47 protein-coding genes and 3 pseudogenes (2 of these 50 cut by a window edge) are annotated in these 56,841 nt (G+C 68.2%); 29 read left to right on the forward strand and 21 right to left on the reverse strand.

The features are described 5' to 3' along the window. Window positions 1–107, forward strand: partial view of a Xaa-Pro dipeptidase gene (locus DDE10_RS08050; protein ID WP_114952201.1) — the 3' end only. It extends 1,189 nt beyond the left edge of the window; only the last 107 of its 1,296 coding nucleotides appear in the window; its start codon lies off the left edge, out of view; its stop codon occupies window positions 105–107. Between the two features lie 52 nt (window positions 108–159). Here DDE10_RS08050 and DDE10_RS08055 read toward each other — a convergent pair whose 3' ends face one another. The 3 genes from DDE10_RS08055 to DDE10_RS08065 form a co-directional block, all read right to left on the reverse strand. Further along, the gene (locus DDE10_RS08055) at window positions 160–792 is read right to left on the reverse strand and encodes a TetR/AcrR family transcriptional regulator (RefSeq protein WP_114952202.1); all 633 of its coding nucleotides are present in this window, start codon (window positions 790–792) and stop codon (window positions 160–162) included. Between the two features lie 84 nt (window positions 793–876). Continuing rightward, on the reverse strand, window positions 877–2,304 hold the full coding sequence (locus DDE10_RS08060; RefSeq protein WP_162806469.1) for an APC family permease: 1,428 nt from the start codon (window positions 2,302–2,304) through the stop codon (window positions 877–879). After that, complete coding sequence (locus DDE10_RS08065) at window positions 2,301–3,938, reverse strand: phytoene desaturase family protein (protein ID WP_162806471.1); 1,638 nt, start codon at window positions 3,936–3,938, stop codon at window positions 2,301–2,303. The genes DDE10_RS08060 and DDE10_RS08065 overlap by 4 nt, the downstream gene beginning before the upstream one ends. Window positions 3,939–4,044: 106 nt before the next feature. Here DDE10_RS08065 and DDE10_RS08070 point away from each other — a divergent pair, with 106 nt between their 5' ends. From DDE10_RS08070 to DDE10_RS08100, 7 genes are all read left to right on the forward strand, one after another. Next, window positions 4,045–5,157, forward strand: a complete 1,113-nt coding sequence (locus DDE10_RS08070) for an aromatic ring-hydroxylating oxygenase subunit alpha (RefSeq protein WP_284734512.1) — start codon at window positions 4,045–4,047, stop codon at window positions 5,155–5,157. Next, the gene (locus DDE10_RS08075) at window positions 5,154–6,413 is read left to right on the forward strand and encodes a sarcosine oxidase subunit beta family protein (protein ID WP_114952206.1); all 1,260 of its coding nucleotides are present in this window, start codon (window positions 5,154–5,156) and stop codon (window positions 6,411–6,413) included. Before DDE10_RS08070 ends, DDE10_RS08075 begins: the two co-directional genes overlap by 4 nt. A gap of 7 nt (window positions 6,414–6,420) precedes the next feature. Then, window positions 6,421–6,693 (forward strand): sarcosine oxidase subunit delta, encoded by a 273-nt coding sequence (locus DDE10_RS08080; protein WP_114952207.1) that lies wholly within the window; start codon window positions 6,421–6,423, stop codon window positions 6,691–6,693. Further along, window positions 6,690–9,560: an FAD-dependent oxidoreductase gene (locus tag DDE10_RS08085; protein ID WP_114952208.1), complete on the forward strand. Its 2,871-nt coding sequence runs from the start codon at window positions 6,690–6,692 to the stop codon at window positions 9,558–9,560. The genes DDE10_RS08080 and DDE10_RS08085 overlap by 4 nt, the downstream gene beginning before the upstream one ends. Continuing rightward, window positions 9,553–10,053 carry an aminomethyltransferase family protein gene (locus DDE10_RS08090; RefSeq protein ID WP_114952209.1) on the forward strand — a complete coding sequence of 167 codons (501 nt, stop codon included), beginning with the start codon at window positions 9,553–9,555 and terminating at the stop codon, window positions 10,051–10,053. The genes DDE10_RS08085 and DDE10_RS08090 overlap by 8 nt, the downstream gene beginning before the upstream one ends. A 21-nt stretch (window positions 10,054–10,074) precedes the next feature. Next, window positions 10,075–11,970 (forward strand): tetratricopeptide repeat-containing sulfotransferase family protein, encoded by a 1,896-nt coding sequence (locus DDE10_RS08095; RefSeq protein ID WP_114952210.1) that lies wholly within the window; start codon window positions 10,075–10,077, stop codon window positions 11,968–11,970. Window positions 11,971–12,117: 147 nt separating this feature from the next. Then, window positions 12,118–14,463 (forward strand): TonB-dependent receptor, encoded by a 2,346-nt coding sequence (locus DDE10_RS08100; protein WP_284734513.1) that lies wholly within the window; start codon window positions 12,118–12,120, stop codon window positions 14,461–14,463. Between the two features lie 190 nt (window positions 14,464–14,653). Here DDE10_RS08100 and DDE10_RS23740 read toward each other — a convergent pair. Further along, window positions 14,654–14,811, reverse strand: a pseudogene (locus DDE10_RS23740) (IS110 family transposase); the annotation flags it as partial. A gap of 101 nt (window positions 14,812–14,912) precedes the next feature. Here DDE10_RS23740 and DDE10_RS08105 point away from each other — a divergent pair. After that, complete coding sequence (locus DDE10_RS08105; protein ID WP_114952211.1) at window positions 14,913–15,134, forward strand: hypothetical protein; 222 nt, start codon at window positions 14,913–14,915, stop codon at window positions 15,132–15,134. A gap of 223 nt (window positions 15,135–15,357) precedes the next feature. Here the strand turns inward: DDE10_RS08105 and DDE10_RS08110 are convergent, their stop codons facing one another. Further along, complete coding sequence (locus DDE10_RS08110) at window positions 15,358–16,338, reverse strand: hypothetical protein (RefSeq protein WP_114952212.1); 981 nt, start codon at window positions 16,336–16,338, stop codon at window positions 15,358–15,360. 224 nt (window positions 16,339–16,562) lie between these two features. Between DDE10_RS08110 and DDE10_RS08115 the strand changes: the two genes are divergently transcribed. From DDE10_RS08115 to DDE10_RS08130, 4 genes are all read left to right on the forward strand, one after another. Continuing rightward, a complete protein-coding gene (locus tag DDE10_RS08115; RefSeq protein ID WP_114952213.1) occupies window positions 16,563–19,649 on the forward strand; it encodes a CHAT domain-containing tetratricopeptide repeat protein in 3,087 nt (1,028 codons plus the stop codon). 537 nt (window positions 19,650–20,186) lie between these two features. Continuing rightward, window positions 20,187–20,315, forward strand: a complete 129-nt coding sequence (locus tag DDE10_RS08120) for a benenodin family lasso peptide (protein WP_114952214.1) — start codon at window positions 20,187–20,189, stop codon at window positions 20,313–20,315. 57 nt (window positions 20,316–20,372) lie between these two features. Beyond that, window positions 20,373–21,035: a lasso peptide biosynthesis B2 protein gene (locus DDE10_RS08125; protein WP_114952215.1), complete on the forward strand. Its 663-nt coding sequence runs from the start codon at window positions 20,373–20,375 to the stop codon at window positions 21,033–21,035. Further along, window positions 21,032–22,786, forward strand: coding sequence for an asparagine synthase-related protein (locus DDE10_RS08130; RefSeq protein ID WP_114952216.1), 1,755 nt, complete (start codon window positions 21,032–21,034; stop codon window positions 22,784–22,786). The genes DDE10_RS08125 and DDE10_RS08130 overlap by 4 nt, the downstream gene beginning before the upstream one ends. Here DDE10_RS08130 and DDE10_RS08135 read toward each other — a convergent pair. The 6 genes from DDE10_RS08135 to DDE10_RS23745 form a co-directional block, all read right to left on the reverse strand. Beyond that, complete coding sequence (locus tag DDE10_RS08135; RefSeq protein WP_114952217.1) at window positions 22,776–24,884, reverse strand: Atxe2 family lasso peptide isopeptidase; 2,109 nt, start codon at window positions 24,882–24,884, stop codon at window positions 22,776–22,778. The two genes, DDE10_RS08130 and DDE10_RS08135, sit on opposite strands and share 11 nt — an antisense overlap. After that, window positions 24,884–27,493: a TonB-dependent receptor gene (locus DDE10_RS08140; RefSeq protein ID WP_114952218.1), complete on the reverse strand. Its 2,610-nt coding sequence runs from the start codon at window positions 27,491–27,493 to the stop codon at window positions 24,884–24,886. The genes DDE10_RS08135 and DDE10_RS08140 overlap by 1 nt, the downstream gene beginning before the upstream one ends. 99 nt (window positions 27,494–27,592) lie before the next feature. Beyond that, the gene (locus tag DDE10_RS08145) at window positions 27,593–28,603 is read right to left on the reverse strand and encodes a FecR family protein (protein WP_162806473.1); all 1,011 of its coding nucleotides are present in this window, start codon (window positions 28,601–28,603) and stop codon (window positions 27,593–27,595) included. Then, window positions 28,600–29,145 (reverse strand): RNA polymerase sigma factor, encoded by a 546-nt coding sequence (locus DDE10_RS08150; RefSeq protein WP_114952220.1) that lies wholly within the window; start codon window positions 29,143–29,145, stop codon window positions 28,600–28,602. The genes DDE10_RS08145 and DDE10_RS08150 overlap by 4 nt, the downstream gene beginning before the upstream one ends. A 457-nt stretch (window positions 29,146–29,602) precedes the next feature. Further along, window positions 29,603–31,279 carry a hypothetical protein gene (locus DDE10_RS23400; protein ID WP_162806475.1) on the reverse strand — a complete coding sequence of 559 codons (1,677 nt, stop codon included), beginning with the start codon at window positions 31,277–31,279 and terminating at the stop codon, window positions 29,603–29,605. Between the two features lie 341 nt (window positions 31,280–31,620). Then, window positions 31,621–31,746: a hypothetical protein gene (locus DDE10_RS23745; RefSeq protein WP_284734514.1), complete on the reverse strand. Its 126-nt coding sequence runs from the start codon at window positions 31,744–31,746 to the stop codon at window positions 31,621–31,623. Between the two features lie 172 nt (window positions 31,747–31,918). On the opposite strand from DDE10_RS23745, the gene DDE10_RS08160 reads away from it, so the two are divergent. Further along, entirely contained in the window at window positions 31,919–32,233 is a 315-nt protein-coding gene (locus DDE10_RS08160; RefSeq protein ID WP_162806477.1) for a CC_3452 family protein, read from the forward strand. A gap of 10 nt (window positions 32,234–32,243) precedes the next feature. Here the strand turns inward: DDE10_RS08160 and DDE10_RS08165 are convergent, their stop codons facing one another. From DDE10_RS08165 to DDE10_RS08185, 5 genes are all read right to left on the reverse strand, one after another. Beyond that, entirely contained in the window at window positions 32,244–32,873 is a 630-nt protein-coding gene (locus DDE10_RS08165; RefSeq protein WP_114952223.1) for a TetR/AcrR family transcriptional regulator, read from the reverse strand. Window positions 32,874–33,101: 228 nt separating this feature from the next. Next, a complete protein-coding gene (locus tag DDE10_RS08170) occupies window positions 33,102–33,734 on the reverse strand; it encodes a GntR family transcriptional regulator (protein ID WP_162806479.1) in 633 nt (210 codons plus the stop codon). A 31-nt stretch (window positions 33,735–33,765) separates the two neighbouring features. Continuing rightward, window positions 33,766–34,641 carry a phytanoyl-CoA dioxygenase family protein gene (locus tag DDE10_RS08175; protein WP_114952225.1) on the reverse strand — a complete coding sequence of 292 codons (876 nt, stop codon included), beginning with the start codon at window positions 34,639–34,641 and terminating at the stop codon, window positions 33,766–33,768. 12 nt (window positions 34,642–34,653) lie between these two features. Continuing rightward, the gene (locus DDE10_RS08180) at window positions 34,654–35,274 is read right to left on the reverse strand and encodes an acyl-homoserine-lactone synthase (protein WP_114952226.1); all 621 of its coding nucleotides are present in this window, start codon (window positions 35,272–35,274) and stop codon (window positions 34,654–34,656) included. Window positions 35,275–35,350: 76 nt separating this feature from the next. After that, a complete protein-coding gene (locus DDE10_RS08185) occupies window positions 35,351–36,100 on the reverse strand; it encodes a LuxR family transcriptional regulator (RefSeq protein ID WP_114952227.1) in 750 nt (249 codons plus the stop codon). 332 nt (window positions 36,101–36,432) lie between these two features. On the opposite strand from DDE10_RS08185, the gene DDE10_RS08190 reads away from it, so the two are divergent. Continuing rightward, window positions 36,433–37,161, forward strand: a complete 729-nt coding sequence (locus DDE10_RS08190; protein WP_114952228.1) for a LuxR family transcriptional regulator — start codon at window positions 36,433–36,435, stop codon at window positions 37,159–37,161. Window positions 37,162–37,248: 87 nt separating this feature from the next. Here the strand turns inward: DDE10_RS08190 and DDE10_RS08195 are convergent, their stop codons facing one another. After that, entirely contained in the window at window positions 37,249–37,590 is a 342-nt protein-coding gene (locus DDE10_RS08195) for a hypothetical protein (RefSeq protein ID WP_114952229.1), read from the reverse strand. Beyond that, window positions 37,587–37,787, reverse strand: a complete 201-nt coding sequence (locus tag DDE10_RS08200) for a hypothetical protein (protein ID WP_114952230.1) — start codon at window positions 37,785–37,787, stop codon at window positions 37,587–37,589. Before DDE10_RS08200 ends, DDE10_RS08195 begins: the two co-directional genes overlap by 4 nt. Before the next feature lie 83 nt (window positions 37,788–37,870). Between DDE10_RS08200 and DDE10_RS08205 the strand changes: the two genes are divergently transcribed. From DDE10_RS08205 to DDE10_RS08240, 9 genes and pseudogenes are all read left to right on the forward strand, one after another. Beyond that, the gene (locus tag DDE10_RS08205; protein ID WP_114952231.1) at window positions 37,871–38,524 is read left to right on the forward strand and encodes a S24 family peptidase; all 654 of its coding nucleotides are present in this window, start codon (window positions 37,871–37,873) and stop codon (window positions 38,522–38,524) included. A gap of 160 nt (window positions 38,525–38,684) precedes the next feature. After that, window positions 38,685–38,897 carry an RHS repeat domain-containing protein gene (locus tag DDE10_RS08210; RefSeq protein WP_114952232.1) on the forward strand — a complete coding sequence of 71 codons (213 nt, stop codon included), beginning with the start codon at window positions 38,685–38,687 and terminating at the stop codon, window positions 38,895–38,897. A 61-nt stretch (window positions 38,898–38,958) separates the two neighbouring features. Further along, the gene (locus DDE10_RS08215; protein WP_162806480.1) at window positions 38,959–43,149 is read left to right on the forward strand and encodes an RHS repeat-associated core domain-containing protein; all 4,191 of its coding nucleotides are present in this window, start codon (window positions 38,959–38,961) and stop codon (window positions 43,147–43,149) included. 976 nt (window positions 43,150–44,125) lie between these two features. After that, a pseudogene (locus DDE10_RS24050) lies at window positions 44,126–44,308 on the forward strand (transcriptional regulator domain-containing protein); the annotation flags it as partial. Window positions 44,309–44,362: 54 nt separating this feature from the next. Next, entirely contained in the window at window positions 44,363–44,920 is a 558-nt protein-coding gene (locus DDE10_RS08220) for a DNA -binding domain-containing protein (RefSeq protein WP_162806482.1), read from the forward strand. Window positions 44,921–45,201: 281 nt separating this feature from the next. After that, window positions 45,202–45,420: a helix-turn-helix domain-containing protein gene (locus DDE10_RS08225; protein ID WP_114952235.1), complete on the forward strand. Its 219-nt coding sequence runs from the start codon at window positions 45,202–45,204 to the stop codon at window positions 45,418–45,420. After that, window positions 45,413–45,985, forward strand: coding sequence for a S26 family signal peptidase (locus DDE10_RS08230; protein ID WP_114952236.1), 573 nt, complete (start codon window positions 45,413–45,415; stop codon window positions 45,983–45,985). The genes DDE10_RS08225 and DDE10_RS08230 overlap by 8 nt, the downstream gene beginning before the upstream one ends. Beyond that, window positions 45,973–46,638, forward strand: a complete 666-nt coding sequence (locus DDE10_RS08235) for a lytic transglycosylase domain-containing protein (protein WP_114952237.1) — start codon at window positions 45,973–45,975, stop codon at window positions 46,636–46,638. Before DDE10_RS08230 ends, DDE10_RS08235 begins: the two co-directional genes overlap by 13 nt. Beyond that, complete coding sequence (locus tag DDE10_RS08240; protein ID WP_114952238.1) at window positions 46,635–47,528, forward strand: DUF7146 domain-containing protein; 894 nt, start codon at window positions 46,635–46,637, stop codon at window positions 47,526–47,528. The genes DDE10_RS08235 and DDE10_RS08240 overlap by 4 nt, the downstream gene beginning before the upstream one ends. 219 nt (window positions 47,529–47,747) lie before the next feature. Here DDE10_RS08240 and DDE10_RS23995 read toward each other — a convergent pair. Both DDE10_RS23995 and DDE10_RS08250 read right to left on the reverse strand, forming a co-directional pair. After that, a pseudogene (locus tag DDE10_RS23995) lies at window positions 47,748–48,065 on the reverse strand (GNAT family N-acetyltransferase); the annotation flags it as partial. Between the two features lie 142 nt (window positions 48,066–48,207). After that, complete coding sequence (locus DDE10_RS08250) at window positions 48,208–48,708, reverse strand: thermonuclease family protein (RefSeq protein WP_162806484.1); 501 nt, start codon at window positions 48,706–48,708, stop codon at window positions 48,208–48,210. A gap of 462 nt (window positions 48,709–49,170) precedes the next feature. Here DDE10_RS08250 and DDE10_RS08255 point away from each other — a divergent pair, with 462 nt between their 5' ends. Then, a complete protein-coding gene (locus DDE10_RS08255; protein ID WP_162806486.1) occupies window positions 49,171–51,111 on the forward strand; it encodes a diguanylate cyclase in 1,941 nt (646 codons plus the stop codon). 86 nt (window positions 51,112–51,197) lie between these two features. Here the strand turns inward: DDE10_RS08255 and DDE10_RS08260 are convergent, their stop codons facing one another. Further along, the gene (locus tag DDE10_RS08260) at window positions 51,198–51,410 is read right to left on the reverse strand and encodes a hypothetical protein (protein WP_114952241.1); all 213 of its coding nucleotides are present in this window, start codon (window positions 51,408–51,410) and stop codon (window positions 51,198–51,200) included. Window positions 51,411–51,740: 330 nt separating this feature from the next. On the opposite strand from DDE10_RS08260, the gene DDE10_RS08265 reads away from it, so the two are divergent. The 4 genes from DDE10_RS08265 to DDE10_RS08280 all read left to right on the forward strand — a co-directional run. Further along, a complete protein-coding gene (locus DDE10_RS08265; protein WP_114952242.1) occupies window positions 51,741–53,918 on the forward strand; it encodes a ParB/RepB/Spo0J family partition protein in 2,178 nt (725 codons plus the stop codon). Between the two features lie 121 nt (window positions 53,919–54,039). Further along, window positions 54,040–54,477, forward strand: a complete 438-nt coding sequence (locus DDE10_RS08270) for an RNA polymerase sigma factor (RefSeq protein WP_114952243.1) — start codon at window positions 54,040–54,042, stop codon at window positions 54,475–54,477. 286 nt (window positions 54,478–54,763) lie between these two features. Further along, window positions 54,764–55,720, forward strand: coding sequence for a DUF2493 domain-containing protein (locus tag DDE10_RS08275; protein ID WP_114952244.1), 957 nt, complete (start codon window positions 54,764–54,766; stop codon window positions 55,718–55,720). A 294-nt stretch (window positions 55,721–56,014) separates the two neighbouring features. Next, a protein-coding gene (locus DDE10_RS08280; RefSeq protein WP_114952245.1) for an ArdC family protein crosses the window boundary here: on the forward strand, window positions 56,015–56,841 show its 5' portion. The gene runs 172 nt beyond the window's last position; only the first 827 of its 999 coding nucleotides appear in the window; it begins with the start codon at window positions 56,015–56,017; its stop codon lies off the right edge, out of view.

Consider the following 56,841-nt stretch of genomic DNA (forward strand, 5'->3'; position numbering starts at 1 on the left):
CCGGAAGGTTCGCCGACCTGATCGCCGTCGCCCGGGACCCGCTCGCCGACATCCAGGCTCTGGAGCAGGTCAGCCATGTGATGCTCGGCGGCCGGATCGTCCGCTAGACTGGCCCGGCCCGCCGAAAGTCGCTTGCACCGCAGGAGGCGCTGCCCAGCTTCAGGCGCTTCTCGGGTTGAGCACGAGCTGGCCCAGCGTCAGGTTCCAGAGATCGAGCGCCCGCTCGCGCGAGAGACGGCTCGGCGACAGGCAGAAATCGAGCCAGAGCCCGTCCATGAGTGCCGAGAGGATCGGCACGACGTCGTCCAGCGGTGCGGAGAGGTCGGATTGCGGGAACCGCGTCAGCGCCGCGCGCAGCAGCGCGTGCAGGCGCTTGTTATAGTCGCTGCTGACTTGCGCGAATTCCTCGTTGTTCCTGACGAGGCTCCAGAAGGCGGTCCAGGCGCCGAGTATGTCGGAGCTCGCCCATTCCTCGGAGAAGAGCACGGCGAAGAATCGGTCGAGCGCCGCCCGGGGGTCGGTATCCGCCTCGAGCGCCTGCTCGAAGCGCGCGATGAAATGATCGCAAAGCTCCTGATAGGTCTCGAGGAGCAGATTGTCGGGCTTGCTGAAATAGTGCCGCAGCAGGCCGTGCGAAACCCCGGCCTGGCGGCAGATTTCCCGGCCGGTGGTCCCACGCGGGCCGAGCCGCGCGAGGCAGCTGATCGTCACCGCGAGCAGATCCTGGCGGCGCACCATTGGCGGCTGCCGCTTCGCCCGAACGCGCTTGGTCGGTTCCTTGCTGTCGGCCATGCCGTCCCCGCGCCCTCGCGTTTGCCTCGCCCGCGTCGGATATCGCGAGTGAGGCCTCGGATCGCAAGCGCCCGTCGGAGCGTCTCAGGCGCTTGGTGCGGCTGGGCGACGCGAGCGTTTCTTCGACGCCGCATAGACCGCCCAGCCGATCCCGATGAGGACCGCGGTGAGGCCGATGATCTTTGCCACTGCCAGCGGCTTGTCCGGCTCGTCGGCCGGCGGAAGCATGGCAAGCGCGATTGAGCCCAAAGTGGTGACGAGGCCGAGGCAGGCGATGGCCACGGCGACTGGACGCCCTCCCGGGACCCGGATTGCGTCCGGCGCGGCCGGCTCCCGCTGCAATCGGATCAGGGAGAGGAAGACGAAGACGAAGGGAATGAACGCCGTGATGATTCCCATGCTGACGAGCACGTCATAGGCGCCTTGGACGCTGGTTCCCGCTTGGCCGAGAAAGACGAACACGGCGCCGAGCCCGGTTTGCACCAGGATCGCCACGTGCGGCGTGCCGAACTTCGGGTGGAGCTGTCCGAAGGCCGGCGGAAGCATGCGATCGATTCCCACCGCGAAGGGAATGCGCGATGTAGCGGCGAGAAATCCGCCCGCTGCCCCCAGATTGCCGATGGTGATGAGCAGGGCCACTGCGGGCACGATCCAGAGCCAGCCGAGCTGCTGCGCGGCCGCCGTGATGGCCTGCATCAGTCCGGCAAGGCTGTCGATCTGGCCAGGCGGCAGCACCAGCAGGATGGCGACGGTGCCAACGATATAGCAGAAGGCGATGATCGTCCCGGCCGTCACGAGGGCACGCGGAATGGTCCGGCGCGGATCCCGGATCTCTCCGCTCATGAAGGAAGCCGTCTCGCAACCCGAGAATGCGAAAGCAAGAGACGCCCAGAAGATCATCTCCTTCAGCTCTAGCCGGGGCGTCATCGCGGCGAGCGAGAAATGGGTGGCCGAGCCGAAGCGGCTCCAGACCAGCAGGCCCATCACGATCACGACCGCGACGGGAATCCACATGCCGCAGGCACCGAGATTGTGCAGCCATCGCGCATGCCGCAATCCGACGATGTTGAGCCCGGCGATGAGCGCGAGCCCCCCGAAGGCGAACCACATGAAGAAGTGAGGCGAATCGCCGAGCGTCCGCCATTGCTCTCCTCCGACGAACAGGAAATTGCTCGCCGCGAAGTAGAAGACGGCGGGGAAATAGGGCAGGTTGCTCGTCCAGTAGCACCAGCCGGCGAGGAAGCCGGGAAAGTCCCCGTAGGCCCGCCTCGTCCAGGCGTAGAGGCCGCCCTCGTCCGGATGTCGTGAAGACAGCTCCAGCACGGCCATCGCCAGAGGTATGTAGAAGCACAGGAAGGCGCCGATCCAGATCAGCACCGAACCCGGGCCGGCCGCCGCCGCCGTCGCGATCCAGCGCAGCGAGACTCCGGTCACGATGTAGAACAAGGCGACGTCCCAGAAGCGCATCACCCGGGGCGGCAGGTTCGGTGCGTCTCCGTCGATCTTCGTCATCGACTTCGCCTCCTCCATCCGCGGAGGTCCTTCAGGACGGCTTTCGCCGCATTATGCCCCGGCGCGCCGGTCACGCCGCCGCCCGGATGGGCGCCGGCGCCGCACAGATAGAGACCCTTCACCGGCGTCCGATATTGCGACCAGCCCGGCGTCGGGCGCATCGAGAAGAGCTGTGCGATATTGAGGTCGCCGTGGAAGATATTGCCCTCGGTCAGGCCATAGGTGCGCTCGAGGTCCAGCGGCGTCAGGACCACGCGCCCCTCGATCAGCTCGGGCAGGTCGGGCATGAAACGGGAGATCTGGCGGATGATCGAGTCGGCAAAGTTCTCCCGCCGCTCGTCCCAGCTTCCCTCGCGCAGCCGGTAGGGGACATATTGAATGAAGCAGGTCATCACCGCTTTGCCTGGCGGGCACAGGGTCGCATCGACCAGGCTCGGAATGACGCAGTCGATCCACAGGCGATCGGGTATCTCGCCGCGCCGCGCCTGGTCGGCCATCGACTGGGCGTCGGCGAGCGTCGGTACGATCGTCAGCAGCGACCGCTCGAGCGGATCCGCGTCGGCGGCGCGGCCGATCACCGTCGGCTCGCGCGAAAGCGCGAGGTTGAGCTTGGCGGAAGGCCCCGCCATGCGGATGGCGGCGATGTCGCGCCGGAAGCCGGCGGGCAGCGCTCCCGCTTCGAGCAGCCCCAGGAAGGTATGCCGGGGATCGGCATTGGACAGGACCAGATCGGCCTCGATCTCTGTTCCGTCGGCGAGGGTCACCCCTCGCGCCGTCCCGCCGGAAACCCGGATCGCACCTACCGGCGTTCCGGTCCTGATCCGTGCGCCGTGCTCGCGCGCGGAAGCCGCGATCGCCTGGGTTATCGCGCCCATGCCGCCGACGACGTGGCCGGAATAGCCCTGCACCGCTTCGTCGCCGCCCGAGAGCAGGTGGAACAGCAGGCCGGCTGCCGAGCCGGCTTCATAGGGGCCACCATGCTTTCCGTAGACATTGTTGGCGAGGAACATGCGCTTCACCGCCTCGCTCTCGAACTGCCGGTCGAGATAGTCGCCGAGGCTCCCGGTCAGGAAGGTGACGAGCCGGGCGACGTCCGAGCCCCCGATCCGGCGGAAACGTCGCACCAGCCGGGTCAGCTCGCCCAGCCGGCCCAGACCCGTGGCGGCGAGGTTCGGCGGCGGCTCGAGAAAGAAGGGCTGGAGGTAGGCGGCGAGGGCCTTGAGCTCGCGGTCCACCCGCAGGAACGTCTCTGCGTCGGCCGGACAATGGAGCGCGATCTCCGCCGCGGTGCGGTCCGGATCGGCCCACCAGCGGACGATGCTTCCGGGGTCGAGCGCGACGGCGAGCAGGGGATCGCTGCCGATCATCCGCAGGCCGTGGCGGGCAAGCTCGAGGTCCCGGACGACCGTCGGCATCAGCATCGACGCGAAATAGGAGGCGAAGGAAACACGGTGACCGGGAATGATCTCCTCGGTGACGCAGGCGCCGCCGACCAGGTCGCGGCGCTCGAGCACGAGCACGTCGACGCCGGCGCGGGCGAGATAGGCGGCAGCGGTAAGTCCGTTGTGGCCCGCGCCGACGACGATCGCGTCGTAGCGGTCCCTCAGCTCGGCGGATTCGGCTGGCCTCGACAAATCCCCACCCCAGGTTTCGTCTTCACGAGTGGCACAAGCCACGCTATGAGGCAACTGTCTAATAAGGGAGCGGGCGATGGGCGGCGCTGGGGCAGAAGGTGGGGGATTGGAGCGATCGCTGCCGAGCAGCGATTATCTCACGCCAAAGGCCTTTGAGCTCGACCGCGAATCGATTTTCGCGCGCGAGTGGTTCTGCGCGGCGCGCGAGGAGGATGTCCCGGGTCCCGGCGATCATCGGGTCATCGAATATGCGGGGGAGAGCCTTCTGCTCGTGCGCACGAAGGCGGGCGTGCTGAAGGCCCACTACAATGTCTGCCGGCACCGCGGCGCCCGTATCTGCGACAGCGACGCCCGGTGGGACCTCCAGCTTCGTGGCGGCATCGCCCAGGGCATGATCCGCTGTCCCTATCACAGCTGGTGCTACAGCCTGGACGGGGACCTGGTGGCGGCCGGCGGAATGGGGGAGGGGCCCGCCTTCGACAAGGCGGCCTTCGGCTTGTATCCGGCGGGGGTCGCCTGTTGGGGCGGGTTCGTCTTTCTGAACCTCATGCCGGGCGAGGCCCCCGATTTTGGAGAGGCGCTCGGCGAGGCGCCGCGCCGGCTGGCCAATTATCCCCTCGAGGACCTGCGGACGGCGCGGTCCATCGACTACGAGGTTGGCGCGAACTGGAAGCTGATCCTGGAGAATTATAACGAATGCTACCATTGCGGGCCCGTCCATCCCGAGCTTTGCGCGCTGGTGCCGGAGTTCCGTCGGAACGGCGGCATGCATCTCGACTGGGAGCTCGGCATCCCGCACCGCGACGGCGCGACGACCTATACCCGCACCGGCACGACCGACCGCGCCTGTTTTCCCGGCCTCAGCGAAGAGGAGAAGGTCCGCCACAAGGGCGAGTTGCTCTACCCCAACCTGATGTTCAGCGTGTCGAGCGACCATGCCGCAGCTTTCATCCTCTGGCCAATGGGACCAGACCGCACCCGCGTCCAATGTCGCTTCCTGTTCCACCGCGACGAGATCGGGAAGGCGGGGTTCGATCCGCTTGACGCCGTCGAGTTCTGGGACCTCGTCAACCGCCAGGACTGGGCGGTGTGCGAGCGCGTGCAGCGCGGGATCGGCGCGCGAGTCCACGACTTCGGCCACTACTCCCCGCTCGAGGACTATAGCCTCGATATCCGCCGCTACGTCACCGACCGTCGCCAGCGTCTGCGCGGAGCATGAGCCGCCGCTATTCAGCGCTGGCGCTCTTCCGCAATTCCCTCACCGGCAATCGCGATTGGGATCCGGTCTGGCGGTCGCCCGAGCCGAAGCCCCGCTACGACGTGGTGATCATCGGCGGCGGCGGTCATGGCCTGGCCACAGCCTATCATCTGGCGCGGGATTTCGGAGTCCCTCGCGTCGCGGTGCTCGAGAAAGGATGGATCGGCGGCGGCAATACCGGCCGGAACACCACCATCGTTCGCTCGGACTATTACTATCCGGCGAGCACCGCCTTCTTCGATCGCTCGGTCACGCTCTACGAGCGTCTGTCGCGCGAGCTGAACTTCAACATCATGTTCAGCCAGCGCGGCATGCTCACCGTCGCCCACAGCCGGGCTGAGCTGGACTGGCAGCGGCGGCTGGTGAACGCGGCGCAGCTCGCCGGGGTCGATCTCGAAACCGTGACCGCGGCCGAAGCGCGCCGGCTTTGCCCGATCCTGAACGATTCGTCCGGCATGCGCCATCCGATCGTGGGCGGCATGCTGCAGCGCCGGGCCGGGACCGTCCGCCACGACGCGGTCGTGTGGGGCTATGCCCGGGCCGCCGACCGTCTCGGCGTCGATATCGTCCAGAATTGCGAGGTGACCGGCATCGACCGGGATGCCGTGTCGGGAGCCGTGACGTCGGTCCGCACCAGTCGCGGAGTCATCGGCTGCGGCAAGGTCGGAGTGGCGGTGGCCGGCCATTCGTCGGTCCTCGCCGACATGGCGGGCTTCCGACTTCCCTTGCGTTCCTTTTCGCTGCAGGCATTCGTCTCCGAGCCGCTCAAGCCGGTGCTCGACATCGTCGTCTCCTCGGCGGTGCTCGGAGTCTATGCGAGCCAGTCCGACAAAGGCGGGCTGGTGGTCGGCGGCAATGCCGATCCCTACGCCTCTTATGCGCAGCGGGGGAACATGCCTGCAGCCGAAGCCGTCGCCGCGGGACTCGTCGAGCTGATCCCCGCCTTCAGCCGGGTCCGCCTGCTCCGGCAGTGGGCGGGGATTGTCGACTATGCGCACGATTCCTCGCCGATCCTCGGCCTCAGCCCGGTGCCGAACCTCTACCTCAATTGCGGCTGGGGCGGCGGCGGCTTCAAGGCGATACCGGCCGGAGGCGAGACGTTCGCGCATACCATCGCCACGGGCGAGCCGCACCCGCTCATCCGCGCCTTCTCGCTCGACCGGTTTCGCTCGCTGGCGCTCGTCGACGAAGCCGCGGCGGCCGGAATCGAGCACTGAGGCGGCCATGCTGAGCATCGACTGTCCCCATTGCGGTCAGCGAGACGAGACCGAGTTCGTCTGCGGCGGCGAAGCGCCTACCGGCAGACCGCCGCCCGATGCTTCCGACGACATCTGGACCGATTATCTGTTCGGCAACGCCAATCCGCGCGGACCAGTTCATGAACGGTGGCTCCACGCATTCGGCTGCCGGCGCTGGCTGGCGGTCGAGCGCGACACCGTCACCCACCGGATCCTGTCGGTGCGCGATTTCGCCGACGCAATCGGGCATCGCCCGTGAGCGGCTTTCGCCTGCCCTCGCACCCGCGCAATCAGGCGCGGGCGCTGCCCTTTCGGTTCGACGGCCGGGCCTTAGAGGGACGCGACGGCGATACGCTGGCCGCGGCGCTGCTCGCCAACGGCGCGGGGATCGTCGGGCGCAGCTTCAAATACCGCCGGCCCCGCGGCATCGTCGGACACGGCTTTGCCGAGACCAATGCCTTGGTCCAGCTTGGCACGGGCGCAGGCAGCACGCCGAACCTGCTGGCGACGCGGATCCCGCTGACTTCCGGCCTCGAGGCACGCAGCGTGCGCGGCTGGCCGTCGGCCGCGTTCGATGTCGGGGGCATCGTCGACCGGCTGTCGCCGCTTCTGTCGGCCGGCTTCTACTACAAGACGTTCATATGGCCTCACTGGGGGCTGTTCGAGCCCGCCATCCGCCGCGCCGCGGGGCTTGGCCACGCGCCAGTCCAGCCGGATGGCGATCGCTACGAGGCGCGTGAACGGACCTGCGACGTCCTCGTGATCGGTGGCGGCGTCGCCGGAATGGCGGCCGCGCTCGCGGCGGCCGAGGCTGGCGCGAAGGTCGTGCTTGTCGAGGCGGATCCGTGGCTCGGGGGTGCGACCGGGGCCGAGGGCGCATCCCGGCTCGCCGCGATGGAGCGGGCAGTGGTCGATTCGCCCGATATCGCGCTGATGCGGCGCACGACGGCGGTCGGCTATTACGATCACAATCTCGTCGCCGCCTGCGAGGAAGTGGACTCGCCCGGCCTTCGTCAGCGCGTGTGGAAGATCCGGGCCGGGCGATGCGTGCTCGCCTGCGGCGCGCTCGAGCGGCCGCTGCTGTTCGGCGGCAACGATCGGCCGGGCGTGATGCTCGCTGAATCGGTGCGTCACTATCTCGCCCGTCACGGCGTTGCCGCCGGTCGGCGCCCGCTGTTCGTCACCGCTTCGGACAGCGCCTACCGCGCCGCAATCGAGGCGAAGCAGGCCGGTCTCGACGTCGTCGGCCTGGTCGATCTGCGCGATGCGCCGGGGCCGCTCGCCGAAGCCGTCCGCACGCTCGGCATAGAGCTGCTCGTCGGTCATGATGCCGTTCGCACCCGCACGCGCCGCGGCCGCGTCAGCGGGCTCGACCTGCTCGACCGCTCCCGGGGGCGCTCGATCGAGGTCGAGTGCGATCTGGTCGCCATGTCCGGCGGATGGACTCCCGCGGTCCAGCTCTTCTCGCAGTCGGGAGGACGGCTTCGCTACGAGGAAGGGATCGGCGCCTTCGTTCCCGAGCAATCGGTCCAGGCGGAGCGATCGTGCGGCGCCGCGCGCGGAGTCCTCGATCTCGACGCCTGCATCGCGGACGGCCGCTCCGCCGGCCTCTGGGCCGCCACCGGCAAGGAGCCCCCGCCAGTCGTGCGGGTAGAGGGAGAGCGGGCAGCCTTCCGCCTGCCAGGCGCCGCCAAGGCGTTCGTCGATTTCCAGACAGACGTGACGGTCGCCGACATGCAGCAGGCCACTTGCGAGAATTATCGGTCGGTGGAGCATGTGAAACGCTATACCGTGTGGGGCATGGGGACCGATCAGGGAAGGCTGAGCGCGGTGAACGGAATCGCCGTGCTCGCCCACCTTCAGGGCCGGGATCCCGGAGCCGTCGGCACGACCCGCTTCCGGCCCCCGTTTGCGCCGGTCGCCTTCGGAGCGATCGCCGCCGGCCGGCCGGCGGGCGCGCTGTTCACGCCCTGGAAACGGCTGCCCGCGCACGATTGGCACGAGGCGCAGGGCGCCTGCTTCGAGGACCATGGCTGGCTGCGGCCGAGCCACTATCCGCGCGGCGCCGAGACGATGGCCGAGGCGGCAGCGCGCGAGACGCTGGTCGTTCGGCACGGGGTCGGGCTGGTCGACAGCTCGTCGCTCGGGAAGCTGGAGTTGAAGGGCCCCGATGCGGGGCGCTTCCTCGATCTGGTCTCGCTCGGCTCCGCCAGCCGGACGGCGATCGGCGGGGCCCGATACAATCTGCTGCTGGACGAGCTCGGCATCCTCTTCGACGACGGCATGGTCGCCAGGCTCGGCGCCGATCATTTCCTCCTGACGACCGGCTCGGCCCATGCCGAGCGGACCCGCCGCTGGCTCGAACAATGCCTTCAATGCCTGTGGCCGCTCGATCTCGTCGTCCAGGATGTGACCGGCCTGTGGGCGACCTTCACCGTCGCCGGCCCGCGCGCGCGGTCGGTGATGGAGCGTACGGGTTGCGACGTGGATTTTTCCAGAGACGCCTTCCCGCACCACCGGATCCGCCTCGGCGAAGTGGCGGGCGCCGAGATTCGCATCGTCCGGGCCAGCTTCACCGGCGAAATCAGTTTCGAGATCTCCGTCCGCGCCGATCAGGCCACGAGCCTCGCCGAATACCTGATGCTGTGCGGCGAGGCGGACGAGATCGCGCCCGTCGGGCTCGAGGGGCTCGACGTCCTTCGCCTCGAAAAGGGCTATTTTCATATCGGCTCCGATACCGACAGCCGGACCATGCCCGGCGACGTCGGTTTCGGTTCGGCGGTGACCCGCAAGCCCGGCGACTTCATTGGCAGGCGTTCGCTGCTCCATCCGGCGGCAAGCGCGTCCAGGCGACCCCAGCTGGTGGGGCTCCAGCCGGTCGATCCCGAGGCGGTCGTGCCGATCGGCGCCCATGTCGTCGGTTCAGCGCCGCGCCGCAGTCGCGGCGTCGTCACCAGCAGCGCCTTCAGCCCGACCCTCGGGCGCAGTCTCGGCTTGGCCCTGGTAGAGGACGGGCGCGCGGCCATCGGATCCGAGGTCGAGCTCTGGTCGGAAGGACGGTCGTGGCGCGCCCGAATAGCCGAGCGGACCGCCTACGATCCGACCGGAGCGCGGCTCGATGCCTGAACTGCGGCGGCAGACGGCTCTGGCGCACCGCACGCGCGGCGCCTCCATTCGCGCCGGCGACACGACGTTGCGCGAGCCCATCGGCCTGCGAGCGATTCTGGTGACCTCCCGGACACAAATCTGCTTGCCCGGGGCGATCCACCTCGGCCCCGGGGAATGGCTCATGGTCGGGGATGATGAGGAGGCGCGGGCGGCGCTCGCAGCGGCGGCCGGGACGGCGCTCCTCCAGGACATGAGTGCGGGGCTCGCCGTCATCGAGGCGGAGGGTCCCGATGTGCTGGACGCGATCGGCCTGTCGTCGCTGACGGCGGGCATCGGCGGCGCGCTGACGACGCGGCTCGCCGACCTGCGGGTGACGGTGGAGTATCGGCGCGGCGGCAGGCATTGGGCGCGGTTCATCGTCGACCGGTTCAGCGCCGACTATCTCTGGGCGTGGCTGGTGGCGCGCCTCGATGCGGCGCGCGTGGATAGACAACCGCCCGAGGCGGGCTAGGCTGAACGGGACCGGCAGGCGATGGAGGCTTCGACGGAGACGGGTTCGCTCCTGCAGGCGCTCTCGCACGCCGAAGCGCTGCTTGCGCGGCAACCCGCGCTCGCCGAAGAGCAGGCTCGCGAGATATTGCGCGTGTTCCCTCGGTCCGCCGAGGGGCTGACGCTTTGCGGCCGCGCGCTGGCGGCGCAAGGCCGGCTCGAGGAGGCGATCGCGATGCTGCGGAGGGCCGCGGCGGTCGCTCCCGATTCAGCCGAGGCCTGGCGCGAGCTCGGCAACCAGCTGTTCCTGGTCGGAGATCATGCCGGCGCGGACCAGGCCTATGCGCAGCAGATACGCTGTTCGGTGGGCGACCCGCGCCTGATCGAGGCGGCGGTCGCGCTCTGCGACAACGACCTGCCGGTCGCCGAGCGCCTGCTGAAGACCCATCTCAAGGCGAAACCGACCGACGTCGCGGCGATCCGGATGCTTGCCGAGCTCGCCGGGCGGCTCGGCCGCTACCGCGACGCGCGCATGCTCCTCGGCCGGGCGCTGGAGCTTGCGCCCAGCTTCGCGCCGGCCCGGTTCAATCTCGCCACAATCCTCTACCGTGAGAACCGGACGGCCGAGGCTCTGGCCGAGCTGGACCGGCTGATGGCGGACGATCCTGACAATCCGGCCTATCGCAACCTGGCCGGGGCGGCGCTGACCCGGATCGGGGAGCTCGACGATGCGATCGTCCAGTTCGAGCACGTGCTGCGGCAAAGGCCCGGTCAGGCGCGCATATGGATGAGCTACGGCCATGCGCTGAAGACGGTCGGCCGGCAGGCCGACAGCGTCGCCGCCTACCGACGCTGCATCGCGCTCGCGCCGGGTTTCGGCGAGGCGTGGTGGAGCCTCGCCAACCTCAAGACGGTGAGGCTCGCCTGGTCCGACCTCCAGGCGATGGAGGCGGCCCTCGCCCGCGATGGACTGTCGGTGGAGGACCGTTTCCATCTTCACTTCGCGCTCGGCAAGGCGAACGAGGACCTGGGCGAGGCGGAGGCGGCGTTCGACCACTATGCCGAAGGCAATCGGCTGCGCCGCTCGGTCCTTCCCTACGATCCGGCCGAGACGAGCGCCCGCGTCGACTGCGCCATCCATCTCTTCACGCCGTCCTTCTTCGCTCGCCGGCAAGGGCAGGGCTGCGTCGCGGGCGATCCGATCTTCGTGCTCGGAATGCCGCGCGCTGGATCGACGCTGGTCGAGCAGATTCTCGCCAGCCATTCTGATATCGAGGGCACGCAGGAGCTGCCCGACATCCAGCATCTCGCGCGACGGCTCGCCGGGGACGGGGAGGGCAGCTATCCCGAGATCCTCGCCGACCTGCCGCCGGATCGCCTGCGCGCGCTCGGCGAGGAATATCTCGAGCGCACGCGCATCCAGCGCAAGACGGACCGTCCCCACTTCATCGACAAGATGCCGAACAACTGGGCGCATGTCGGGCTCATCCATCTGATCCTGCCCGACGCGAAGGTCGTCGACGTTCGTCGCCACCCGCTCGCCTGCTGCGTCTCGAATTTCCGGCAACATTTTGCGCGAGGGCAGGCCTTCTCCTACGATCTGGCGGATCTGGGCCGCTATTATGCCGATTATGCTCGCCTGATGGCGCATTTCGACGACGTGCTTCCGGGGCGAATCCACAGGATCTTCTACGAGGCGCTGGTCGCGGACATCGAAGGCGAGGTTCGCAGGCTGCTCGACCATCTCGGGCTCGCCTTCGATCCCGCCTGCCTCCGTTTTCACGAGACGGTGCGTCCCGTGCGCACGGCCAGCTCCGAGCAGGTTCGCCGGCCGATTTCCCGAGCCGGGATCGACCAGTGGAAGCTGTTCGAGGACCGGCTGGGGCCCCTGAGGGAGGCGCTTGGCCCGGCGCTGCGAGACTATCCGTTCGCCGGTTGAGGGCCGAAACGAATCTGTACTTGACAGATGTCTAACAAAGGGCGAGCCTCCCGTCGAGGCGCCGAAAGAGCCGCCACGCGTCAGTCATCAGGGAGGTGGCGGATGATGATCAGGGGCCGTCGATACAGATGTTCAAGGCGACGCCGGATGGTCACCGGCCTGCTCGGAAGTTCGGCGCTGGCCTGCGCCGCCCCCGCCAGCGCGCAGCAGGATGGCTCCGCGGCCAATGGGGTTTCCCAGGACATCTTCGTCACGGCGCAGCGGCGAAGCGAGAATCTTCAGGATGTCCCGATCAGCGTGCAGGCGCTCGGCAACGAGCTGCTCGAGCAGCAGAACGTCTCCAGCTTCGATGATTATGCGGCCTTGCTCCCCGGCGTCAGCTTCCAGTCCTACGGCCCGGGCCAGACCCAGCTCAATTTCCGCGGCGTCACCAGCGGCGGCGACGGCCTTCACGGCGGCTCGCTGCCGACCGCCAGCCTCTACCTCGACGAAATTCCGGTGACCACGATTGCCGGCGCGGTCGACCTCCACATCTACGACATCGACCGGATCGAGGCGCTGAGCGGACCCCAGGGCACGCTGTTCGGCGCCAGCTCGTTGTCGGGTACGCTGCGCATCATCACCAACCGCCCGGATCCGGACGGGTTCGAAGGCGGCATGGATCTGCAGCTCAACAAATATGGCGTCGGCGATTTCGGCGGCAGCGTGGAGGCCTTCGCCAACGTGCCGATCTCGGCCAACGCCGCCATCCGGCTGGTCGGCTTCTATCGTCGGGAGGGCGGCTATATCGACAACGTGCCGGGCACGCGCACCTACACGCTTGGCGATCTCGATCCGGACACGAACCTGACGATCGACAATAGTGGGCTGGTCGAGGAGGATTTCAATTCGGCCGAGACCTATGGCGGCCGCATCGCGCTCGGCATCGATCTCGACGAGAGCTGGACGGTCACGCCATCGCTCGTCTACCAGCACCAGGAGACAAGCGGTCCGTTCCTTTTCGATCCGGCCGTCGGCGATCTCGAAGTCACCAATTTCCTGCCGACCCGAAACCTCGACCGCTGGTTCCAGGCGGCGCTCACCATCGAAGGCCGGATCGGCAATTGGGATGTGGTCTATGCCGGCGGCTATTTCGAGCGCAAGGTCGACAACCTTGCCGACTATTCATATTATTCGGTCTTCTACGATCAGTTTGCCGGATATTATTACACCTATTTCCAGGATGCGGATGGCAACTTCCTCGATCCGACCCAGCGCCAGGTCCTGTTCGACAAATATACGAAGCTTACCCAGGAGTTCCGCATCAACTCGCCGGCAGAGAACCGGCTGCGGCTCACGGCCGGGATCTTCTATCAGCGGCAGACCGATCGGATCGAGGCCGATTATGTCATCCCCGGTCTGGGCGCCATTCCCGACTCACCGGTGGTTCCCGGGACGGTGGATTCGCTGTTCCTGACCCGCGCGCTGCGCGTGGACCGCGACTATGCCATGTACGGCCAGGTTTCCTATGACATCTCGGAGAGCCTGACCCTGACCGGCGGCCTGCGCGCCTTCATTGCCGACAACAGCAACGTCGGATTTTCCGGCTATGCGTCGGACGTCGAATCGCCCTTGTGCCTCCCAACCGACGTCGAGGGGCGTCCGTGCAACAATTACGATCGCAGGGTGAACGAGTCGGGCGTCACCCACCGCCTCAACCTGAGCTGGGACATCGACGAGGATCGCATGGTCTACGCGACCTGGTCGACCGGTTACCGGCCGGGCGGCACGAACCGCCGGCCCGGCATCCTGCCCTATGATGCGGATACGCTCACCAATTACGAGCTCGGCTGGCGCACGAGCTGGCTGAACCGCAGGCTCCGCCTCAACGGCGCCGTGTTCTACGACATCTGGAAGGACCTGCAATATGGCCTCAGCCCGGTCGGGTCTTCAGGCATCACCAATATCTACAATGCGGGCGATGCCGAGATCTACGGCCTGGAGATCGACTTCAGCTGGCTCGTTACCGACAGGTTCACGCTGTCGGGTGCCGCCACATATGTGCACGCCGAGCTCACCACGGACTTTTGCCAGTTCGACGAGATCGGCAACAGCGTCTGCCTGCCGGGCGTGGAGCCGGCCGCCAGGGCGGGCGATCGGCTGCCGATCCAGCCGCGGTTCAAGACGAACGTCAACGCGCGCTACGAGGTGCCCGTTGGCACCGTCGACGGATACGTCCAGGCGGGACTCCTCTACCAGAGCGGCACGCGCAGCTACCTGACGGCGGTCGAGGCCGAAGCCCTGGGACCGACCGAAGGCTTCGCCACCGTGGATCTCGCCATTGGGGGAGAGGTGCGCGACTGGACATTCGAGGCGTTCATCCAGAACGCCTTCGACGAGCGGGGTCAACTCAGCCGAAACACGGTCTGCACCGTTCCCGCCTGCTTCACCCGGCCGCTCATATATTCGACAAGGCCGCAATTTTTCGGAGTTCGCATTGGCCGGCGATTCTAGGCCTCGTTCGCGCCTTCGGCTTACCTCATTCGGCCGCCGGTTCGCGATAGCGTTCGTCGCTGGTCATCAGCGCCCAGGCGATCCGGCCAATCTTGTTCGCCAGCGCGATCGCCGCGATCCTCGGGTGCCTCCGGCCGAGCAGCTTGATCAGCCATGGCTTGCGTGTGCCGAACCGCTCGGCGTGCCGGATCTCCATGTCGACCAGGCAAGACGGCAAGTCGGTGAAGAACGACGAGAGCTTCGATCGGCTCAACCGCCGGCGAAGCACCACCTTGCCCTGGGATCAACCCCGTGAACCTGGAACACCGACTTCGCGATATCGACGCCTATCACCGCAACTTCTTCCATCGTGTCCTCCTCTCCACAGACACCGACAAAAATGTCGGTCCAGTGGAGCGCCGTCCACGACATCAATTGCAGACATTCGACCCCGCGCGCATGCTGCAATCATGCCGACAGCCGAAGAGAACTCGCCGCCATACACAGATGCCGATTACTACGGCTTCTTCATGACAGGCCTGTTCGGCTTGGTGGACGATGCCGAGCTATCCGGCTACTCGCCCGAAGGAACCGCGCTGCTTCGTAAGGCGCAGGACCTGTTTTGGCAGGAGTTCAGAACGCGTCACCCAGACGCTTGGACCGCCAAAACGCCACCATCGGAGCAGGGGTAACCAGCGTCCGGACGCTCATCTGTTCCCGGTGGCGTCATAGGTAGGCGTTTCACAAGTTCTCCAGGTGTCCGCAGCGGGCTCCGGTCCGGGTTGCATGGTAGCGGCGGCCGCCACGTTGATGTCAACGCGCTCCTGTTCCGGTTGCGCGAGCGCGCCACAACCTACGGTGAGCGCTAAAGCTAGCGCGGAAGCAATCACGACCCGATCTGGACTCACAGTCAATTCAATCACCGTCATAGCCGCGGCTCGCTTCGATCCGGTGGTCGCGGGGAAGCGGCAGCCCGAGGTGGAGCGCAAGCTGATGCTGGAGCATGTGCGCGTCGCTTTGGGCATCCCAATATTCGGCGGGGTCCAGCGAATGCCCCTTTCCGTCCTTCATGGACCGATCGGTGCCTGGAATTGAATCTCGCTTGATCGTTCGCCGCCAAAGCGCATCGCCCTGGCGGGCTGTCAGCGTGACGCAATAGCCCTCGCTGTTGTCGCTGAAGACCTGGTCTACGAAGATGTTGTGGCGATCATGGGGTAGCTCGCGGCTCGAGATCACGAAGTGCACCCTTTGCTCGTCCGTGGCCGCCACGCGGAGGAAGGCCGCGGCCCCGCCCGAAAAGGGGCGCCCGCGACGGATATACTCGGTGGGAACGATCGTCCGTTCCTGGACATGGTTTACCTCGCGCAGCCGAAATCTCCCGACCGTTATGTCGGGCAACATGTCGCGGCAGAACATGAACGACCCCAAGACCGCGTCGGTCACGAACGGGACGCGGGGATTCGGGAGCCTCGACCCGTCCTTTTCGCCGCAATTGGCCTGGATCGGGCTCGGCATGTCCTCGACCATGGCCTGTCGCCGCCCATATTCGAGCGAGCTTCCCCATTCCGGCCTGCGGGGTCGACAGGCGATGCTGTAGACGACCGCGGCGCATGTCGGTTCTCCCGGAGCGATCGGCTCGTACCAGCGTATGTCGCGGCCAACGATCTCCCGGTTATCGCAGAGGTGAACGGTGGCCATGCGCGCGATGCGGGCGGCTTCCCACGCCGGCGACCGCACCTGTTCCGGCGTGAAGTAGCCGACCGTATAGACGTAGCCATCGGCATTGCTTTCCCAACGCCGGTTGACCGCCAGATCGGCGGGCACCGGGCCCGCTTGCTGGACGGTCATGCAGCCGGCGGCGGCAAAGGCGAGAACGAGGACCGAGCGGCAGCGCATGGTCTGTTCATCACTGGAATCGGTAAAGTCTTCGTAAGCCTCGAAGTCCCGGAGGCACGATACTTGACTCGTCCGCAGCTTGCCGCGGAGTTTGGCGATCAGGGGCGGACCGGTGCCGATTCTGCGGTCAGTTAGAAGCGACGTGAGGAATTAAGTATTGTATTCCTTGGTCTCCACGGCGCCACTTCGGTCGTTTAAGGTGACGGGAATCTGGAGGGGGCGGGATGTTCACTAGCGATGGAGCCGCGGCAAGACCTTTGCGTCGCGGCCGGACTGGAACCTGGTCGATTGCCGCAGCCCTGTTCCTGGTGTTGCCCTCGACTGCCGGCGCCCAGCACGGCACCGACGTCGCAACCGCGTTGCACGCACTCGAGCAGCAGATCGAGGCCGCGCGACTGAGCGAGCGCGCCTACGGGGCCGACGATGCCAGGACCCTCTCGGTTCAGCATGATCTCGCCCGCCTCTACATGAATGTACGCCGCTTTGCGGAAGCCGAGGCCCTGCTCACACGCATCGTCGAAGTCCGCGAGCAGGCACCCGGTCCGGAGCATGACGAAACGTTGGGCGCGATGACCGACCTGGGCCGGACGCATCTGGAAACCGGCCGCCTCGCCGAGTCTGCGGTGCTTCTCGAACGTGTTCTGTCCATCACCGAGCGCCTGAAGGGTGCCGACGATCCGGCGACGCTGCGCGCTACGGCACATCTTGCGGCCCTTCGGGTCCGCGAAGGCCGGTTCGCCGAGGCCGAAATCCTCTACGCCAGGTCGGCAGCGGGGATGGGGCGCGCCTTGGGGGCTGCCGACGTCGAGACGATCAGCATCTCCGAGGGACTTGCGGGAGTCTATCGGAGCCAGGGTCGACTTGCCGACGCGGAAGATCTATACCTCCGCCTCGCCGAGCTCCGCCAGCAGGTTGGAGGTCCAGACGATTTCGACGCCCTCAAGCTGCTGGGACAGCTCGCCGATACCCTGATCGACCAGCGCCGGATTTCCGAAGCAGCGCCAATACTGGATCGGATCGTCGGCGCTGGCCGGCGCGTGCTTGGGCCCGACCATTTCTATACCCTCGCCTGGTCGGAAAGCCTCGCCTTCACCTACGCCGTCCAGCAAAGGCTGGAGGAAGCCGAGACCCTCCTAGAGCAGGCCTTGGAGGCGCGCGAGCGCACACTCCCGCCGACAGACTGGACGCGGTTCACTTCGGCTCGGCGCCTCGGCGAGGTCTACCAGCGGCGGGGGCGCATTGCGGAAGCCGAAGCTCTCTATCGCCGCGCCCTGAGTGGCTATGAAGCCATCTTCGGGCCATCGAGCCTCGCCGTGCTCAACATCAAAGAGGTGCTTGCGCTGCTGTACGAGCGTCAGGGCCGGTTCAGCGAGGCCGAGCCCCTTCACGCCGAGATACTTTCGGGCCGGCTCCGGCACTTGGGCGAGGCCCATCCCGGAACCATCACGTCCGCTGCGGCGCTGGCTGGTGCCAGGTTGACCCTGCCGGAGAAAGCCGAGACCGCCATCGTGCCTGCCCGGCTCATGGTCGCGGGGCTGCGGGCACGGCGCGGCATGGCCCCTGACACCGCATCGGGCCGCGCCCAGTCCTCGCGGGAGCAGAGCCAGGCCGCACAGCGCTACCTGCTCCTGGCCGACGCGGCCTGGTGGACCAGCAATGCCGAGCGCGACGCGGGCCGGCGAAGCCCTCAGCTGGTTTCGGAGGTGTTCACAGCCCTTCAGGATGCGGTCAATAGCGAGGCTGGCCGCACCATCGTCCAGAGCGAGGCCCGTCGGCTGGCTGCCCAGGTCGGAACCGGTCTTGGCGCTCTCGTCCTCGAGCGGCAGGCGTTGGATGGGCAATGGGCCAGGACCATGGCAGACTATAGCGCCTGGCTCGCGGCGCCCGATCCGGGGAATGAGCCGCTCCGCCGATCGGCTGCCGCTCAGGGTGCCGCGCTCGAGCGCCGGATGGACGAGCTCGACGCGCAGCTGCGCCGCGACTTTCCCGCTTATTTCAGCTTTGTGGCACCGGAGGCCGTCGACCTCGCGGCGGTCTTCGGGCTGCTCGGCTCTGACGAGGCTCTCGTGCTGGTCGTCCCTTCGGCGATCGGGACGCATGTGGTCGCGGTCAACGATACGACCAGCCATTGGGCCGTGTCCCAACTCACTGCGGAAGATGTGACCGTCCGGGCGCGAGCCTTGCTGTGGAATATGGGCGCGCCGCTGCAGGTGACGCCTGAGCAGGCGGGAATTCTCGATCGTCTGACCGCCAATGGCTATCCGCGTGAGGTCGCGTATGAGCTGTATCGCGAGCTTCTGGAGCCCGTTAACCACGTCATCGGCGGCAAGCGCCACGTGTTCGTCGTCGCGGCCGGGGCCCTGACCGGTCTTCCGTTCGGCATGCTCGTCACCGAGCCGCCGATCGGAAGCGATGGCGATCCGGCCGCCTTGCGGGCAACACGCTGGCTCGCCGACGGCTACGCCCTGGTTCAGCTCCCGTCCGTCCAATCGCTCGTCGCCTTGCGCGCTTCCCCGGCACTACAGCGGTCGGGCGGCAGCGGTACGGACTTTATCGGCTTCGGGGATCCGGTGCTCCAGGGTGCTCCTTCCGACAGGACGCGCAGCACAGCGCGCCTCATCGGCGGGGCGGGATCTCCAGAAGCAGTGTCGGGCCCGGCCATGCGTGGAATCGGCCGCGGTCAGCTTGACCGGCTGGCCCGCCTCCCGGGGACAGCCATCGAGCTCGAGCTGATGCGCGACGCCTTGCAAGCGCCCGCCTCGGCCCTGTTCCTTGCGGAGCGCGCCACCGAAGCCAATGTGCGTGCGTCGGACCTTTCCCAGGCGCGCGTCATCGCCTTTGCAACGCATGGACTCGTAGCCGGGCAACTCGCTGGCGCCGATGAGCCGGGACTGGTCCTGACGCCGCCGGTGTTGCCCAGTGAAGCGGATGATGGCTACCTCGCCGCGTCCGAAGTGGCGGCCCTGCGGCTCAACGCGGAGTGGGTCATCCTTTCAGCCTGCAACACGGCTGCAGGTGACGGGCGCGCGGGGGCGGCCGGCCTGTCCGGTCTGGCTCGAGCCTTCTTCTTTGCCGGCGCGCGAACATTGCTGGCCTCGCATTGGCCGGTCGCCGACGCTGTCGCTGCACGTCTGACCGTCCGGACCGTCGAATTGCTGCGCGACCATTCCGCGCTGACCCGTGCAGAGGCCTTTCAGCGCGCCATGCGCGAAGTGCGCAACGATGTATCGGTTGATCGGTCCGGAGAGACACTTGCCCATCCGTTCTACTGGGCGCCGTTCGCATTGATCGGCGACGGCGCGACCCGATAGAGATAGGCGGTCTCGCCGATAGCGCGTACTCGCCTTCGGCCGCCGCACGCATGCCGACTTGCCTCAAGTAGCGGATATGATAGTCCGAAACGAGGCCGGGTAGCTGTTACGGATGTCCAAGCCGAATGGCCAAAGGTGACGGCGCACCTCCAAGGGTGTTCTCATCGGCCCGGCCGATCGGCCCATGCAATGATTTGGCCAGAGTCGCCGGCACCTTGCGAGGCAGCCAGGCAGCCAGTCAGCCTGGAGGGCCGGCTAATGCTGACTCGGTCGATATTGCCGAAACGACCGACATGCTAGGTTGAAAGGCCAGGTAGCCGCCGCGCATGTCCAAGCCGTCAAGGCAAAAGACGGCGGCGCGCGTCCAGGCGCGTTCTCTTCGCCCGGCTACCCCTCATCTTCGAACGGCCAGCTGGACCCATATGGTCGACCTGAAAACATTCCGCCTATTTTCGGGATATAAACTGGCTACTCCTGCGAGCCTGGTTATCCTTCTTCCTGTCATGGCCATGACGTCAACCGCACAGGAGTGAAGCCATGAACCGCGAACATCATGAAGAGCTGGTCGAGCTCGGCGTCGTCAGCACCGACACCCGGGGCGAGGGCAATGTCCTTTCCGACCAGGAGGGCGGCAAGATCCGCCAGGGCGGCCTCAGCGACGACTGAGCTCCGGCACGGGCGCGCGCCTTTCGGGGCGCGCGTCCACCCGGTTTCGGCCAAGCCATGACTGTCACCTTGCGCGAGGGGCTGTCCTACGGCTTCTGTTGCGGCCGGGTCGTCTTCCTGGACATCTCGACCGACCGCTATTTCTGTCTGGCCGGGGAGTGGCGAGACCTGTTCCTGCGCCTTTCACGAGGCGAAAATCTGCAGGAGCGTCAGGCGGAGCTGGGGCGACTGGCCGACCTGGGACTGGTCCGGATCGCCTCGACCGCATCCCCATTCCCTGAGCCCGCGACAATCGCGCCGCCGGGCCTTGACCTGGCCGATGCGGCGGCCACGCGCCCATCATTGCGGGACCTGGCAGCCGCCCTGGCCGCCGAGGTCGTGACGATCCTGGAGTTGCGGCTTCGAAGGATTCACCTCATCCTCGAGCGGATCGAACGCCGGGATGCGGCGGCGCCGGCTGAAGCGTCGGACGACCGGTACCGGCAGATCGCCTGCGCGTTCGAGAGGACCAGCCTGATCTTTCCTGCCGCGGATCGCTGCCTGGTGCGGGCGTTCGCCTTGATGCGCCTGTGCCGGTGGCGAGGGCTCCGGCCGAAGCTCGTCTTCGGAGTCAGGCTCGATCCGTTCACGGCCCATTGCTGGGTGCAGAGCGGGCATGCCGTGCTCGTCGGCGGCTTCGAGCAGGCGCGTCAGTTTGCGCCGGTCCGGGTGGTGGAATGAGGCCGACCTTCCTCCTCATCGTTGGAAGCGACGCCGCCGGCTGGCCGGAAAGGGTGCGGGGCATCGCGGACCGGTGCGGACTCGCGCCTAGCTCGGTCGGTTTTCCGCTTGCGCTTCTGACGGGGCCGGGATGCGGCGCCTTCGTCCTCGGGCAGTCGGGCGCGATTGCCGGAACCTTGTTCCATCGCCACGGAGCGGCTCGTCCGGTCGCGGTGCTCGACGAACAGGATCGCGCTGCCCTCGCGGCCGAGGGAAGCTTGCGCCTGCTGAGGGCCTTCTGGGGCGGCTATGTCGCGGCCTTCGTCCGAGGAAGCTCGGTCATCGCGACGCGAGATCCGTCCGGCGCCTTGCCCTGCTACATGGCGTCCGCCGGCGCCTGTCAGCTGCTTGCCTCCGATGTCGGTATTCTCATCGACGCGGGTGGCCTCGAGCCGGCCATCGACGAGGCGGCGCTGGCGCGGCATCTGTTCGGCGGCGGCCTTCCCCAGCCGGAGACCGTCCTGGCCCGGGTTGTCGAGCTGCTGCCCGGATTCTCGGTCGAGCTCCCCGGGGATCTGCGTCGCCAGAGCGTTTCCTGGTCGCCCTGGGACCATGTCGGCGTGCCAGGCGGGGCGGATGAGATTGTCGATCCGGAGCGGCTGCGGCGCATTGTCCGACAGGCGGTGCAGGGCTGGGCTTCGACCGCCGATCGGCCGCTGCTCAGCCTGTCGGGAGGGCTGGACTCGTCGATCGTCGCGGCGTGTCTCGCGACCGCGGAGGGGCTGACTTGCCTCAATCTTCACGACGACGACCCGGTCGGCGACGAGCGGCTTTATGCGCGTCTCGTCTGCGAGCGGCTGGGCCTCCGGCTCGTCGAGCGGCCCTTTCGCCTCGAGGATGTCGACATCGAGGCGCCGCTTAGCGCCCATCTTCCGCGCCCGTTCGGGTTCAGCCATGCCCTGGCCTATGAGCGCGCGCACGAGGAAGTGGCACGCGAATTGTCCTGCGACGCCTTCGTCACCGGCAATGGCGGCGACAATGTGTTCGGGCACAGCCAGTCGGCCGCGCCGATCGCGGACCGATGGCTGCGGGAAGGCTGGTCGACCGCCGCGTGGCGGACGCTCCGCCATGTCTGCCGCCAGACCGGCTGCAGCGCGGGGCAGGCCGCGCGAGCGGCTCTGCGGCTCCTGCGCGCTCCGCCCGGCTATCGGTGGAGGGGCGAGGCGACCTTCCTGCAGGCGGACGTGCTGGAGCGCCTTGCCGGGGAGGAGCTACACCATCCCTGGCTGGAGGCGCCGCCGGGCGCCCTTCCGGGCAAGGCGGCCCACATCGCCTCGCTGTTGCGGGTCCAGCGCAATCTCGAGCCGCCGCGCAGCCGGCTTGCGCCGGTGCTCAACCCGCTCCTGTCACAGCCGGTGATGGAGGCCTGCCTGGCGATCCCCAGCTGGGAGTGGCGGGCAGGCGGGTTCGACCGGGCGGTGGCGCGGCAGGCTTTCGCGAAGGACCTGCCCGAGCGGATCGTTCGGCGGCGGACGAAAGGCAGCCCGGACCCGTTCGCGGCGCGGCTCCTCGAGCATCACCGCGATTACATCCGGGAGCGCCTTCTATCGGGTCGCCTGGCCGCGAGCGGGTTGATCGATCGAGAGCGGATTCAGGCGGCTCTTGGCGGTGCGGCGATTCCCGTGGGTGACCGGATGCGGATCCTCGAGCTGCTCCCGGTCGAGGCCTGGCTGGACGCCTGGTCCTGTCGGCGACGCGCCGTCAGTCGATAGCCGGTTGGCCGGCGTCGTGGCTGAGCGAATCCCAATGCGCCAGCTCGCTTTGGCGTGCGGGATCGCGGGGCCGCAGGCCGCGCAGCCAAAAGTCGAACCAGTCGAGCGCGCGGCGATAGACGGCCAGGCGGTGGGCCGGTTGCCATTTCACATGATATTCGCCGGGAAAGACGTACATGTCCGCCGGGGCGCCGGCCTCGCGCAGGGCGGTGAAGCTCTCGAGCGCGCTCATATATTCGCTGTCGGCGAGCTGGAGCAGGATCGGCACGCGGATCCGCCGCGCGTTGCGCGAGATCGAGATCCGGCTCCAGAAAGTCTCGGCGCGATCGATCAGCCTGGGATAGCCCACGGCACGGAACTCACGCGCGGCGCCCGGGCCGACCCGCGTCGGCAAGGTCGTGTCGATGCAGCAATTGCTCATCGCGGCGGCGCTGAACAAGGAAGTGTTGATCAACGCGAAGGTCGCGGTCGAGGCGCCGTCGCTGAACCCGGTGATGCCGATGCGCTCCGGATCGGCGATACCCCGCGCGATCAGGTGCCGGACTCCGGTCTCGACCGAGGAGAGGGTGCTTCGGCGATCGGCGAAGCCGGCGAGATTGGCACGCTCGACCTCGATCTCGTTGCGAAGGCCCTGGGCGAGGCCGACATGGAGCGTCCGGTTGACGCTCAGGACGGCATGGCCGCGGCCAGCAAAGGCCTGGATCGGATATTCGTCGCCGGTCCCGCCGCGCAGGAAGCCGCGCGTGTGATACTGGATGACGATCAGCGGGTAGCGTCGGCCGGATCGGTAGCCCACCGGAAGGATGAGGTCGCCGATCACCTCGAGGCCGATATCGTTGCGCCAGTGCAGGCGCTCGGCCGCGCCAAGCTCGAGAGTCGCGAACTCTGGATTGGGGTCGAAGAGCAGCGCCCATTGGCCGGACCGGAGGTCGAGCCGCTCCAGGCGCCTCGGCTGGAGCGATGTCTCGCGCAGGCAGACGAGATCCTCGCCGGAGGGCACGCAGTCGGCGAGCAGGTCCTCGGTCTCGTAGAGGCGTTGCACGGAGCCGGTCCGGGGATCCCATTCGTGGATGGCGGTCGAGGCGCGCGCCCAGCCTTCCCGCCGGAGGAAGCGGATGCGCCCGTCGCCGCTCCACCAGGGCAAGCGGGCGCCGCCGCAGGCGGACGCCGGACAGGCCGCGGTCCCGTGGCCGGGCAGCTGCGCCTTGAGGATCGACGCGTCGGGCGCGAGCGGGTCGCGGCCCTCGATCCAGAGCCATGCGCGCAGGGCCGAAGGGGCCGAGGCCACGCCGCCGCCCGGTGGGTCGGCCGGCGACGTCATGAGGGCGGCCTCGGCCACGCCCGCCGGCCGAACCTCGCCGGACGCGAGATCGAGGACACGCGTCTCGCTGGGGATCGGCGCCGGCGGGAAGGGAATATCGCTGCTCATCGGCGAGAAGCGTTCGTCATAATGGAAGCCCGAACGGCCTTCTTGGGCGATGGCGGCGCGTGCGAGCCGCAGGCCCGGCCGCACCGTGAAGGTGATGGACGTGCCGTCCGGCGCGAGGCGGAAATCCTCGACATCGTCCGGCCCGGTGGGAAGCGGACGGCTTGCGCTTCCGTCGGCTTCGGCCCGCCAGATGCGCGTGACGCCCTGCTCGCGCTTGAGGAAGGCAATCCAGTGCCCGTCGGGCGACCAGCGGGGCGTGACGGGCAGGGGAATTCCGGTCGGGAAGCCCGCCATGCCGCGCAAATCGAAGGTCCTGCGGATGAGCTCGCCGCCCTGATCGACGATGCGCGGCATCGAGCCGGGCCGGAGGTCGAGGACCAGCAGGGCGAGGCAGTAGGTGTTGCGCTCGGGATCCGCTCGCCGCACTTGGAAGGCGATGCGGCGGCCGTCCGGCGAGAGGCCGAGCAGCGCCCCGCCCTCGCCGCTGGGACCGGCGGGGCCGATATCGCGCAGTCGGACGAGATCCTCCGGGGTTACCGAACGCCGGGGCGTGGCGGCGGCCGCTCGATCGGGCAGGATGTCGGGGCAATCCGGCGCGGCCGGCTCGGCGGCGAGCAGGGCGACCGGCGCGAGCGCGCCGAGCAGTGCGAGGCTGCGGATGGCGCGCATCACCAGGCCTTGGTGACCGAGAGGCCGATGAAGCGGCCGACGGCCGACTGGTTGGTCGAGTCGAAAGGCACCGAGCCCGGGTCCGGATTCCGGATGAGGGCCGGCCGCTCGCCCAGCAGGTTGGGGAGGGAGAGGCGCAGCTCGACACCCTGGAGAGGCCCGGACCCAGCGCCGCTGCGGAAGCTGGCATTGAGGTCGAGGGTGACGAAGGGGCGAATGACCTGGACGACCGGGCGCCGGGCGTCGCGGACGGCGCCGACATAGTTGAGCGCCGCGGCGAGGCTGGCGCGCTCGCCCCGCCAGGTCGCGCCGAGGCGGCCGCGCCAGTGGGGCGGATTGAAGATCCGGCCGGCCCGTTCGACGAAGGGCTGTCCCTCGATCAGCTGCCGCTCGCTCTCCAGATAGCTGGCGGCACCGGTGATCAGCAGGCGGTCGGTGGCGCCGAGCGCGAGGTCATAGTCCAGGGCAAGGTCGACGCCGCGGGCCCGTTCCCGCGCGGCGTTGCGAATCGAGATGTCGAAGATGGCGCCGACGCGCGCCGGGTCGAGCGGCGCGCCGGTCAGGTTGTCATAGCCGAGCGGCAGCCCGGCGACGATCGCCTCGACCAGGGCCGGCGCCGGGTCGAAGGTGATGAGATCGCGGTAGAGCGGGTTGCCGAGGCCCGAGAAGAGGCCGGTCACCGGGGCGGCGATGCGGCCGCGATAGTCGATGTCGAAGACGCTCGCCTGGAGTCGCAGTCCCTCGGCGAAGGCCGGCGTCCATTCGGCGGACGCCGACCAGGTGGCGGCCCGTTCAGCGCGAAGGGCGGCATTGCCGCCGGCGAGCAGCAGCACCGAGTCTCCGTCGGGCAGCGGCGGGACCGGCGGGGGCAAGAAGAAGCTGCCGGGGATGAGCGCGCCTTCCGGGAGTTGGTTCAGCTGGTCGAGGGTCGGTGCCTTGAACGACCGGCCCCAGGAGGCGCGCAAGATCAGGTCGCGATAAGGCTGGTAGACCAGGCCGAGCTTCGGCGTCACCACCTCGTCAACCGCCTCGTGGCGCTCGTAGCGAAGGGCGGCGCTCAGCGTCAGCCGACGGATGGCTGGGACCTGGAGCTCGGGACCGACCAGCGGGAAGGAAAGCTCGCCGAAAGCGTACTGGACGTCCCGGGAGTCGGTGAAGTCGCGAGTCGTGATGACGCTTCCGCGAAGATTCTGGGCGACGTTGACCTCGAGCAGGCTGCGGCGAAGGCCAGCGCCGACGGCGAGGCGGGCGACGCCGCCGGGGGTCCTGAACAGCGGGCCCTCGGCATTGGCCTCGAAGCCCCGCATCCGGTTCTCGTAGAGGAGGAACTGGCGGCTCTCGACGCCGGCGTCGAACCGGCTCGAATCGATCTCGGTCCGGCTGACGCCGGCCGTGGCGACGAGCGAGGCCTGCCAGCCGGCGGGCAGGTCGATCCGCAGGGTCGGGGCGACCGACCAGGCGCGCACCAGCGGGCGATTGAGGAGCCCGTCGGTGAGGACGTCGCGGTCGGCGAAGAAGGTGGTCTGCTTGCGCGAGCGTCGATGGCTGAAGAAGCCGTCGAGCTCGAGCGCAATGCCGGGGGTGAGGTCCTGGCGGCCGGCCACAACCAGGCTGTGGCGGACGCTGCGCAGGGTGAGGCTCTGCGAGGGATCGAGGCCGGTGATATAGTCGCGGTCGCCGGCGAGGATGGGCGTGGCCCGGCTGAAATCATAGACGGCCATGAAGCCGCCCGACGACCAGTCGGCACCGCCGACGGCGCCGGCCTGCTGCTGGAGATTGCCGCCGGCGGTCGAGGCGCCGATCCGGGCGCTGGTCTGCAGGCCTTCATAGCTGCGGCGCAGGATGATGTTGGCGACGCCGCCGACCGCGTCGGAGCCGTAGAGCGCCGAGGCGCCGTCGGCGATCACCTCGATCCGGTCGACGGCGGCCAGCGGGATGGCGGAGATGTCGATGCCCTGGTTCAGGGCGTCATAGGCGATGCGGTGGCCGTTGAGCAGGGTCAGGGTGGCGTCCGGACCGAGCCCGCGCAGGTTCAGGGTCGCCGAATTGTTGATGTTGCTCTGGCCGCCCTGGCTGCCGCCGCCGGCGACCCCGGGATTCTGGCCGCCGGTGAAGTTCTGCGGAAGCAGGCGGGTGAAATCGGCAAGGTCGTTCGCGCCCGCTTCGAGCAGCGCGCGCCGGGTGCTGACGATGATCGGCGAGGGCGACTGGCCGTCGCGAATCCGCGTGCCGGTGACCGTGATGTCGGCGCTCGCAGCGTTGGCCGAACGGCTTGCCTCAGAAGTCGACGCGCGCGACCGGACGATCAGGGCTCCGGCGCTCGCCTCGGCGACCAGGCCGGTCCCGGCCAGCGCGCGCGTCACCGCCTCTTCCGCGGTGAAGCGTCCGCGAAGGGGAGGGGCGCGCAGGCCCGCGACGACCTCGGGCATGTAGATGATCTCGCGCCCCGTGGCGCGTGAGATGTCGCGGAGCGTGGCGCCGAGGTCCTGCGCCGCCAGGTCGAGCTCCACCGCCGTCGACGGCTGCGCGCAGGCCTGCGGCGGCATGGCGATCGCCGTGATGGCCGTCGCCGCGAGACAGGCCGCACGAATTGCATCCTTGAAGATCATGTCTTTCCCCTCCCGTCCGACTCGCAAAGCGGCCGGCTTCAGGGGGATTGACGTCGCGAACCGCGGACTACGGGGCCGGGGCCGAAAAAATTCTCGCTATCAGCGTAGGCGCAGGAGGATCCGGTTTGCCGCGCTTCGATCCAGCTCGAGGTCGAGGAGGATGGCGAGCCGCTCGGCGAGGCGCTCGGGGTCGTCGATCCTGAACCGGCCGGAAATGCGGCGGGCGGCGAGCGCGGGATCGGCGACGGCAAGATCGGGGCCGCGGCCGGCGGCATTGGCCTCGGCGATCAGTTCGGCAAGGCGGATGCCGTCGAACTCGCGCACGCCCGAGGCGGCGGGTGCGGGGGCCGTCGACGCGGCTGGCGAGGGTGGGAAACGCATCGACTGTCCCGCCGAAAGGCGCTTCGGCGCGGACGACCCTCGATCCGTAGCGACATCGGCCGCCACGACGTCGACGGCACCTTCCAGCAGGCGGACGGTGACGGCACCGGCCGTCAGCGAGGCGTCGAACAGGGTGCCGCGGGCGATGATGCGGCCGCCGCCCGCCTCGACCACGAACGGGCGGCGCTCATGGAAGACGTCGAAAAGCGCCCGGCCGCGCCGCAGCTCGAGTCGCCGCTGCGAGGCGTCCAGGGAGACCGCGACGGCGGACCCCGGTGAAAGGCGCAGGCGGGAGCCGTCGGCGAGACGAATGTGCCTCGGCTCGCCGTCGGGCGCGGTCAGCACCGCGAGCCGTTCCGCTCCGCCCTCGGCGGAACCGGCAACCGGTTCGGACAGGTTGTTCCACCAGGGGAGCCTGACCGCCAGCCAGCCGCCGGCCAGGAGCGCGAGCAGGGCCGCCGCGGCAAGGACGGGGCGAGGGCCGCGCCTGGCCGCCCGGCGAGATGCCGCGGCCGCGGTTGGAGCAGCGTCCGGCTCGGAGAGGAGCTTGCCCATCGCGAAGATCTCGGCGGCGCGCGCATAGGCGCTGCGATGGGCGGGATCCGCCGAGAGCCAGGCCTCGAAGCCCGGGCGCGCGGCTTCGGCATCCGGCCCTCTCATCCGTGCGAACCAGGTGGCGGCGTCGCGCGCCAGCTGTTCCTCGACGGGATCGGACGGTCTGGCAGTCACGGAATGTCCAATTCTCTCCCGATCCTCACGATCGCCTCCGCGAAATGCCATTCCACCGTCCTGACGCTGATGGCGAGCCGCTCGGCAATCTCGCCATAGCCCAGGCTGTCGACGCGGTGGAGCAGGAATACCTCGCGCATGCGCGGCGGCAGGGCGGCGACGGCGGCGCGATAGCGTTCGCGAAGCTGATCGACCTCGATTCCGTCCGACTGGGCCGGCGCGACGGCGGGCTCGTTGGCCTCATCGATCTCGACATGCTTCGGCCGGTGCGCGGAACGCCGCGCCCGGTCGATGAGGAGGTTGCGGACGATGCGGTTGAGGAAGGCTTCCGGCTGGCGAAGGTGCTGCTGCCCGGCGGCTCCGAGAAGCCGGGCGAAGGCATCCTGCACGATGTCGCTTGCTTCTTCCGAAGACTGCAGCCGTCGCTGGAGCCTGCGGCGCAGCCTCGCCGCGCGGTCGCGATAGAGGCGATCTACGGGCCCATCCGCCGGGGCGGTAGCCTTGAGGGGATCATCAGTTCGCTCGTCGTCGCAATTGTCCATCTCTCGCCCGGCGGGACCAACGCGGCTGAGTGCGCGCGAGACGATCCCGCGCCGGCCTTGGCCTGAGATGGGTCGTCCGGCCTGAAACGGATGGACGCGCGTGATATCCGGCGGGACTATGCCCGCGGCCCGTGCCGACAGATGAGGCCGCAGCTTAACTGTGCGTCAAGTCACGTTGCCTTTCAACATCCGACTGGTGCTGGTTCGCTGCTGGCATGGGCAGGCATGTGCACGAAAGTGGTAGCATGATCTGACTGGTTCTGGTCGATTCTGTTGAACAAGCCCGGTTCTCACCCTTCGTTCGAGGAAGCGTCCGCTGGCGTGCAAGATTATTCCGGCGCTCGTGGCACAGCCCCCCTAATGGAGGCTGCGCGTGCGGCTGAAAGAACAAAAATGCTCAGTCTGCGAGCGCCGCGGCACGCGAATGTCTGCGCAAGGAGTTTCTCAACACAATCGGCTAATAGACGACGTCAGCGCCAGAGTAGAAAATCGTCCAATTATTAATGGCTGAGGTGTCTGTCGTGCGATTGTTGGAGCCGTCACGCGCCTGCCCGGTGGCGATCACATCGATAGGTTTCAGGGAATAGGTGCTGCTGATACGTCCTGTATTGTTCCCTCCGAAACGGTTGACAAACACCAATTTTTCATCCTCCGCCTCAGTGTAGAAGTTGAGGATGTGGGTGCCGCGGCAAGCGGCTGCCGGATTGCCGCCAAAGCAGGCGCCTTGACCATTGTCCTGCGACGATAGCAGGTTGATGGTCGGCCCATACAGCGCCCCGAAAGAGCCGCCCCGGCCGCATGATCCGGCTTCGAGCACTCCGATCGTCCAGCAGTTGCACTCGCCTCTGTTATCGACTGCACCGCCCCAGACGTAGCTAAGAGTGCCAGACGCTGGTGTGGCGGAATTAAGCCACGGATAGATTCGAAGCGTGTTCGTCACATAGTCGGCCTTAATGATAGTGTAGAGTTCGTCACTGATTCGCACTTGGAAATTATTCAGCGTGGACGGAGCTCCGCTTACATTGTCGCTAAAGAGCGCTGGAGGCGGCATTGTAGCCAGGGATATTGTTGTGTATTGCGAGGTCGAATTGGCCGAGCCAGTGTTAACTGGATTAGAATAGATAGATATCAAACTCTGGCCACTAGCTGAGTTGCCGCTGCCGCAATAGTCCGCCTCAATGGAACCGATCCGAACAAAGTTGCTGTTCGACGATGCCTCGCCATCAGCATGGACGCCCGCGAACCAAAAGCCCTGAATGAACAAATCATCAAGCGCGAGTTGGCGACTATCGACGATACGAAGACCCACAGCGCACTGAGTGCGAGTGCTGTAATTTGCCGAAAGGCTTGAGCCTCCGCGCAACTGGATACGACATCTGATCTGCGCCGAGGGCAAATTGGTGATCGTTAGGAGATTGTCCATCTCCGCGCCGGCCGTGAGGCTGAACGTCCCACCATCGAAGCGCCTTGTGACTGAGTTGGTGCCGTCAGGATTACCCCATACGATGCCATCGGTGACAGTGAAACCGCCGATCAGATAGGGCATGGCAACGCTGTTTGCGGTCATGTAGTCGAAGTATGCCTGAAGGGCTTCTGTCGGATCGGGACCGCCGGTGGGTACACCATAAACGTAAGGCGTGAACGGATAGTTCGTGGTGTCGAGCCGGAACTTTCGTCCGCTGGCGTCAGTAAACCCAAGCCGGGGATACGTCGTCAGGTCTGGGTTCTCGGCGACACTGTGGTAGTACCAAGCCGCCCCAACTCCTGCCGTATGGTAACCCGTCGTCTGAACTCGAGTGACCCTAGGCGGAATGTACAGTCCTTCGGCCTCCACCTTCAAGCCGATGGAGGACATCTGGGACTTTACGTTGACCGGATCAATGTCCGTGATCGTGCTGCCGCCCACATCCTTGAGGACCGCCCGGTAGGTGAGGTCATCATCCAGGTAAGCGACCGCAAAACGGCCCGATGAATCGGCTGTAAGATTCGAGCCAACCGAAGTTGAAAGCGAGGCGTCGGAGTAAACGCTCGCAGGTGTGAGAGTGTCGGTGAGGTAGAAGTCCCAAGTAGCGCCAGGGATCGGATCGCCATTGGCGTCAAGCGCAGGCTGATTGGCTTCGTGGAATAGACTCATTTGTTGATCTCCATGCTAAGACTCAGCGAGAAGCCTCCGAGGTGTACGGCGCCCCATTTGGCTTCAGGAAGTGGTAAAGTTTATTGGGAGGTCCTCCGTCCTTGTTCACGCGCTCGCTGTGACGTAGTCGACTTTAGACAGGCGCTACATTGCCGTCTCCAACAATCGACCCAACAGGAGGAGGGCTCCACAGCGGTAGGAGCCCCTCGAGTGATCGATCCCCTGGCTGTCAAGCATGCCTCTCAGGCGGACCGCAAAGCCCGCCCCCGCCAAGTGAGGCGGCCCCAGAAGCCGAGGGAACCCGAAACGGGAGGATGAGGGCTGCTTTCGGTTGAGCATTCTCAACCCCCGACGGTGGTGCGGAAGGTGATGGCGGCGACCACCATCTCGCTTGCCGCCGTCTCCCTCACCGGATCGGCAGCATGACTGAACGGCAGCTCCCGGTAGAGCTGATCCGACCGCTGCACGACCTGACATGGCGCAAGCCAGCCGACGAGCATCGGGAGGAAGGAAGTAGGGCCGCGGGCGAAAGACCTCCGGTTATAGGCTCGGGTCCCGGACGAGGGCGTGTATCCCCAACAGTGAATTGCTCAACACCAGTCCCCGGGCGATCATCCGCTCATGTCCAAGCCTCGCCACATGATGATCGCGCTCCTCATTGCCGCGGGCGTCTCCGTCACGCCTGCAGCGGCCGCCGAGCCCCGGTCGACGGATGTGGAAGTGACCGTCACGCTGGAATGGGCCTACCGGCCACGCCCTCGCGTCGCCGTCGACGGTATCCTGTGGCTTTGCCAGGGGAACAGGTGCAGCGCGCGCCTCGCCGATACGCCTGCTGCGGTCGAGCGCGCCTGCTACCGCTTCGCCAGCCGTGTCGGCCGGGTTCTGAGCCTCGAGGGCCTCTCCGCTGCGTTGGACGAGGAGGCGCTGGCCCGCTGCAATCGCAATCGGCGCTGAAAGCCTGGTTTCAGGCGCGCAGGCGCTCGGCCGAAGGAGGAGGCTGGCAACGCGCCGCTGTGTTCGCGGGGTTGGCAGTGGTCGCCAGCAGCACGTCCACCGTCGTTGCTGCGGCCTCGGCATAAGCGGGGTCGCGGTGAATCAGCGTGTGGACGATGGCGCCGTCGAGCAGGATCATCAGCGCGCGGGCGAGGCCAGGGCTGTCGGCGCGGCCCTCCTCCTCGAGCATCGAACGCATCCACGCCTCGAACTCCTTCTTGTGCCGGCGCGCGGCGAGCGAGGCCGGATGGCCTGGAAGATGCGCGAGCTCGCAGGCGGCTCGCAGGAAGCCGCAGCCGTGCCAGCTCGGATCCGAAGCCGCGGCAGCCAGCTTGCGGAAGACCCTCGACATCCTCTCCGCCGTGCTCCCGGTTGTGCCGGCCCAGCCCTGATAGCGTTCGAGGACGGGCGCGCGCCGCGCCTCGAGATAGGCGCCCATCAGGTCGTCCTTGGACCGGAAATGATAATAGAGGGTCTTCTTGGTGACCCCGGCGCGGGCGGCGATCCGGTCCATGCTGACCGCCGACAGGCCCTCGGAATAGAACAGGTCGTCAGCAGCGATGAGGATCTCGTCGCGCGTCGTCGCGGCAGGTGGCACCATCTTGCGGCTCCTTCCTTGGCCGACGATAGTCGGACATGGCCGGACGCCTGTAAACTCACCGGGGAGTATAGGTGCTGCCGTCCGTGCGAGCAGACGATCCGATTGCCGATGTCTCGGGAGCGAGGCAGGTTCGTTGCGCCGGTCCCGCTGCTTGCGGCGCGGTCACGCCCTCACCTCGCAGAGGGGCCGCGCCTTTGACGGGCGGCGAGCCTGAGTCGTCGTCCGGCGTCAGCCGAGGGATGTCGAAGTGGTGCGAAGCGCCTCGAGCAGCTCCGGCGCCTGCCGCTGGCGGCGGCGGTGATAGGCGCGGACCAGGCCCGCCAGCATCCTCAGGTCAGACTCCCGCCAGGCACGGGTGAGCGAGCCTTCCTCCTCGGCGAGGCCGGCGAGCACCTGCGCCTCTACCCGCCGGACGCAGGCAAGGCGATCGTTCATCCGCTCGATCGCGTCGCGATGCTCGGCGCTGCCGGCGGCGCGGACGATCTCGTGGAAGAGGCAGGGCGCGCGCATCGTCGCCCCTTCGCCCGGCATCCTGCGGGAAGGGGGGAGCGGGGGCGGCCGCCGGGACTCGCGCGCGACCGACCGGCGCAGGGCCAGAACGACCAGGGACCCGTTCCACCCATAGAGGTCGCGCAGCTGGGCCTCGGTGGGCGAGGGCACGACGAACCCGTTATGCCGGGGGGATTCGACGAGCCGCTCGCCGACCAGCCGGTGGAGCGCGTCGCGGACCGGGGTGATGCTCGCCGTGAGCTCGGCGCCGATCGCCGCGGGCTCGAGATGGGCGCCCGGCGCGAACGCGCCCTCGAGCAGCCGCTGCTTGAGCGCCTGGTAGACGCGCTCGAAGGTGGGGCCGGGGCTCATCGCCCCGGCCACCCGACATGGGCCGACGGCGTCACGCCGCCTGCTCGAAGGCATGCGCGTCGACGGCCTTCCGCTGGTGCGGGCGGAGCGCGTCGGCGGCGGCGAGCGGGCCCGGTTCCGTGTCGGCCAGCAGGATCGACGGGCAGCGGCCCTCGTAATTGCCGAGATTGGGCCGGTGCTGGCGATAGCCGATCAGCGCCGCCAGCTCGGGCGTGAAGGTGCGGGCGATTTCCGGCGGGTAGGCGAGGAACTGGTTCTCGTAGGTCCTGAGCCAGCCGAGGCTGTAGCCGGTGACCATGCCGCGGCGGACCTCTGTGCTGCGATTGGCGCCGGCGCCGTGGAGGGTCGATCCGAGGAAGAGGAGCGCCGATCCGGGCTCGAGCTCCGCCACCGTCTCGCCGGATTGCGGGTCCGGGAGCAAGGCGCGCGGGCCATGGCTTTCCGGCCAGAGCCGGGTCGCGCCATTGTCGCGCCTGTAGCGGGTAAAGGGCCACATCACGTTGAGGAGATATTCGATCTCGCCGACCGGCCCCTGCCACATGTCCTGGTCGCGGTGCGGCATCTGCGCGAGCGCGCCGGGATGGACGGCGATCGCCTGGGTGAGGTTGAGCTGGATGCGGTCGCACCAGGGCAGGAGCAGCCGCTCGGCAATGCCGGTGACCAGAGGCTGAAGGACCAGCTCTGCGGTATGACGGGAACGCGCCAGCAGCCGGCCGAACCGCTTGGTGCGCTCGCCATAGAAGCGCCCTTCGCAAAAGGGCGTCTCCGCAAAATCGGCCGCCAGGTCGGCGTCCAGCCTCTCGACCAGCTCGCGCGGGACCAGGTCGGGGATGACGCAGAAGCCCTCGGCGAGGAGCCGTTCGGTCCAGCGATCGACGAGGGAATTGGTCTTGGGGATGGTCTTCATCTCGTCCTCCCTTCAGGCGGCCTGAAGGGCCGGTTCGGTCGCGGGACGCACCGCGCGGCCGACGCCGCTGGCGGCGAGCAGGGGCGGCGTATCGGCGTCGATGTCGATCCGCAGCGCGCCCAGCATCCTGCCGCCGATCCGGCGCGGCAGGCCGAGCGGGCGGCAGCGCCAGCCGAAGGCCAGGATCTGCTGCAGCCAACCCATCTCGGCAACGCCGGTGTAGGTCGTGATGCCGGCGGCGAGCGCATGCTCGACCAGCGCCGACACCAGGCGGTTGCGGACCTCGAGCCGGTCGGCGGCAGCCAGGCGGCGATCCAGGCAGAAGCGCGTGATCTCCCTTGTATCGGATCCTCGCGGGGGTGGGCTCGCGCACAACTGCGGAAAGAGCGTGTCGAGGATGTGGGGGTGCGTCGTCCTCAGCAGCCGGGCGGAGGCGAGATGACGGCCGTCGCGGTCGGTCAGGATCAGGTAGACGGCATGCTCGTCGTCATACTGGTCGATCTCGTAGCGGTCGTCGATGACCGGAACGTCCCATTTGAGGAGGTCGACGAAGACGCGCTTGCGCGCGGCGAACATGGCGCGAAGCGCCGGCGTCTCGAATGGATGGCGGACCTTGTCGGCGATGAGAAGCATGTCACTCTCCCTGCGTTGAGCAGGGGCAGCTTCGCCGCGGGCAAGCTTCGCCGGCTATTCCCTGAAAAGGGAATGGTCAGCGCCGGAAGATGTCATGGAAGCTGATCGATCCCTCGAACAAGGCGTGGATGGCGACGAAGCTCCGCTTGCCGACGCCGTAGCGCTCGCGCGCCATCTTCACGTGCCGCGCCACCGTATCCTCCTTGACGCCGAGGATGCGGCTGATCTCCCAGTCCGACTTGCCGCGGCCGACCCAGATGATGCACTCGCGCTGGCGATCGGTCAGGCGGGGGAGGGGTTCGCGGTCGCCGGCGCGCACCCGCCACAGCCGGCGCGCGGCCTCGAAGGCGAAGGCGCCGACCAGCTGCGCCGAGGGGAGGGCGTCCTCAGGCACTACGATGCCGGCAGGGTTGGCGAAGGAGCAGGAGCCGTTCGACTCGCCCGGGACATGGGCGGGAATGGTGAAGCCGTCGCCTATCCCCTTGGCGACGGCGCGGGCGAGGATCTCGTGGTCTCCGGGCGTCAGCGCGATCAGCCTGGGCAGCTCCGACCAGGCAAAGCCGACGCTGGTGACGTGGCTGGCGCGGTGGACCGGGTCCGACACGCCCAGCCGGTTGCGGTCATAATAGTCGACCCAGTCGTCCGGATAATTGTGCAGGCGGATCGCCGTCTCCGCGGTCTCGCGCACGTCGACATGATGCGAGAGGGCGAAATGGTGGAAGCCCATCTCGCGGGTGACCTCGCCGAGGGCTCCGGCGAGATCGGTCTCGGACCGGATCAGGGAAATTTCACGCAGGAAGGATTCCGCCCGCTCGAAGCTGGCCATGCGACAGCGCGTCCGATCCCGAGGGGCATTCCAAGCTGCCGGTCCCGAAATCGTCCCTTGAGCGACGCAACCGGGTCTCGACCGCTCGCGTCGCGGGTTGAGAGCGGAGCAGAATTAGCGCGATCGCCGCTCGATGCAAAGAGAAGAGGACGCCCGGAAACCAAATATCTCAATTATAATTACACGTGCAGGCGCAACTCTCTGCCCCTTGCGTGGAGGCGGTAGCAATAACCGCCCTGTCTTGACTGGGCATCGGGATCGACTTCGGAAGGCGCCGGCCTGTTCGTCGCGGCCGGCCTGCCTGGCGTCTTCCGTCGGCAAGGAGAGGGTGATTGTCCTACTCCGGTCTCGTCGACGAGTTCGATCGCAGGGTGGCCTTGTGCGAGTCCGACCTGCAGCTGCGGGCGCTGCTCGACGAGGTCATGCGCGAGATGGGCTTCGACTATTTCGCGCTGCTCCATCATGCCAGCTTGGGACGACGCGCAACCGGCTTCGTGCGCGTCGACAGCTATCCGGAAGGCTGGGAGGAGGAGCTGGTCGGAAGCGGCCTGATCGGCTGCGATCCCGTCCATGTCGCCAGCGGCCGCACCCAGGCCGCCTTCCGCTGGGACGAGCTCGGGCGGTTCGCCGCGATCGGGCCCCTCCAGCGCGAGGTGCTGGAAAGGAGCGCCCGGTTCGGCCTGGGCACCGGCTTCACCGTCCCGGCGAACGTGCCCGGAGAGCCGGCCGGCTCCTGCTCGTTCGCCGTGCGCCGCGGGCGAGGTCTTCCGCGCCCGGCGCTGGGCTGCGCCGAACTGGTGGGCGCGCATGCCTTCCGGGCCGCGCGGCGGTTGAGGGGGATGCCCGCCGATGTCGCGTCGACGCCGCGCCTGAGCCGGCGCGAGGCCCAATGCCTCCAGTTCGTCGCCGCCGGAAAGACGGACTGGGAGATCGCCATGATCCTCGGCATCGGCCACGAGACGGCGCGCCAATATGTGAAGAGCCTGCGCCGGCGGCTGGGCGTCGTCAGCCGCGCGCAGCTGGCCGTGCGCGGGCTTCGGGACGGGCTGATAAGCTTCTAGGCCGCCACAGGGGCGGGACGGGCCGGGCCGCCTCGGCCGGAGACATCGTCTTGCGCAGGGGCTGGCAGGCGGCGCCTCCATCCCCGCTCAGTCCTTCGCCGAGGCCTCGCCTCCGGAGCCCCGCTGCGGAAACTGATCCAGGGCACGCCGCCAGCGTCGCTCGACGAGATAGAGGGCATCATAGCCGCCCAGCGACAGCATGGCGGCGCTGAAGGCGGCGAGGCTGGTCGACAGGCCGAGCAGCTCGGTGAGCGCGGTCGCCGCGATGGCGAGGAGCGGCATGATGAGCAGCCGCCGGATCCACCAGCGGCGGTCGGGCGTCCGGCTCGCCTCGAGCTCGCGGCCGTAGGAGGCGGCAAGGCCGGCGAGCAGGGCCAGCGCGATGGCGCCATACAGCGCGCCCTCCTCGATCCAGCGCCACCCCCTCATCGGCCCGCGCCCGGGTTGGAGCCGTCGGGCGCGTGGCTCTCCATGAAGGCGAGCACGCGCCGGACCGTGGCGGGCCGCGGCTCGCGGCCGTCGCGCAGGTTGAACAGGAAATTGGGATCGCCGAGCGCGTCGCGGCCGAACCGCGTCGGGGGCATCCGGCTCTGCCTGAGATAGGCCTCGATCCGTTGAAGCAGCATAGGAAACTCCGAATCACTAGAGGCACATGTTCCCTGTTTGTTTCCTACTTGTCTAGGGATTTTCCTAGTGCTAGAAGATCGGCATGTCAGGCATCGACCAGCGCGCCGCGCTCGAGCGGCTCATACGGGAGAGGCGGGAGGATTATGCCGGCCTCTCGCGGCTGCTCGGCCGCAATCCCGCTTACATCCAGCAGTTCATCAAGCGCGGCTCGCCGCGCAAGCTCGACGCCGACGATGTCCATGTCCTCGCCCGCTATTTCGGCGTCAGCGAGGCGGAGCTGGGGGGGCGCGACGCTGCCGCCTCCGGCCCCGGCGCCCGCTTTGTCCAGGTGGCGCGGCTCGATGTCGCGGCCTCTGCCGGTCCTGGCGCACTGGTCGAGGGCGAGGAGGCGGTCTCCCCGATCGCCTTCGATGAAGGCTGGCTTCGCCAGCTGTGCGGGGCGCGGTCCGGCGACCTCTCCTTCATCCGGGTGCAGGGGGATTCGATGGCGCCGACGCTCGCCGACGGCGACGACATCCTCGTCGACCGCAGCGATCGCGCCGAGCGCCTGCGCGACGGCATCTATGTCCTTCGCCGTGAGGACAGCCTGATGGTGAAGCGGCTGGCGCCGAGCCCCGCCGGACGGCTGGTGACGATCAAGAGCGACAATCCGGCCTATCCGGAATGGCGCGACTGCGACCTCGCGACCGTCGAGATCCTCGGGCGGGTGGTGTGGGCCGGCCGCCGGCTGCGCTGACCAATCCTACATAATCACGGCCAAGGCCGATTGTAGGATACTTGTAGGAAATTTCCGCTCATTCTCCTGGGTACATCGTCGGGCCGCTCCTTCCGGCTCTGCGATGGCCCCGCCGGGCTCGCCCCCTGGCCCGGCGGGGAACGCCAACAGGAGACATGCGATGAAACCTCTCGAGAAATGCCTGCTCGCGCTTGCCGCGGCGAGCATCACTGCCGCGGCCCTGGCCGAGGAGATCATCACCTACCGCTACGACGCCCGCGGGCGCCTGGTGAAGGTGGAGCGGGCGGGCGACGTCAATGCCGGCGTCAACACCAGCTACACCTACGACAAGGCGGACAACCGCACCAACAAGACGACCACCGGCGCGCCCTGACCGGCGCGCCGGCGACGGGATCAACCCGGCGCTCTGCGCCACCGACTTCGGAGTATCCAAGATGACCAGCAACCTGCTTCGTGCGGGCGCGATCGGCTGCGCCCTGCTCGCTTCCACATCCCTTGTCGCGCCCGCCATGGCGCAGACGAGCTTCCGGCCCGCCTATCGCACTCTCGATGCGAACGGCGTCGATCTCACCCACGGCGATTTCGTGCTTTCCTTTGTCGAGGGGCGGATCGGCTCCGGCGGCGGCGAGCTCGCGCTCGTGCGGCAGCTCGCGAGCGGCAATGCGACGAGCATCTGGGACAATATCCGGCTCGAGGCCTTCAGCACCGGGTCGGTCCTGATCGGCTTCGGCCAGCGCTGGGAGCGGTTCACCTACTCCGGAACGGCCTATGTTCCCAATCAGGCGAACGGCGCGACGCTGAGCCTCAGCGGGAGCACCTATACCTACAGGGCCGCCGACGGCACGACGATCACCCTCATCCCGGCCGACTATAATTGCACGCCGACCGCCTCGCTCGCCTGCACCTGGCTGCCTTCGGCCATCACCAGTCCGAACGGAAAGACCGTCAGCCTTTCCTGGGAGCAGTGGGTGAGCTGCAGCTGGGAAGAGCCGGACCAATGCACCGTCGACGCCTGGCGGCTCGGCCGCGTCTCCAACAGCTTCGGCTACGCAATCCAGTTCAACTACGCCTCGGGCGGCGAGGGCGGACCCAATCCGCCGCCGAGCACCTGGCGGCGGCGGACGGGAGCCACGTTCCACAACAGCGCGGCCGGCAGCGGGGCGCAGGCAAGCGTCGCCTACGCCTATCCGGCCAGCAACATCACCGAGGTCACCGACATGGGCGGCCGCCTCTGGCGCTTCACCCAGAACAGCAACGGCGTCTCGATTCGGCGTCCCGGCGCGTCTTCCGACACGACGTTGGTCACCACGGGGACGTACGGGGTCACCCAGGTCGTGCGGGACGGGGTGACCACCGGCTATGCCCGGACCGTCAGCGGCTCGACGGGAACGATGGTCGTGACCCAGGTCGACGGGAACGCCTCCACGCCGGATCCGCAGACCACGATCGTCTCCAACCTGACGCTCGGGCGGCCGACCTCCGTGACCGACCCGCTGAGCCGCACCACCGAATATCAATATGACAGCTTCGGCCGGCTCCAACGCATCACCGAACCCGAGGACAATTATGTCCACTTCACCTACGACGGGCGGGGAAACGTCACCCAGACCCAATACGGGCCGAAGCCGGGCTCGGGCTCACCGGTCCTGACGACGTCGGCGGCTTATCCCGCGAGCTGCGCCAATCCGGTGACGTGCAACAGTCCGACCAGCACGACCGATGCACGGAGCAACACGACCAGCTACACCTACGATTCCACGCACGGCGGCGTCCTGACCGTCACCGGCCCTGCCGTCGGCGGCGGCAGTCCGCAGACCCGATACGGCTACACCCTCACCAATGGCGAGTACCAGCTGACGAGCATCTCGGCCTGCGCGAGCGGCTCGGCGCCGACTTGTCTTGGCCAGGTCAACGAGTCGCGGACGGTCCTCGGCTATGACGCCAACGGCAACGTCACCTCGGTGCAGCGGCGCGACGGCACGGGGTCGCTCACGGCCACGATGGGCATGACCTACGATGCGCTCGGCAACCTGCTGACTGAAGACGGGCCGCTCACCGGCAACGCGGATACGACTCGCTTCCGCTACAACGCGGCCCGTCAGCTTGTGGGGGTGATCGGTCCTGACCCAGACGGCACCAACGCCCTCAAGCATCGGGCGGTGCGCACGACCTACAGTTCGACGACGGGCCTTGCCACCAAGATCGAGCAGGGCACGGTCAATAGCCAGTCGGATACCGACTGGAACGCCTTCGCGAGCCTGGAGGAGGTCCAGCAGACCTATGATGCCAGTGCGCGGCCGACGGTGCAGCGGCTGGTGTCGGGCGGCACGACCTATGCGCTGACCCAGACCAGCTACGACGCTTTCGGTCGGGTGCAGTGCGTGGCACAGCGGATGAACAGTGCCGTGTTCGGCTCGCTGCCGACTTCCGCCTGCACCCTGGGCACCACGGGCAGTCACGGTGCCGACCGGATCACCCGCTCGACCTACGATCTCGCCGGACAGGTGACCCTCGTCCAGACCGGCTATGGCGTCAGCGGCGTCCAGGCGAACGAGGTGGCAACCGCCTATACGAGCAACGGCGAGGTCCAGCACGTCACCGACGCCGAGGGCAATCGCACCACCTATGAATATGACGGCCATGACCGGCTGGTGAAGACGCTTTTCCCGTCGCCGGACACGGATGGGGTGAGCTCGATCAGCGACTTTGAGCAGCTGACCCTGGACGCGAACGGCAATGTGACGAACCGGCTGCTGCGGGGCGGCGGCAGCATCGGGTTCACCTACGACGCGCTCAACCGCGCGACGCAGAAGAACCTGCCTGCTCCAGGTCTCGACGTCACCTATGGCTATGACCTGCTCGGGCGGATGACCTCGGCGTCGACGACGGCCCAGACGCTGTCGTTCACGTACGATGCGCTCGGGAGGAACCTGACCCAGGTGGGGCCGTTCGGCACGGCCATCTCGGCGTATGATCTAGCCGGCCGCCGGACGCGGCTGACCTATCCCGGCGGCAGCTTCTTCGTCGACTACGACTATCTGGTCACCGGCGATGTATCCAGGATACGGGAGAATGGCGCCACGTCGGGCGCGGGAATCCTCGGCACCTACGCCTATGACAATCTCGGCCGGCGCACGGGCCTCACTCGCGGTAATGGCACGGTGACCACTTACGGCTATGATGCCGTGTCGCGGCTGTCGCAGCTCGTGCAGGGACTCGCCGGCAACAGCCACGATCTGACTTTGGACTTCACCTACAATCCGGCGAGCCAGATCGCGACCAACGAGCGCTCGAACGACGTTTTTGCCTGGACCGGCGCCTCCAATGCGAGCCAGGCCTACATCGCCGATGGGCTCAATCGCTACACGAGCATAGGCGGCGTCCCGACGGCCTATGACGCCCGACGGAACATGACTGCCGCCGGCGGAACGACCTATGGGTACGACTTCGAGAATATGCTGACCAGCGCGAGCGCCAGCGGCGGCGTGACATTGACCTACGACCCGCTGATGCGGCTCTACCAGACGAGCGGCCCGGCGACGACGCGCATGCTCTATGACGGTCATAGCCTTATCGGAGAGTATAATGGGTCGAACGGGCTGCTGAGGCGCTATGTCCACGGGCCTGGAGTCGACGAGCCTTTGGTCTGGTATGAGGGCACGGGCACGACGGACCGGCGCTGGTTCCATGCGGACGAGCGTGGCAGTATCGTCGCCGTCAGTGGCTCGAGCGGGAGCCTCGTCGGCACCGTCAATCGTTTTGATGAATATGGTGCACCCCAGGGCACGGTGACCGGACGGTTCGGGTTCACGGGCCAGGCCTGGATTCCGGAAATCGGGCTTTGGTACTATCGCGCGCGGATGTACAATCCGACGCTGGGCAGGTTCATGCAGACCGATCCCATCGGCTATGGCGACGGGATGAACCTGTACGCCTACTCTCGAAATAACCCGGTGAATTATCGAGATCCCGCTGGTCTCGAGACGATCGAGGTTGTGGGTACATGCGGTGGCGACAAGATAAAGGTTGGCGGTTTCTGCATACAAAACATCAACTTGGGTGATATTCTAGGGGTCACCGCGAACTCCATTTCGTTCTACTCGCAGCTGGCACCATCTACTGATGGCAGCATGGAATGCATGATGCAGGTCGACGTGGTCACCTGCATAATTAAACCCATCGCCGAGACTGCACGGCGGGAACTCCGAAACTCGATCTGCTCAGCCTTGTCGGTGCTTCCTGACAGAGGTCGCGTGCGATTCGGCGGAGACGCTGCCTTCGGGATGGGCGGGCTCCTCAATTTCACTTCAGGGCTTTCATTGCGGCGAGATGGTAGTTTTGCTTTCGACTTTACGGGTGGCGGCGGCCCAGGGGGCGGCGCCCTATTGGGTGGCGGCTTGTCGATCGACAATGGAGCGCGCGAGCACGGTTGGACCTATCACATCGACCGATACATTGCGGGTGGTGGTGGTCCCGTCAGCGGCAGAGTCGACTTTGATGGGAGAGATATATCTGGGGCACAGTTTGGGTGGCAGCCACGAGGGTTGGGCTTAGAGGCTGGTCTCGTCGGAGGCGTCACTCTGAACGGAACCTATACCTACGCTTCCAACGCGATATGCAACTAGGTAGATCAATTCAGCACCAAGACTAGTAAATTAGAATCTGTACGCTAATAGTGACATCCTAGTGTTTATCTACAAACAGAATGTTGTTGTCCAGTCGCTGCCCATAGGGACTTTTCAGCTTCCGCGCGCTCACGAACGTCGGAATCTGAGGGATCTTGCGGCCTGAGGCGGCGATTGGATAGCACGCCCGCCGACGTCAAGTTAGCCGCTCTGTCGACGACATAGAATTCTACTATGTTTTCGCTCTCAACGGCCCTGGCTAGCAATATCTCAGCGGCAGTCGGTGAGGACGCAGCGAGATAGTGCATATGGCCGTCGGGGCCACGAGTTTCGACCTGTTTAGATATAAATGGTGGATCTTCAACACTATTACCTTCGACGAGGCCAAGAGGACCAGCTATATCAGCAGAAATTACATTAGTATTAGGATTTCTATGTGAAAGCTGCATTAATGCCACCAAGCAGTCTTCCGTCAAGACGCCATCTGTGATCGATACCGTCGGTTTGCAGCTTGATATTACGATGGCTAAGAACATAAGTGACGATGATCGCAAGGCGCGGGTACAGTTCACTATCTACTCCTGTGACAGAATGCCTGACGAATCTGGTAAGTTACGTTTGGTCTAAAACAAAATAGGCAACCGGTGCGTAGTGGCGTCGTCGTAGCTCCGGCCTGAACGTTAAGCTGGCAGCATGTGTCCGCCGTCAATTAGCAAGGCGAAGCGACACTTCCAATAGCGCTGAACTTCGACCAGGTGGACGCGGCCTGGATACCCTTGACGATGCCCCTGGCAATGCTCCGCTCGGTTTGCATGGAATTCCCTCATGTGGGGGAATGGCTCTCCGACCCTGGTGCTGGTCTCCTCGATGACCGCAGACTGGGAGACGGCGCATGGCGGACCATGACCTCGCAAGGCGCCGACGCGGCGCCACCTGAGCGGGTCTTCCCGCGCATACCCGTCGCGAAACCGTGTAAATGGCGCTCCCTTCATCTGATTGTCCTGACTGGCGGGACTCGCAGGCTTATGCGGCTTTGGCGAGGATGGATCGCGCGGGCTTCGCCTGGGAATGGCTGAGGCGAGACGAAGAATATCGGTCGGCCGCCCGGGAGACACGCGCTGGTGGTGAGGCCGGCTCCTTTCACTCCGCAGCGGCCCGCTGGGGACTCCACGCATTCGAGGATCCGGACCTGCCGGCGCCGCTGGCTCGCCCAATGTGGCGCGCAAGCGTTCATCCCTTCGTGCTGCCAACTGAGGCAAGGCGAGGCGGGGTCGACAGGTTCGATCTCGCCCGCTTGTCGCCGCTGGCGCGCCTGCTGCGATCTCCGAGTGGAGCCGAGCACCTCCTGCTGTCGGATGGCCTGCGCTGTCTGCGGATCGACATCCGGTGCGGCACCGTCTCGGACGGGGCGGTAAGACTGCACTACCGGCTCTCGGGCCTCTCGAGCCTGGAGCCGCGCCTGCTGACGCTGCGGCGGCTCGTCGCCTTGTGGAAGCTCGGACGCTTCTCTTCCCGGCTTCATCCGGTGGAAGCGCGGGCGCCGCGATGGATCATGCAGCTGCGTGCGCACGACGCTTTGGCCGCCGGTGCCAGCCAAGGTGAAATAGCCGAGCAGCTGCTGGGCCTGGAAGGGCAGCGGAGGCGCTGGCGGATCGAGCATCCCGATGCGCGGGCACGCGCGCAACGCCTCGTCCGCTCGGCGCGATTCCTGGCGCGTGGCGGCTACCGCGCCTTTCTTCAGCCGCATGGTGGATCGGCGCGCGCCGACTAGCTGAGTTGGAACTGTTGAGGGATGTCTACGGGCGCGCGGCTCCGGCTGGAGAGGAACGGGAGGCCGGGGTCGATGTGCTCTCCGTATCCCTGGTGTCGCAACTTCGCGATCCGGGCGCGCCAGTTGCCTGCCGCAGGTTCGCCGTCCGCGGAAACTACGAACCGCATGGCGGCTCGATTTCGGCTGTACCGGCTTTTCGAGCCTCTTCCCCGCCGCTTCGTCGCGGCATTCCCGCTGCATGAGGGAGCGCGCGGGGCGCTCCCGGATGCAACGAGGATCTCATGGACGACGATGTCGCCCGCGCGGCCCGGGCCAAGAAGGGAAGCCCGTTCCTGTCGACCGAGCAGGCGGCCTTCTATCTCGGATTGAGTGCCCGCAAGCTCCAGGCGATGCGGGCGGCCGGCTCGGGGCCGCGCTTTCGGCGGCACAGCCGCTATGTGCGCTACCATATCGACGATCTCGACCTGTGGTCGAAAGAATCCGGCGCCGCCCATGGCTGAGGGCCGCGACCTTGCGCTCGTCCGCTGGGGCGAGACCCTCCGTCGCGATCGGGTCCGGCGGCGAAGGCGGCGACGGCTGACCGCGCTGGCGGCCATCGTATCCGCGGCGTCGGTGGCGAGCCTTGCCTGGCCGCCTCGGCCGCTCTTGCTGTGGAACGCAAGCCCGAGCGCTCCGGTCGGCCTCTATGGGGTGACGGCGCCCGCATCGGTCGGCGCCGGTGACATGGTGATCGCCTGGCCTCCGGCTGAGGCCCGGCACCTTGCCGGGCGGCGTGGCTATCTTCCCGTGAACGTGCCTCTGGTGAAGCGCGTCGCGGCGGCGCCGGGCGACAGCGTCTGCGCGGTCGGCGAAGCGGTGTTCGTCAACGGACGCCTCGCCGCGCGGCGCCGGGAGGCCGACGGCGTCGGGCGGCCGCTTTCCTGGTGGACCGGCTGCCTGAGGCTTCGCGCTGGGCAGTATCTGCTGCTCATGTCCGACAGTCCGTCTTCATTCGACGGGCGCTATTTCGGGGTGACGGCGCAGCGGGTCCTGGTCGGCAAGGCGAGGCTGCTATGGGCGCCTTGAGGACCCTCGCTGCCCTCGCGCTGCTGACACTGCCGGGGGCGGCCGCCGCGCAGGTCGACCGCTGGGCGGCGCCGATAGCGGAAGCCTCGGCCCGCTTCGGCATTCCCGAGGTGTGGATCCGCCGGGTGATGCAGGCGGAAAGCGCAGGGCGCACTCGGCTCGGAGGTCGGCCGATCGAGAGCCGGGCCGGGGCGATGGGGCTGATGCAGCTCATGCCGGCAACCTGGCGGGAGATGCGCGCCCGGCTGGGCCTGGGACCCGATCCGCACGCGCCGCGCGACAATATCCTGGCCGGCACCTTCTATCTGCGGCTTATGTACGACCGGTTCGGCTATCCGGGCCTGTTCGCCGCCTACAATGCCGGGCCCGCCCGTTATGCGGAGCATCTGGCGACGGGGCGGCGGCTGCCCCGCGAGACCGTCGCCTATCTCGCCAGCGTTGCCGGAGGTGCCGCTCCCTTGGCGGAGAACCGGTCCTTCGCCTCATCGTCCCTATTCGCGGTTCCCCCAGGTTCGGAGCTGCCCCTGGATGAAGTTCCTGTGACGGCGAGCCTGCACGAGAGAGGAGGCTTGTTCGTGCCGCTGGGCCGCGTCCGCGATCCGGGGGAGGAGAGGCAGCGGCCGGTGGCGCGCAACGGAGGAGACGCGCCATGAGCCTCACGGATGGACCCGGGGGCCTCGAGGCCGAGGCCCGCGCCCTGGTCGAGCGGCTGGGCGGCCGCTGGGGGCGCGGCGGCGGAATGTGCCGGTGCCCCGCGCATGACGATCGCCGGCCCTCGCTCAGCATCCGGCCGGGTCGGCGCCGGCTGCTCCTCCATTGCTTCGCCGGCTGCCGGGCGGACGAGATCCTGCGCGCTTTTGCCCTGGCCGGCCATTTCGTGGGGCGGGCTTCACGAGCGTCGGGAGAATCCGGCGCCGGATCTGACGGGAAGCCGGATTGCGGTCCGCCGCGGGCGGTGCTCCGGCTCTGGGGTGCCGCCCGGCCGCTTCCGGGGACCGTGGCGGAACTCTATCTCGAGCGGCGCGGCCTGCGCACCGGCACGGACGAGCTGCGCTTCCATCCGCGCACGCCGCACGGGCCGCGGCCGCTCACGCGTTTCCGGCCCGCGCTCCTGGCGGCCGTCCGCGACGAGACGGGGATCGTCGCGTTGCATCGCACCTTCCTCGACCCGGCCGGCAACGGGCTGGCGGCGATCGATCCGCCGCGTTGCGGACTCGGCCGCTTCGGCTCCGGCGCCGTGCGCCTTGGCGGCCTCGCCCCCAGGCTGGGGCTGGCGGAAGGGATCGAGACGGCCATGTCCGCTTCCCATCTCTTCCGGATGCCATGCTGGGCCACGCTCGGGACGGAGCGGTTCGGCCGGGTCGCGCTGCCGCATGAGGTCGGGGCGCTCGTGCTGTTCCTCGACCATGACGCGGGCGGGTGCCGGGCGGAGGCGCTCGCGCGCGAGGCCTACGCGCATCTGGATATCGAGGTCCGCCGCCCGCGACTGGCCGGGGCCGACTGGAACGACGTGCTCCGCGCGATGCGGCGCCTTCGCGCTTGATCGCAGGGACGATGTGCGCTCGGCCACGGCGTCGGCGGGCCGGCCCGAACTGGCCCGGGCGGCAAGCGCATGCTCGCCGAATGATCGGGGCGTCAGGCGGAGCCGACGGTGGTGGTGAGATAGGTCCGCCGTTCCGACCGCAAAGTCGAAATGGACGGCGTCATGCCGCGTCCCGAGCTTCTCGTAGAGCGCAAGGGCCGGCGCGTCATCCGGATCCGCCTGGACGTAGATGGTCCAGGCCCCGCGCGCCGCCGCCACCGGCTTCAGGGCCTCGATCAGGGCCGTCGCTATGCCCGAACGCCGGTGCCCCTCCGCGACTGCCAGGTCGTAGATGTAGAGCTCGCTTCCGGCGCGCTCGCACTTCCGCAGGACATAGGCGCAAAGGCCCCCGACGACCGCCTGGTCCTTCTCGGCAACGAGGGCGACGAAGTCGGGTGAGCCGAGCCTCTCCCGCAGATAGCCGTCGTCCGGCCGTGCCGCGCCATAAGCGGCTGGATCATCGAAGGCCTCGCCGAACAGGTCGAGAAGCTCGTGCATCCGCCCGACATCTTCTGATGCAAGAATCTGGATCACATGATTCACGCTGGTGCCTTTCGGATGTGCGGCCGGGCCCGGTGTCCGACCGGAGCCAGGCGAAGAGCTCCCGCACTTGGCCGTCCGGCGGCAGGCGAAGCTTTGTCTAGGGGCAGCGGTGGGATCCCCAATAACGGTCCCATCGTGCCGCCGTGCCGCTCTCGACCATGGCGCAGGAGAGGTCGACCCCGTCCCGCCGCCGGCAGAAGGCGGCGATGCGGTCGAAGCTGGTGCCGACCCTGCAGCAGGTGAGCGGCTCGCCCTGCGCCAGGCGTCGAAGCTCGGCGGCGGCCGCCTCGGCCGAGGCCGAGGGGCAGGGGTGGCCGTCGGTGCAGCGGCCGTTGCGCTCGCGCGCCGCGATGCCGGAGAGCCGCAGGCGGATCTGACGCCCTTGCGCATTGGTCTCGGCGCAGCGGAACGTGTCGCCGTCGGTCACGCTGGCGACGGTGCAGGCGAAGGTCGCCGCGTCGGCCGCGGGGGCGTCGTTCCCGGCACGGCTCCAGCCGAGCCCTGCGGCCCCCAGGGCGAGGACCAGGAGGGCGGCCAATGGCCGGCGAAGGCGCGTCCGGCGCCGCCTGCGGACGGGGCTTCTGCGGCGCTTGCTCATGCCCGGGACTGCCTCGCCGGCCTTGGACCGCGTCGTGGGCGGGCTGTCCGAAGGAGCAGGTTCGAAAGCGGCCAGGCCCCCGCGCGGTGCATTCGGCCGAGATCGGATCCGGGCTCACGGCGGTTCGCCATCCTTGCTGCTCCAGCTTGATCGTGTCGGGACCGGGCACGGCGGTGCCGCGGGAGGCGCCAGCCTATCGGGTGGCGTCGGCCGATCAACCGTCTCGACGGCGGAGACGCTGGTCTCTGGCGCCGGGGGCGGCGGCGCAGGCCAGCACGGCCGGCCGGATTACGGGAACACGCGAAGGCGGTGCGGCCTGGGACATTGGCGGGGTCGGCCGGGTTGCCGAACAAGGTTGGCATTTTATCAACCTTGATGGGCGATGTGGGTCCGGGGATCGACGTGCCGGTACGGAGGAGCGGCGCGGTCGAGGCGTTGCCGGGGGGGGCGGTCAAGAGCACGATGAATATCTCGCTTCTGGCGCGCTTCCACGCCCGCTCCGTCGGCGCGGGCGCGGCGCGGTCGATCATCCTCTGGGCGGCGCTGGCGATCCTCGTCCTGACCGGCCTCGGCTACCAGCTCGCCTCGGCCCGCGCCGAGCGGGTCATGCTCGAGGAGCTGTCGGCCTATGTGGCGCAGCGCGGCCGGGCCGAAAGCCAGCCGTTCCTTGCCGCAGAGGCCAATCTCGAGATGGTCCGCGACCGGTTCCTCGAGCTCTACAACGATCCCGCCGTGCTTCCGGCGCCCCGGTTCGAAGAGTGGTTCGTGGAGGACCGTCACGGCGCCCTCCGGCTGCGCCGCGAATATTTCGAGGGCCGCCGCGACGCCGACGGCACGCTGCGCCGGGGCACGTCCGGATTCATGGGCCGCAAGCGCCCGCCTCTGACTCCGGAGCTGCGGCGCCGCCTGGTGCTGGCCTATCAGCTGGTCGACCGGTTCGGTCCCGCCTGGATCGGCCAGTTCGACAATTTCCACATCAGCCTGCCGGAGAATGCGCTCATCATCCACTGGCCGGGCGGCAATTGGGGATGGAATGCCGATCCCGAGCTCGACATGGTGGCGGGCGCCGTCATCAGGAGCACGCTCGCTTCGGAAAATCCTTCGCGGCGTCCGGTCTGGTCAGGCCTCTATTACGATCTCACCGCCGGCCACTGGGCGCTGACCTACCAGCTTCCGGTCGACCTGGGCGGCCGCCACCTCATCAATCCCAGCCACGACATACGGGTCGGCGATCTGGTGCGGCGACTGGCCGAGGATCATCCGCTCGGCGGGCGCAACCTGATCGTCTCGGAGGCCGGCAAGCTCGTCGCCCAGCCCGAGCGCATGGCCGACATCCTCCGCAATCGCGGCGTGCTCGACATCGCGCAGCTCGGCGACCCGGCCCTGCGCACGGTGCACCAGGCGCTGCGCGACCAGGTGATGGGGCGGGTGGCGACCGGGGAGTCGCGGATCCTGTGGATAGACGCGCTCGACGCCTATGTCGCCTTCACGCGGATCGAAGGGCCGGACTGGTGGTTCGTGACGATCTTCCCCGGCGACCTGGTCTCCCGCGAGGCGCACCGGGCGGCCGGGCTCATCCTGGTCGGCGGCCTGCTCCTCCTCGGCTTGACGTCGCTGATCGTGCTCTCGGTGCTTCGCCGCCGGGTCGCCCGTCCGCTGGCGGCGCTCGAAAACGCCTCGCGCCGCATCGCGGCAGGCGACCATCAATCGGTGGCTGGCGACGAGATCGACCTGCCCGACGATCGGCAGGACGAGATCGGCCTTCTCGCGCGCGCCTTCCGGTCGATGGCGGCGGAGATCGGCTCGGCGAGCGCGGAGCTCGAGCGCAACGTTGCCGCCCGCACCGTCGAGCTGCAGCTCGCCAACCGCCGGCTCGAGCAGCTCAGCCTGCGCGACGGCCTGACCGGCGCCTTCAATCGCCGTGCGCTCGACTCCGACCTGGACGCGGCGGTCACGCGGGCGCGCGAGCTCGGTATCCCCTGCACGCTGCTGCTGTGCGACATCGATCATTTCAAGCTCTACAACGACCATCATGGTCACCTTGCCGGCGACGAGGTGATCGAGCTGGTCGCCAGCACCATCGCCCAGTGCGTGCCCGACGAGCGGGTCTATCGGTTCGGCGGGGAGGAGTTCGCGGCGATCCTCGACCCGACCCTTTGCGATCCGGCCGCGATCGGCGAGCAGCTGGTCCGGCGCATCGCCGCGCTCGGCATTCCCCATCCGTCCGCGCCCCGCGGACAGGTGACGATCAGCGTCGGCATCGCCACGGCGGACGAGGGGACGAGCGAGGCCTCCGCCTTGCTGCTCGCCGCCGACGAGCAGCTCTACCGGGCGAAGGAGGAGGGCCGGAACCGGGCATGCTGGAAACGACCGGATGGCGGGAGGGTGTCCAAGGCGGCCTGAAGCGCCCTGCTTGGTGCTCATTGCCGAGGAGGCCCTCGTCCTGAGCCCGACCGCGGATTTGTCGCAATCCGCCGGGTCTATGGATACTAACGCTCCCCCGACGCACCCTGCGGTGCCGTCAGCGGATCCGGCGCCTGAATCGACAGCCGATGGAAGCGCACCACCATGATGTCCACGGCCATCTCGAGCGCCGCGTCGCGCTTCTCGGCCGTGCCGGCGAGATCGCGCAGGAGTGACCGCGACAGCTGCTGCAGACCACGCTTGATGAGGAAGCGAAGTTCAGATTCGGGAAACGTCACGCATGGCCGAGGGTGTGGAACAAGACGGGAACATTGGCAAGCCCGGTCGCTCGGGCCGAGCCCGTCGCTCCGGCGCCCGATGCCCGTGGGCAAGCTTCCCTGTGGTCGTCGCAGGCCTTCCCCCCATGTGCCGGCGAGCTAGACGTAGGAGGTGGCGATCACGGTCGATCTCCCTCGAGAGCGCTGCCATTTCCCTCGCCGCTCGTTAATCCAGGGCCGGAACAGGCCGGGGCGAGCGGGGGCGACGGCGCAGTTGAGAGGAGAGGGGGCGGCCGCCGGGTGAGCGACGGGTGCGGAAAGGCCGCACCGGCTCTCATCCGGAGACATGCCATGATCAGGAATATCCCGCTCAGCAAGCTGATCCCCAGCCCGCGCAACGTGCGCCGGGCGACGGACGAAGCAGCCGACCTCCAGCTCAAGGCCGACATCGAGGCGCGAGGGCTCCTGCAGAATCTGGTCGTCGCGCCGGCGCGGAAGCCGCGCGGCCGTTTCACCGTCGAGGCGGGGGCTCGCCGGCTGCGCGCGCTTCGCGCCCTCGCCGAGGAAGGCGAGCTCGACGCCGGACACGAGGTCTGCTGCCTCGTCCTCGACGACGGTCCCGCTTCCGCCCAGGAGGTGAGCCTCGCCGAAAATTTTCAGCGGCTGGCGATGAACCCGGCCGACGAATGCCTCGCCTTCGGCCAGCTCGTCGAGCAGGGCGCCGACGCCGAGGGAATCGCCCGGCGGTTCGGCCTCACCGTCCGGTTCGTCGAGGGGCGGCTCCGGCTCGCCGGCCTGGCGCCGGTCGTGTTCGAGGCGCTGGGCGCCGGCGAGATCACGCTCGACGTCGCCAAGGCTTATGCCGCGACCGCCGACCGGGAGCGGCAGGCGCATGTCTTCGAGCAGGCGGGCCGAACCTATATGGGCCATCATCCGGACACCATCCGGCGGATGATCGCCCATGCCACCGCGCGCGCGAGCGGCCGGCGCGCCCGCTTCGTCGGCGAGGAGGCCTATGTCGCCGCCGGCGGCCGGGTCGAGCGCGACCTGTTCGCCGAGATGGAGGCGTCGCGCTGGCTCGACATCGCCTTGCTCGACCGGCTCGCCCTCGAGAAGATGGAGACGATCGCCGCCGAGGCGGCCGCTTCGGCCGGGCTCGCCTTCGTCCGGCCGACGCTGGACTCGTGGATCGGCCACGACCTCACCGCCGGCCTCGAGCGGGTGCGGCTGGAGCCGGCGCCGCTCACCGAGGCCGAGCAGGCGGAGATCGACTCCTGCGAGGCGCAGATTGAAACGCTGGCGGCGCAGATCGACGATGAGGACAGCGCGGATGAGGCCCTGTCGGCGGCCGTCGCGCAGGTGCGGGCGCTGCGGCAGCGGATCGAGGCGATCACCGGGCGGCCCCCGCTCATTCCCGACGACCTGCGGCCGAGCCTCGGCACCTTCCTGCTGCTCGACGGTGAAGGTCGGCCCGCCTTCTCGGGGACCTATTATCGCGAGCGGCCGGCGGAGCCTGCACCGGGGGAGGAGGACAGCGGCGGCGAGGGCGAAGGCGCGGACAAGGGTCAGCTCGGCTCCGGGGAACCGCTCCCGAACGATCCTGGCCGGGGCCTGTCGCAGGCGCTGCTGGACGAGCTTTCGATGCAGCGCCGGGACATCCTCGCCGCTCATGTCGCGTCGGACCCGGCGATCGCCCGCGACCTCGCCACCTTCCTGATGATCGATTGCGGTGAGGGCCATGATCCCGGCCGGGACGGCTCCTCGCTGATCGCCTCGCCGCCGTCCGACCCGGTCGCGGGCTTGCGCACGCCGGAAGCGACGGCGACGCTCGCCTTGTCGCGATGGGCGGAGGCGCTCGACCGCGGCTGGACCGAAGGCGAGACGCGCGCCCAGCGCTTCGATGCCTTCCGGGCGCTGCCGGAGGCGGCCCGGGCGGCGTGGCTCGCCCATGCGGTGGCGCGGACGCTCGAGGCGAGCCTCAACGTGCCGGGCCGGCGAGGCTGCGCCTTCCACGACCATCTCGCCCGGCAGATGGGCATCGACGTCGCCCGCTGGTGGCGGCCGACCGGCGCCAATTATTTCGACCGGGTGCCGAAGGCGGTGACGCTGGCCGCGCTGAAGGAGGTGGGCGGACCCGCCTTCGCCGCGTGCCATGCCAAGGCGAAGAAGGCGGAGCTCAGCGAGGCGGCGCAGCGGATCTTCGCTGGCGAGCTGGTGGCCGAGGCGGAGACCCGGGCGCGGGCGCTGGCCTGGGTGCCGGAGGCGATGCGCTTTACGGATCCGGCCGACGCCGCCGCCCCGCCCGCGGCTGTTCCCGATGACGCGGCTGCTGCCGGCATGGATGTGCCGGCGGAGGGCGGCGCGGAGCCGCCCGCGGGCCCCGACGGCGGTGAAGGGGTCTGTTCGATTGCCTCGGCTGTTCCCCTTCCGCGTGGCACCGAGGCGTCGTCGGCGCCGGTGCCGGAGAGGGGAGGAAGCGGCCGGGAAGCGGACGAGGTGGAGCCGGAGCGGCTGGACGAAGCCGCCTGACGATCTGCGTCGCTCGTCCCGGCGGGGCGGCCTTCGGGTCGCCCCGCCACCCCTGGGCACCGGCCGGGGGCGGCTTATCCGGATTTCGTGACAAGTGGCCACAGGGATTGCCCAATGGGAAATGCAGGCACTCCCCACGATCCGCCGCGATTCCGCCGGCACGGGCGCCGAGCCGAGGTGCCTCACTGCTCCTCTCGCCATCACGCCCCGGGCGGACGGCGAAGGCGCACAGGAGATCGGCGACGAGGCGCTTCGTGCCGGCCTGGAACGTCGCCCGGTTTCCCGCCGTCCCCGACCGGTGCCGAGCCAGCAGGAGCCTGGCATGCCCGATTACCCATCGCCCTTTGACCGCACGAGGATCGAGCGCGCGGCGGCACGGCTCCCGCCGCTCGAGTGGGAGGTGCTGCGCTTGGCCGCGGCGGAGGATCTGGCGAATGACGCGATCGCCGCCCGGCTCGGTATCGCCGTCGCCGAAGTCGAGCGGCTGCTCGCGCAGGCCTTGGTGGATCTCGACCATCATCTGCGGCGCCAGGCGCGGCCCTGGTGGCGATTCTGGTGAGCGGGCGTTCGCCGCCTGCGCCGGCGCTTCCGGGCGCGCCGGAAGCGAGCCGGCGGCGGAGTGGCTCGCCCCGCCCTCTGCGCGTCGGTCCGGCGCGAGAGGGGCCCTGACCCGGCGCCGCCTTCCCGCAACCCGCGGGCCCTCGGCCCGTGTTGCCCCTGCGGGGCGGCCCGCGCCGGCCTCGGCCCGGGGTTTCCCGCGCCCGGGCGCGCTGCGGGGAGGCGGCCTTGCCGGGTCTTCGGGCTCCCGGCGCCGGATCGGCCGGCGCGCAGACGGGAGACCCTCCATGCCTACCAGCCTTGGCGCCCAGCTCGCCCAGCTCGAGCTCGGCCATCTTCGTATCGAACGGATCGTCGCCGCCGGACCGGCAGACCCACCGGACCCGGAAGCGGCCGTCCAGACCCTTGCTGCCGTCTGGTCCGACCTGCTCGGCTTGTTTGCCGGGACCGTCCTCGAGGCCGATGCCGAGGAGATCGGCTGGGCCTTCGTCAATCTCTTCCACCGCGCCGCCGCCAAGCGGGCGGCGCAGGTCGACCGCGCCACCGACGAGATACGCCTGCTGCTCGCCAGCGCCGACGGCTCCGAGATCCACAGTGCGGCGCTCGAGGAGCAGGTCGGCAAGGCGCGCGCCGCCGAGGCGGCCATGCTGGCGCTCGAGCAGCTGCGCGAGATCGCCGCCCGCCTCTATCTCGACGAGACCGGATCCTCCTGGCGGTCGGCGGGTGGCTCGCGGCTCAACCATTCCGCGGGGCTCACCTCGGCGGTCGTCGAGGGCCGCGACTTCCTGCGGGCGCGCAGCGAGGGCCGGCGCAGGGCGGCCTTGCCGGAAGGGATTCCGGTGGTGTTCGCCGGCGGACGGCTCAGCTTTGTCAGTGCCGACGAGGCCAAGACCTTTGCCGACAATGTCTGGGCGACCCTCGACAAGGTGCGCGAGCATGTCGGCGACATGGTCCTCGTCCATGGCGGCGACGGCAAGGGCGCCGACCGGCTCGCCGCCTCCTGGGCCGAGCGGCGCAAGATCCCGCAGGTGACGTTCGGGCTCGACCGGCGGCTCGGCCAGCGCGCCGGGTTCAGGCGCAACGCGCAGATGCTCTCCCTCTATCCCCGCTATGTCGTCGCCTTTCCCGGGAGCGGCGTCGTCGAGCGGCTCGTCATCGACGCCAAGGCGAAGGCCATCACCGTCGTGGACCGGCGCGGGCCGCTCGGCACGCATCCCAGGCGCGCAGCGCGCACGGCCGGCTAGCCGGCACCGGGCTGGGCCGGCGCCGCCGGTCCAGCCTCTCGGCCTTCCTTTCCGCACTCCTTGGCAGCTGCGGAAGGGGCAGGTGGGCCCTGGCCGTGCCCTCGAGAGGCGGGGGCGGGCGCGCTCCCCGATAGGCCGGCGGTGGCGGCCGGCAACCCGGCTGCGCCGGGTCCTTCGCTTCGCTCCGGCCCTGCGGGTGCCCGCCGCCTCGGCTCCGCCGGCCTTCCGGTCCGCTCTGCCGCCCGCCCCGCCGTCGCGGGGAGACGGGCGGCGCAGAAGGGAAGGAGCAGGATCATGAAGCCTATGCGGATCGAGCGGCAGAGCCTCTATTCCGAGGTGACCGGGCGGATCATTGCCGAGCTGGAGGAGGGCAGGGTGCCCTGGGTCCAGCCCTGGGACAGCGCCGCCTGCGGCTGCACCATGCCGGTCAATGCGGTGACGGGTCGGGGCTATTCGGGGATCAACGTGCTGATCCTTTGGGCGGCGGGCGTCGAAGGCGGCTGCCGCTCGCAGCGCTGGCTGACCTATCGCCAGGCGCAGCTGGCCGGCGGCCATGTCGCCAAGGGCGAGAAGGGGACGGTCGTCTGTTATGCGGACCGGTTCACGCCGAAGAATGAGGAGGAACGCGCCGCGACGGAGGATCGCGAGGCGCGGCAGATCGCCTTCCTGAAGCGGTTCACGCTGTTCAACATCGACCAGTGCGAGGGCCTTCCGGAGAAGCTGACCGAGCTTCCGGCGCCCAAGGGCGAGCGCGAGGCGATACCGGAAGCGGAGGCGCTGATCGCCGCGACCGGCGCCGATTTCCGGGTCGGCGGCGACATCGCCTTCTATGCGCCGGGCGGGGACTATGTGCAGGTGCCGCCGCCGGAAGCCTATTTCGAGGCGATCAACTGGTATCGCACCGCGCTTCACGAGCTCGGCCACTGGACCGGCCATCCGGGCCGGCTCGGTCGCGACCAGTCGGCCGGCTTCGGTACGCCCGATTATGCCCGCGAGGAGCTGGTCGCGGAGATGGCGAGCGCCTTCGTCTGCGCCACGCTCTCGATCCGGCCGACGGTGCGGCATGCCGATTATGTCGGCGCCTGGCTGGACGTGCTCCGCGAGGACGAGCGGGCGATCTT

The sequence above is a fragment of the Sphingosinicella terrae genome, assembly GCF_003347635.1.
Lineage (GTDB): Bacteria > Pseudomonadota > Alphaproteobacteria > Sphingomonadales > Sphingomonadaceae > Allosphingosinicella > Allosphingosinicella terrae.

Bases quoted from the DNA above. Each gene is read 5' to 3' on its own strand.
- DDE10_RS08275 (WP_114952244.1), top strand. From the start codon at position 54,764: ATGCCTACCAGCCTTGGCGCCCAGCTCGCCCAGCTCGAGCTCGGCCAT.
- DDE10_RS08195 (WP_114952229.1), bottom strand. From the start codon at position 37,590: ATGAGGGGGTGGCGCTGGATCGAGGAGGGCGCGCTGTATGGCGCCATC.
- DDE10_RS08080 (WP_114952207.1), top strand. From the start codon at position 6,421: ATGCTGAGCATCGACTGTCCCCATTGCGGTCAGCGAGACGAGACCGAG.
- DDE10_RS08250 (WP_162806484.1), bottom strand. From the start codon at position 48,708: ATGAGCAAGCGCCGCAGAAGCCCCGTCCGCAGGCGGCGCCGGACGCGC.
- DDE10_RS08115 (WP_114952213.1), top strand. From the start codon at position 16,563: ATGTTCACTAGCGATGGAGCCGCGGCAAGACCTTTGCGTCGCGGCCGG.
- DDE10_RS08120 (WP_114952214.1), top strand. From the start codon at position 20,187: ATGAACCGCGAACATCATGAAGAGCTGGTCGAGCTCGGCGTCGTCAGC.
- DDE10_RS08165 (WP_114952223.1), bottom strand. From the start codon at position 32,873: ATGGTGCCACCTGCCGCGACGACGCGCGACGAGATCCTCATCGCTGCT.
- DDE10_RS08265 (WP_114952242.1), top strand. From the start codon at position 51,741: ATGATCAGGAATATCCCGCTCAGCAAGCTGATCCCCAGCCCGCGCAAC.
- DDE10_RS08185 (WP_114952227.1), bottom strand. From the start codon at position 36,100: ATGGCCAGCTTCGAGCGGGCGGAATCCTTCCTGCGTGAAATTTCCCTG.
- DDE10_RS08240 (WP_114952238.1), top strand. From the start codon at position 46,635: ATGAGCCTCACGGATGGACCCGGGGGCCTCGAGGCCGAGGCCCGCGCC.
- DDE10_RS08150 (WP_114952220.1), bottom strand. From the start codon at position 29,145: ATGGACAATTGCGACGACGAGCGAACTGATGATCCCCTCAAGGCTACC.
- DDE10_RS08205 (WP_114952231.1), top strand. From the start codon at position 37,871: ATGTCAGGCATCGACCAGCGCGCCGCGCTCGAGCGGCTCATACGGGAG.
- DDE10_RS08125 (WP_114952215.1), top strand. From the start codon at position 20,373: ATGACTGTCACCTTGCGCGAGGGGCTGTCCTACGGCTTCTGTTGCGGC.
- DDE10_RS08090 (WP_114952209.1), top strand. From the start codon at position 9,553: ATGCCTGAACTGCGGCGGCAGACGGCTCTGGCGCACCGCACGCGCGGC.
- DDE10_RS08075 (WP_114952206.1), top strand. From the start codon at position 5,154: ATGAGCCGCCGCTATTCAGCGCTGGCGCTCTTCCGCAATTCCCTCACC.
- DDE10_RS08200 (WP_114952230.1), bottom strand. From the start codon at position 37,787: ATGCTGCTTCAACGGATCGAGGCCTATCTCAGGCAGAGCCGGATGCCC.
- DDE10_RS08210 (WP_114952232.1), top strand. From the start codon at position 38,685: ATGAAACCTCTCGAGAAATGCCTGCTCGCGCTTGCCGCGGCGAGCATC.
- DDE10_RS08270 (WP_114952243.1), top strand. From the start codon at position 54,040: ATGCAGGCACTCCCCACGATCCGCCGCGATTCCGCCGGCACGGGCGCC.
- DDE10_RS08175 (WP_114952225.1), bottom strand. From the start codon at position 34,641: ATGAAGACCATCCCCAAGACCAATTCCCTCGTCGATCGCTGGACCGAA.
- DDE10_RS08095 (WP_114952210.1), top strand. From the start codon at position 10,075: ATGGAGGCTTCGACGGAGACGGGTTCGCTCCTGCAGGCGCTCTCGCAC.
- DDE10_RS08130 (WP_114952216.1), top strand. From the start codon at position 21,032: ATGAGGCCGACCTTCCTCCTCATCGTTGGAAGCGACGCCGCCGGCTGG.
- DDE10_RS08225 (WP_114952235.1), top strand. From the start codon at position 45,202: ATGGACGACGATGTCGCCCGCGCGGCCCGGGCCAAGAAGGGAAGCCCG.
- DDE10_RS08255 (WP_162806486.1), top strand. From the start codon at position 49,171: ATGAATATCTCGCTTCTGGCGCGCTTCCACGCCCGCTCCGTCGGCGCG.
- DDE10_RS08180 (WP_114952226.1), bottom strand. From the start codon at position 35,274: ATGCTTCTCATCGCCGACAAGGTCCGCCATCCATTCGAGACGCCGGCG.
- DDE10_RS08215 (WP_162806480.1), top strand. From the start codon at position 38,959: ATGACCAGCAACCTGCTTCGTGCGGGCGCGATCGGCTGCGCCCTGCTC.
- DDE10_RS08135 (WP_114952217.1), bottom strand. From the start codon at position 24,884: ATGCGCGCCATCCGCAGCCTCGCACTGCTCGGCGCGCTCGCGCCGGTC.
- DDE10_RS08060 (WP_162806469.1), bottom strand. From the start codon at position 2,304: ATGACGAAGATCGACGGAGACGCACCGAACCTGCCGCCCCGGGTGATG.
- DDE10_RS08055 (WP_114952202.1), bottom strand. From the start codon at position 792: ATGGCCGACAGCAAGGAACCGACCAAGCGCGTTCGGGCGAAGCGGCAG.
- DDE10_RS08170 (WP_162806479.1), bottom strand. From the start codon at position 33,734: ATGAGCCCCGGCCCCACCTTCGAGCGCGTCTACCAGGCGCTCAAGCAG.
- DDE10_RS08230 (WP_114952236.1), top strand. From the start codon at position 45,413: ATGGCTGAGGGCCGCGACCTTGCGCTCGTCCGCTGGGGCGAGACCCTC.
- DDE10_RS08140 (WP_114952218.1), bottom strand. From the start codon at position 27,493: ATGATCTTCAAGGATGCAATTCGTGCGGCCTGTCTCGCGGCGACGGCC.
- DDE10_RS08100 (WP_284734513.1), top strand. From the start codon at position 12,118: ATGGTCACCGGCCTGCTCGGAAGTTCGGCGCTGGCCTGCGCCGCCCCC.
- DDE10_RS23400 (WP_162806475.1), bottom strand. From the start codon at position 31,279: ATGAGTCTATTCCACGAAGCCAATCAGCCTGCGCTTGACGCCAATGGC.
- DDE10_RS08110 (WP_114952212.1), bottom strand. From the start codon at position 16,338: ATGCGCTGCCGCTCGGTCCTCGTTCTCGCCTTTGCCGCCGCCGGCTGC.
- DDE10_RS08105 (WP_114952211.1), top strand. From the start codon at position 14,913: ATGCCGACAGCCGAAGAGAACTCGCCGCCATACACAGATGCCGATTAC.
- DDE10_RS08220 (WP_162806482.1), top strand. From the start codon at position 44,363: ATGTGGCGCGCAAGCGTTCATCCCTTCGTGCTGCCAACTGAGGCAAGG.
- DDE10_RS08160 (WP_162806477.1), top strand. From the start codon at position 31,919: ATGATGATCGCGCTCCTCATTGCCGCGGGCGTCTCCGTCACGCCTGCA.
- DDE10_RS08235 (WP_114952237.1), top strand. From the start codon at position 45,973: ATGGGCGCCTTGAGGACCCTCGCTGCCCTCGCGCTGCTGACACTGCCG.